Origin of the sequence: Pannonibacter phragmitetus DSM 14782 (genome assembly GCF_000382365.1) — a bacterium.
Taxonomy (GTDB): domain Bacteria; phylum Pseudomonadota; class Alphaproteobacteria; order Rhizobiales; family Stappiaceae; genus Pannonibacter; species Pannonibacter phragmitetus.
The window spans coordinates 737,383-792,913 of the sequence record NZ_KB908215.1 but is presented as its reverse complement, the minus strand read 5'-3'; the positions used below and the strand labels follow the sequence as shown (position 1 = coordinate 792,913).

Sequence of the window (55,531 nt, the reverse complement as noted above, 5' to 3'; positions counted from 1 at the left end):
CATTCGGCCGGTCCGTATCGGGCAGGAACTTGCCGAGGCAGTCGGTGTATTCGAACATCGGCGTCTCGACCGGATCAAACCCGTAAAGCTCGTAAACCGCCTTGATCTTCGCGACCATTTCTTCCGTGGCGCGGATATCCGCTGCCGAACGGTCAACAAAGCCGCGCGGCAGCCGCGCCTTCAGTTTCTGGGTCTTCGGATTTGACATGGAACAGGCTGCTTTCCGGGATGCTGTGCAACAGGCTTGCGGTCATGTCCAGCGGCTTTCATGCCCCTGAAACGTCTGGCTGTTTCCTAGACGAAACCAGCCCGCCGGGCAAGGCATTGGGCGGGGAAGGGGGAGTGCCTGTTTTCAGCCTGCATGCCCTCTTCCTGTGGTGGGCGGCGTTTGAAATGGGTGGCAGGGGAAAAAGGCTGTTTGCCCTGCACAGCACGGCGGTTCAGTTTCCCTCCCCCTTAAGGCTACCGGATTCACATATCAGGTTCGGACATCGCCCGCAGTGATGCATCTGCTCTGTGACAGGGTCTCTCCGCCCCCCTCCCCCTCGTGGGGAGGGGTAAGGGGTGGGGGGCTCTGAGTCCGCAAGATTTTGAAAAAATTAGCTTTTCCTGAAGAGGCTGGAGAGGAGAAGAGAAGCTGTCTGTAATCAATGGAGACTTTGCCAGACGGAAAGGTCTTTCCCCCCACCCCCTTGCCCCTCCCCACCAGGGGGAGGGGGGCTGAAACGCCGTGCCGGAGTAACGAGACTTCAGACCTTCCCCATCTGTCTCTGGCTTCATCCACGAAGCCTGCATATCGTAGCTCAAGGTGGAAAAGGGGCGCTGTGCTCAAAAGAGCGCGCCTTCCCCCTATTCCTCCCCGAACAGAAATCCCGGCGGGCGGTCGAAGGGGGTGCCGAGCATGGCGAGCCAGAGGCTGGTGGCGATGCGTTCTGCCTGGCGGATGACGATGGCGGCAGCTTCCGGGTTGGCAAAGACGTGGCGGGCGGTCTGGCGGAAGAGGGCGAGCCAGCGGCGGAAATCATCGCTTTCCACCTCCTGGCGCATGGGCAGGTGGGTAGGCACCGGCCGGCCCTTGTACTCACCGGTTTTCAGCAGCACGGAGCCCCAGAAGCCCTTCATCCGTTCTAGATGCGCGTCCCAGTGCCCAGCCATGCGGGCCTCGAAAATGGGGCCGAGGCGTTCGTCGGTGCGCACGGCATCATAGAAGCTGTCCACCAGCGTGTTGATCTCCTCGCGGGTGATGCTTTCATGCATGGGCACGCGGGTGACGGCGGGGCGGATATCGACAGAGGTCATGGCCTGCTTTCCTGATCAGGCCGCCAGTCTAGCGGCGACCCTTTACAAAGGCACGGTAAAAGCTGCGCGGGCGGCAAGGGGCCGCAGGCTGGCGTCAACCGCGCCTCGCTTGCAAATGGCGGCCTTTTGGCTATGTTCCCGGCCAAACAGACCGGCAGGCAGATGGCCGCCGCAAGATGATTGAAGAACGGATTTTCCGCATGGATGTGAGCCTGAACCGGACAGAGGCGCAACATGGCGCTGCGCCGGAACTCACGGTGGTTCTGCCGACCTATAATGAGCGGGGCAACGTGCCGCTGGTGATTGCGGCGCTGCGCAAGGCGCTGGAAGGCGTGGCCTGGGAAGTCATCTTCGTCGATGACAACTCACCGGATGGCACCGCCGCCGCAGCCCGCGCCATTGCCGCCGAAGATCCGCGCATCCGCGTCATCCGCCGGGTAGGACGCCGCGGGCTTTCGGGCGCTTGCGTCGAAGGCATGCTGGCGTCGTCTGCCCCCTTTGTGGCGGTGATGGATGCGGACATGCAGCATGACGAGACGCTGCTGCCGCGCATGCTGGCGGCGCTGCGCTCCGGCGAGGTGGATCTGGCGGTCGCCAGCCGCAAGGTCGAAGGCGGCGATATCGGCGAGGGCCTGTCCGCGATCCGCAAGGCGGGCTCCAACTTCGCCAACGCGCTGGCGCGCAAGCTGCTGAAGGTGACGCTCTCCGACCCGATGAGCGGCTTCTTCATGCTGCGGCGGGAAGTGGTCGATGAACTTGCCCCGCGCCTCTCGGCTCAAGGCTTCAAGATCCTGCTGGATATCGTGGCAAGCGGCGAGGGGCGCCTGCGCATCCGCGAGCTGCCCTTTGTCTTCCGCGAGCGGCAGGAGGGGGAAAGCAAGCTCGATACGCTGGTGACGCTGGATTATCTGGGCCTTCTGGTCTCGAAGTATCTCGGCGACATGGTCTCCGTCCGCTTCCTCATGTTCAGCCTTGTGGGCGCCAGCGGCGTGCTGGTGCATCTGGTGGCGCTGCGCGCGTCGCTGCTGGCGCTGGAGCTAGACTTCAACCAGGCGCAGATTGCCGCGACCTTCGTCGCCATGACCACCAACTTCCTCCTCAACAACCAGCTGACCTACCGCGACCGGCGCCTGACCGGCTTTGCCATGCTGCGCGGCCTCGTCACCTTCTATGCGGTGTGCAGTGTCGGCGTGCTGGCCAATGTGGGCGTTGCCAACCTGATCTATGAAAACGAGCCGGTGTGGTGGATTGCTGGCGCTGCCGGGGCGGTGATGGGTGCAGTGTGGAATTACGCTGCCTCCTCCGTGCTGACCTGGCGCAAGTCCTGAGGGTGACCTGATCATGGCTGGACAGACGGGCGCATTGGGAACAGGCCGCGAAAGCGTGGCAGACCTGCCGCTTTGGCTGCAGCCGAAACTGCTTGTCCTTCTGGTGCTGGCGCTGACGGCACTGCGCCTGTGGACGGGCGCCAGCGCCTATATCGTCGAGGACGAGGGCTATTACCGGCTCTGGGGCCTCTATCCGGCTTTCGGCTATTACGACCACCCGCCGATGGTGGCCTGGTGGATCTGGCTGGGTCAGCAGATGGCCGGTGACACGGCGCTGGGGCTGCGGCTCGTCAGCATCCTGTCGGCGGCCATTGGGTCGCTGGCGCTGTGGCGCACGGCCTTCCTGCTGTTCGGCCCGCGCGTGGCCGGGCTGTCCGTGCTGTTCCTCAACGCGACGCTGCTCGTCGGCGTCGGCGCTGTGCTGGCGACGCCTGATGCGCCTTCCGTGTTCTTCTGGGGCCTGACGCTCTGGGCTCTGGCGGAACTCACCGCTTCAGGAAAACCCAGCTGGTGGCTGGCAGTGGGGCTGTTCGCAGGTTTTGGGCTCGTCTCCAAATATTCCGTTCTGTTCCTTGGCGCCGGGATCGTGCTGTGGCTGCTGATGCCCGCCAACCGCCGCTGGTTCCTGTCCTGGCAGCTGTGGGTGGGCGGCCTGATCGCCCTTGCGCTGCTATCTCCGGTGCTGATGTGGAATGCGGACCATGACTGGGCCTCGTTCTACAAGCAGTTCGGCCGCGCCGGGCGCGGTGACTGGACGGAAAAGTTCATCATCGAGTTCATCGGCGCCTTCCTCGGCCTGCTCAATCCGCTGGTGGCCATTCCGGCGCTGGCCGGGCTGTGGCAACTGATCCGGCGCATGGGCAAGGGCGAGACAGGCGCAGGGCTGATCGTGCTGACCACGCTGCCGTTCCTTGCCTATCTGCTCGTCCATGCGCTGCATTCGCGCGTTCAGGGCAACTGGCCAGCGCCCGTGTTCCCGGCTTTCTGCATCATGGCCGCTGTGTTTGTGGCTGCAAGCACAGCACGCTTCTGGCGCGGGCTTGCCGCGGTGGCGGTCGTGCTGGGGCTTGGGCTTGGTGCTGCGGTACAGGTGCATGCGGTGTCGCCCTTCACCGGCAAGTTCGCCCGCAAGGACCCCACGTTCCAGATGCGCGGCTGGCAGCAGATCCATGATGAACTGCGCCAGATCGCCGATGCGCAAGGGGCAGGCTACATCGCCACCATGGGCTATGGCCTCAATGGCCAGATGGCCTTTGCCTTCCGGGGGGAGATTCCGGTCATCCAGCTCAACGACCGCATCCGCTATGTGATGATGCCGCAGCCGGGGGCGGAGCTGTTCTCCGTGCCGGGGCTCTATGTCACCGAAGCGCGGCGCGATGCGGCGGAGCGCGTGTCGGAGACCTTTGGCCGGGTGGAGCTGGTGGCAACCCTCACGCGCAAGGTTGAGGGCGTGCCGCTGGAAGATCTACTGGTCTATGTCATCGATCAGCCGGAAGGCTCGCCGCTGGAGCCGATTGACCCCGTGCTGTGGATGGGCGCGCAATAGGCTGATGCCGCGAAGGCGTGCCTGAATTCTGTTTCCGATTGTATTCCAAGCCTTTTTGCGGTTAGCAAAGAGGCATGGTGCCCCGCGATAAATTGCGGGTAGGGGGCGGAATGAAAAGGATCACCCTGGCGGCAGTCGATTATGGCTTCGCGTTCGGCACGGACCGGGCGATCCGCGAGCTTTTGGTGCAGGGCCGTCTGAGTGCCGTGGGGTGTCTTGCTTTCTCCGAGCTCTGGCGGCGTGAATATGCGCCCTTGCGCGAAGTGGTGGAGGGTGCCGCGAGCCACGCGCTCGTTGGCCTGACATTGACACTCACGGGCCCTTTCGGTGAGCCGATGAGCCCGCGGTGGCGGCAGGAGCTGGGGCCATCGTTCCGTAGCCCCGGCTGGTTCGCCCGCCGCGCAGGCTTCGGGCTGCTGCCCGACGAAATCATCCTTGAGGAGATGGCCGCCCAGCTCCGCAGCTTCATGGAGCATTTCGGCGCTGAGCCGCAATTCATCACCCTGCCGGATGGCCTGATGCGCCACCGGGCTCTGGTTCGGCTGCTGGCGGGGGCGGTGGAGGCTGAGGGCCTAGCCACCCGTCCGCTTCTCATCTACCCGCAAGGGGAAGGGCGGGCGCTGCGCCGTTTCAGCCGCTTTGCGTTGAAGCTTGGCTTTCCGCTGCTGGCCAGCGGCCCCATGCTGCCGGACCCGCCAACCGAGGCGGAACTGCAGGAGGCGCTGAGGCATCACTTCGACGGACTTCCCGAAATGGCCTTCGTTGTGGCGCGGCCCTCGATCATTGATGACCGTCTGCGGCGGCAACTGCCAAAGGTGGAGCTTGCACGGCGCGAGCGGCATTTTGCCGTGCTCAAAAGCCTCAAGTTCTTCAACACGCTGGCAGAGAAGGACATCTTCCTTTACTGAGGGGCGTACCAGCCGGTCTTCTCTTGCCAGTCCTCAATCTGCCTTCCGCAAACGGAAACGGCTCCAGTGGGGGCTGGAGCCGTTCTTCGGGAGGAGGCAAACAGCTCTCGCTGTCTGCTATTGTGGATGTGGGTTGTTTTTGCGAGATTGCCAGAGGCAGGGCAGGGAATTTTTACAGGGCAGGCGGGCGGCGCAAAGCTGCAGGTCTGTCATGAGCAAGGGGCGTGTCTCGTGTCGGATCTAAAGGGCTTTCTCGACAACAGCTTCACTCTCGAGGGGTTGCCGTCAGAACTGGCGGATGGGCTCACCCGTCTGGCGCGCCCGATGAAGGTGAACCAGGGGGCGATCCTTTTCGAAACAGGCGATCCGGGCAATGGCTGCTATGCCATTCTGGAAGGCTCCCTCAAGGTCTCCATTCTGTCCGTCGAAGGGGATGAGCAGCTTCTGGCCGTGCTCGGGCCGGGGGATCTGGTGGGTGAACTTGCGCTGCTCGACGGGCGGCCGCGCTCGGCCACCGTGACGGCGCTGAAGGCGGCACGGCTCGCCTTTATCGACAAGTCAGCCTTCGAGCGCTTTGCCGATGAGAATCCGCAGCTCTACCGGCACATGCTGGCCATCGTCGGCAAGCGGCTGCGCCAGTCCAACGATGTTCTGGCCGCCCGTTCCTTCCTGCCGCTGCCGGGCCGTGTGGCCCAGACGCTGATGCAGCTGGCGGAGACTTTCGGCAAGCCGCTGGATAACGGCCGCATTCTCATTCACTACAAGCTCAGCCAGTCCGAGATTGCCAATATGGCAGGCGCTGCGCGTGAGAATGTCAGCCGCGTGCTGAACGACTGGAAGCGGCTCGGCACGATCAGCCGCATTTCCGGCTATTATTGCCTTGAGCGCCCGGAAGTGCTCAAGCAGGCCGCAACCCTCTGATTTTCCTCCCCACCGTCTTTCATGGAGAGCCATGTGACAGCCACTTCGGACGCAGAAACCGAACAGCCAACCGGTGACCTGACCCTTCGCACCATGGCCATGCCGGCCGATACCAACGCTTCGGGCGATATCTTCGGCGGCTGGGTGCTGTCGCAGATGGATCTTGCAGGCGGCATTGCCGCCGGCCAGCGCGCCAGCGGCCGCGTGGTGACCATTGCCATCGACCGGATGAAATTCATCCGCCCCGTGCATGTGGGTGATGTGCTGTGCATCTACACCCGCGTTGGCCGGATCGGCCGGTCCTCCATGGAAATCAACATGGAAGCCTGGGCCCTGCGCCACCGTTATGGCCAGCGGGAAAAGGTGACCGAAGCGATGTTTACCTTCGTCGCCGTGGACGAGGATGGCCGTCCGCGTCCGGTTCCGGCGGAGTGCTGAGGTCACCCTCCGGTGAACCCGGCTCATTGAGAGGGGAACTCCTCCCCACTTTCGTCTTGCCATGACGAATAGAAGGAAGAAGCCGGTCAGGCGGACCTGACCGGCTTGCGGCCTGCCTGGGGCAGGCGGAACAGCACGGAGCGCAAGGCTTTTCAGCCAAGGCACGTGAGAATAGCGTGGTTCGGGAGAGGTTTCCGCGGCGGGTCAGCCGGGAAGGGTCTGCCGGGCGCGACGCTCGAGATCGGCGTAAAGGCTCTCGTCGACCGCTTTGGAACAACCTGTTTTCCACAGTGCGATCAGCCCTTCCACCCTTGTCTTGCGCATCTCTGAGGTCAGCGGCGCATGTGTACGGCGGAGCGCGGCGGTCAGTTTCAACTGACGCAGGCGCTGCAGGACATAAAATTCCGAGGCGGTCAGGGAAGAACGGGCGGCAGGTGCGGCCAGGTCCTTCAGCTGTGCCCCGGCCAGGACAATCTGGACGGATGCGTTCACGGCGTTACTCTCTCTTCTCGACATTAAAAAATCCTCCTTCGGTTGCCCGAGGAGGACTGGCGCATTGACATTCTGACCGCTTGGTTGCCCTGGGTTTTCCCATGGCCACATCCCTTTGCGGGGACCACCTTGCCCGGCCGGGCAGGTTGGCGAGGGCGCCAGCCCTTCTCTTGATGATGGGCGGTTTATGCCACGGACCGTGCATGGGGTCAATCACCTGTAACGTCCGGCTGCAACTGTTTGCCGGTGGTCAGTTCGAGCCACGCGTGCGGTGGTCAACACCTCCTTAACGGGATGCGGGCAGGGTGCTAGTGGAATAGGTGTTCAGCGCCTCCCGGGATGCACAAGCGGCCGGGGAACAACGGGAAAGGGGCAGATGACGGAAGAGAGAGCAAGCCGCCTGGGGCTGTTTGATCCGGCCCGGCCGTTGACCGCGATAATGCTGGCTTTCTGTGCCTGCTATGTCGATGTGATCTGCGTCCTTGGCCTGTTCCACACCTTCACAGCCTTTGTCACGGGCACGCTTGTCGTGCTGTGCACGGAGATATTTACCCTGCCGGAGGATGCCAAGCTGAAGCTGGTGGTGCTTGCCACCTTCTTTGCCGCAACGCTTGGCTGGTACCAGCTGATCGTCCGCCTGAAGGCGGCAGGGCACCTGCGGCTGGCGCCATTGCTGGTACTGGAAGCTGCGCTGCTGGCCGTGTTCCTGCTGGTCACCGTGCTGGCCGGTCCGCTGGAGCACCCTCTGGCGCTGGCGACAATTGCCGCCGTGATGATCTCGACCCTCGCCATGTCGCTGCAGAACGTGATCATGAGCGAGCTGCTGAACTATCACGCGCCGACAACCTTCATGACCGGCAACACGATGCGCCTGATTGCCGGACTGGTCTCCGGCTGGCTGGCCACGGAACCGGCTTCACCCGGGGAGGTGGCGGATGCACGGGCGCGTGCCATCCAGCATGCGCAGGTGATCCTGGCCTTCGTCGGCGGGGGCCTGATGGCGGGCTTCGGGATGATGCAGGCCGGCTTCTATGCGCTGCTTCTGCCGGCCGGCATTCTGCTGACCATGGCGGCGGCACAGCGGCCTGTATCCTCCGGGCAAGGCTGATCCGTCACAGCTTTCTGGCGGGCGCGTCCCCACTCATGACCCTGTCCATATCGGGAGGCGCGGCCTCCCGCAGTCATGAGGACCTGCCCATGCCGGCACAAAACGATGCTACCCTGCAGATGATCAATGCCAATAATGCGGGTTTCGGGACGATGCGTTTCGATCCGAGGGCTGATTCTGGCAACTACCAGGATCACCTTGTCATGCAGGGTAATCAGCTTCCCAGCGTCTATTATGGTCTGGCGGGATCTGATGATACGACGAGGTTCAGGCCGCTTCATCGCGCTGGCTTTCTGGCGACTACCGCCCGCACGCGCGTCTATTTTGCGGTGGCGGGGATGATCAATCAGATCACCAATCCGCGTACGGCACTTTCGTCCAGTCTTCAGCAGGTTCAGGGGCCGGTCTACAAGAGCAAGTATTACGTCTTCGTCCGTCTCGGCGTTAATCTCGTTGATTTCCAGGCGTCGATTGCCGCCATGATTGCAAATGCGCAGGCGATCACGACTGACGATCTGGTGGACATGAACGCCCGTTCGCAGGCAACGGGCCCAACTGGCCTCTATTATGTAAACGCCGGAGCGCTGACGGGGACCTTCTGGGCCCGCAAGCACGCGGGCTGGGAAAGTTCCTTCTTCCCATCCAATGTCAACAAACGCCTCCGGCCGCTTTGCCTGATGGATTTCCGGATACAGCCCAATCAGGTTGTCACGGCGCAGGGCACGGGAGCGGCCTATGCCGCCAGCATTGCGCTGGTGCCTACGGCGCGCAATCAGGTGCATACAGGACACACGCTGATCACGCCGGGTGCATTGGCCAACTGGTACGCCGCACAGAATTTTGCGTCACTGGGAGCCCCTGTACCGGGTGCCACGATCTGGAACAAGTATGACTGGCTTGGCCAGTACCAGCAGAATGCGTCCTTTGCGACGAACAACTACGACATTACCGGCCCGCAGATTGCCAGCGGCAACGAGTATTATGCGCGTGATTTCTTCAATCTGTTCCCGGTAACGAACCCGAATGCCAATGCCGGCACCGCACAAAGCCAATCCATCGTCTCGATGATCGATGGCTTCGTGAATAATTGAGCTTTCGCAGTCAATAATGCGGCGGCCGGGTGACGGGATGGGCAGAAACGCCCGTCTCGATCAACTCGTCGATCTGGTCGGTCATCTCCCGCAGCTTGCGCGTCAGCCGCTCGATCTGCCTGCCCTGCTCGATGACCACAGCATTGAGATCGTCAATGGTGCGGATGGCGTGGGCAAGGCCGATTTCAAGGTTCACGACGCGGTCTTCATCCATCATGGCATGGGCCTCTCGTGACGGGCGGCAGAACGGCTGCCGCCGCAGGCTTGGGGAAATCTGACAAGGCACGGTCTTGGCAGGGCAGGCAATATGCTTAAGTTAGGGACGCGGGGCGCCCTGCCTCGTGCCTTATCTCTTCTCCCGCCTTATGGCACAAGTGCGAAAGCCAGAACATGACAAGCCTTGCGGATTTTCCGATCACCCGGAAGTGGCCGGCCCAGCATCCTGACCGTATTCAGCTCTACTCCCTGCCGACGCCGAATGGCATCAAGGTCAGCGCCTTTCTGGAAGAGGCAGGTCTTGCCTATGAGCCGCATCTGGTTGATTTCGGCTCCGCCGATCAGATGACGCCCGAGTTCCTGTCGCTCAATCCGAACAACAAGATCCCGGCGCTGCTCGATCCCGATGGCCCGGATGGAAAGCCCTTCGGCATCTGGGAATCGGGCGCCATTCTCATCTATCTGGCGGAAAAGACGGGCAAGTTCCTGCCGAAGGATCCGGCGGCGAAATACGAGACCATCCAGTGGCTGATGTGGCAGATGGGCGGCCTTGGCCCCATGGCTGGCCAGCTCGGCTTCTTCAATAAGTTCGCAGGCCGGGAATATGAGGACCGCCGTCCGTTCGAGCGTTACCGCGATGAGGTGAAACGCTTGCTCGGCGTGCTCGACCAGCGCCTTGAGGGCCGCGATTTCATCATGGGCGCGGACTATACCATCGCCGACATGGCCTCATGGCCCTGGTTGCGCACCATCTCCGGCTTCTATGAAGCGGCAGAGCATGTGGACCTTGCCACCCGCAAGAACGTGCTGCGCTGGTTCGAGGCCTGCATGGCCCGCCCGGCCAGCCAGAAGGCGGTCAATATCCCGGCGCGGGACTGAGAAAATCTATGACCAGTCTGGCCCGGCGAGAAAACCGGGCCAGACTTCATCTGGCATCTCAGATCACGTAAAGATCTTCCACCACGGTGCCCAGCCGGCAGTCTGCATCTGGGACGGAGAAACCTGCGCGGTCTTTTGATTGATCTGGCCGGTCTGTACCAACATTGATTGCAATGTTGTCGCATGTATCATGGTACAGCCGAAGTCGGCCGGGTTCTCGTCCGCGAAACTGTTGTAGAAAACGTAGAACGGTATTGCCGGGCTGGTGCCAAAATAACCGTTCTTCGTGGTGGCAATCAGCGTGTTCATCTGGTTGATGTCGATCGTGTAGTAGGGGAATTTGTTCACGACATCGAGTTTCTTGGCCTGAACGAGCAGAACCGATCCCTTGTAGTTCCAGATCCAGTCGCCGCCGAATTCGATCTCCAGCTTGGCACCTTGCAGGCTCGTCGTGCCGAGCCCGAGATTCTGGGCAGTGGACTGGTCGTTGATGACGGCCAGATTGACGCTTGTGATCGCGTCTTCCCGGATGACTTCGCCCAGATTGGACGAGGCTTTCATGATGTTGTAGGTCCAGGTGGACTGATCTTTGAGAACGTCGGTAAGAGACATGGGGTGCTCCCTGCGCTGGTGTCTCTTGCCTTGACGCAGGCAGGGCCGGGCGCGTGAGCATCCGGCCTCACTTCATTGGGAACATTTCGTACCAGGGCCGGGCGCCGGAATGCTTTGCTTCTTCAAGTGTCACGATGGCGGGATGAAGCGTCAGGCGGTTGCGGTTGAACAGGAAGTCCTGCATCCGCCGTGCATCGATGAAGAGGCAGCCCTCGCTCATCCGGTGCTCCGCCCCGGTGAAGCTGGTGTAGAGCACGAAGACCGGATGCACATGCCGGTGCCCGTGGGACGCAGATTCGGCTGCCGCGATGAGGCTGCGGATGCCATCCACCTCGAAGGGGAAATAATTCAGTCCCAGATGCCGCTCGCGTTCCAGCCGCAGGGCGCGCACCAGATAGTGCCGGTCCTCCAGGCTCCACGCCCAGCTCGCCCCCAGATCCTCCGCAAGGCCGGGGTCCTCCTGCCAGGCTGTCACCAGCCCGATCTTCGCCGCCCGCGTCATCTGGTGGATCGTCACCAGATTGACCGTCGTCAGAAACGGCTCCGCCACATGCGCCCCAAGATGGGCGGTGGCTTCCATGAAGTCCGAGGTCCAGACCGACCTCTCGGCGAGAATTTCCTGAATATTCATGACCATCCCGGCACCAGCTGTCCTGCCTTGAAGGACGCTGGCGGGGGAGGGATGTGAATATAATCCGCAGAGTGATTGGTGGGCGGCCATGTAAAAAGGGCGGCCCGAAGACCGCCCTTTCCGTATGTCTGAAGCGTCTGGACTTCTTAGAAGTCCATGCCGCCCATGCCGCCCATGCCGCCGCCCGGCATTGCCGGAGCGTCCTTCTTCGGCAACTCGGCAACCATGGCACCGGTGGTGATCAGCAAGCCGGCGACGGAAGCGGCGTCCTGCAGGGCAGTGCGCACGACCTTCGTCGGGTCGATGATGCCGGCTTCGATCATGTTGACATAGGTCTCGGTCTGAGCGTCGAAGCCGAAGGAGACGTCGTTGTTCTCCTGGATCTTGCCGACGACGATGGAGCCTTCCACGCCGGCGTTCTCGACGATCTGACGGATCGGGGACTCAAGAGCGCGCAGGACGATCTTGATGCCGGCCTGGATGTCAGCGTTGTCGGAGGACAGCTTCTCGACAGCGGCCTTGGCGCGCAGGAGCGCGGTGCCGCCGCCCGGGACGATACCTTCTTCAACGGCCGCACGGGTCGCGTTCAGGGCGTCGTCGACGCGGTCCTTCTTTTCCTTCACTTCGATCTCGGTCGCACCGCCAACGCGGATGACGGCGACGCCGCCAGCCAGCTTGGCCAGACGCTCCTGCAGCTTCTCGCGGTCGTAGTCCGAGGTGGTGTCCTCGATCTGCGCCTTGATCTGTGCAACGCGGCCCTGGATGTCGTCCTTGGAGCCAGCGCCATCAACGATGGTGGTGTTTTCCTTGGAGATGGAGACCTTTTCGGCCTTACCGAGCATGTCGAGCGTGACGCTCTCCAGCTTGATGCCGAGGTCTTCGGAGATCACCGTGCCGCCCGTCAGGATGGCGATGTCTTCCAGCATGGCCTTGCGGCGGTCGCCGAAGCCCGGAGCCTTGACGGCAGCGATCTTGAGGCCGCCGCGCAGCTTGTTGACGACGAGGGTCGCCAGGGCTTCGCCTTCAACGTCTTCAGCGATGATGAGGAGCGGCTTGCCCGACTGCACCACAGCTTCGAGAACCGGCAGCATGGCCTGCAGGTTGGAGAGCTTCTTCTCGTGCAGGAGAATGTAGGGCTTCTCCAGCTCGGCAAGCATCTTCTCGGCGTTGGTGACGAAGTACGGGGACAGGTAGCCGCGGTCGAACTGCATGCCCTCGACGACTTCCAGCTCGGTCTCGAGAGACTTGGCTTCCTCGACGGTGATCACACCTTCGTTGCCGACGCGCTGCATGGCTTCGGCAATGTCCTTGCCGACCTGCACGTCGCCGTTGGCGGAAATGGTGCCGACCTGAGCGACTTCTTCAGACGTGGTGATCTTCTTGGAAACCGACACCAGGTACTTCACGGCTTCGGCAGCAGCGAGGTCGATACCGCGCTTCAGATCCATCGGGTTCATGCCGGCGGCAACGGCCTTGGCACCTTCCTTGACGATGGACTGGGCCAGCACGGTGGCGGTGGTGGTGCCGTCACCGGCGATGTCGTTGGTCTTCGAGGCCACTTCGCGCACCATCTGGGCGCCCATGTTCTCGAACTTGTCTTCCAGCTCGATTTCCTTGGCAACCGACACACCGTCCTTGGTGATGCGCGGAGCGCCGAAGGCCTTGTCGAGGACCACGTTGCGGCCCTTCGGGCCGAGGGTCACCTTGACGGCGTTGGCGAGGATATCGACACCGCGCAGCATTTTTTCGCGGGCATCAGCACCGAACTTTACGTCCTTGGCAGCCATTTTATCGTCTCACTCTAATTTGGGTTGATGTCATTGAAATCCGGAGGTCCGCCTGATCAGGCGATCACACCCATGATGTCGGATTCCTTCATGATCAGCAGGTCTTCACCGTTGATCTTGACTTCAGTGCCGGACCACTTGCCGAACAGCACGCGGTCACCAGCCTTAACGTCAACCGGGATCAGTTCGCCGTTGTCCTTGCGGGCGCCAGCGCCGACGGAGACGACTTCGCCTTCCTGCGGCTTTTCCTTGGCGGTGTCCGGAATGATGATGCCGCCAGCGGTCTTCTCTTCGGAGGTTACGCGACGAACAACGACACGGTCGTGCAGCGGACGAAACGTCATTTGGCTCTTTCCTCTCATGCGGCGTGCCCCCATATGAAGCAGCACGCAATCCATAATGTTGATGGCTCGAGAGATCGCGGGTTGCCCCGCGTCTTGTTAGCACTCCTCAACAGCGAGTGCTAACAGCCCCGATTTAGGAGCGCCTGCGGGCCTTGTCAATGCCGGACCAAACGAAAAAATCCTCCGGCTGATTGGCCGGAGGACTCGGGTTTTCGGACTTTCGGGGGCTTGCGCCGCTCTGCCTGCGCTCACATGGCGGCAGAACGCTCCGACCAGGACTGCTTCTTGCGGTAGATGGTCGAGGGGCTGATCTCGAGCGCTGCAGCAGCCAGTGCGATATTGCCGTCAAAGGCATCCAGCGCATCTTCGATGATCCGCCGCTCCTGCGCCCAAAGGGGCTCTATGGCAGCCAGCGGCCGGGCACCGCGTGCGGGGCGGCGGCGCTCGCGGGCTTCATCGCTGCCCAGCCGGGCGCGGGCCGAGGCCTCCCGGATGAAATGCGGCAGCATGTCATAGGTGACCGCCGTGCCGTTGTTCATCACCACGATCTGCCGGATGGTGTTTTCCAGCTGGCGCACGTTGCCGGGCCAGGCATAAGCCTCAAGCCGCGCTTCCGCGTCGGCATCAAAGCCGCGGAAGGATCTGCGGTCCTCTCCGGCAAAGCGGGTCAGGAACTCCAGCGCCAGCGGCAGGATGTCCTCGCGCCGCTCGCGCAGGGGCGGCAGATGCACAGGCAGCACGTTCAGCCGGTAATAAAGGTCTTCCCGCAGACGGCCCGTGGCGACTTCCGCCAGTGGATCGCGGCTGGACGAGCACATGATGCGCAGGCTGGACGGCGCGCCCGTTTCGGACTTCGCCAGTCCCTTGTCCTGAAGCAGCAGCAGAAGCTTGGCCTGAAGCGACAGGTCCAGCTCGTTCACCTCATCAAGGAACAGGGTGCCGCCGGCCGCCTGTGCGGTTGCGCCCGGATAGGCCTCGCTGCCGTTACCGAAGAGCTCCGTGTCGATCCGCTCCACCGAAAGCCCGGCGCAGTTGATGGCGACAAAGCGGTTGCCAGTCCGGCCGGACAGAACGTGGATCGCCTCCGCGCACAGGCTTTTGCCCGTGCCGGATTCACCGGTGATGAAGACCGGGGCATCAGAGGGCGCAAGACGGCCGATCTGATTGTAGACGCCCGTCATCAGCTGCGAGGTGCCGGTGAAACGGCCGACCGGCACGCGGGAAGCAGGATCCAGCTGGCGCATGGCCGGAGTGTCCCGGCGTGTGGACTGGGGCTGAAGCTGCGGGCGGCGGCCGTCGAGCTGTGCCTGCACCTTGCTCAGCAGCGCATCCAGCGTGAAGGGCTTGGCGATGAAGTCATGCGCTCCGGCGCGCATGGCATTCATGGCCTGCGTGACGGAACCGTGGGAACTGGTGGCGATGATGATCGCACCGGGGCTGCGCACGGCAAAACGGGCAAGCGCCTCGTCTCCACCGGCTGTCTCGATGTCGATGATCAGCACATCGGCCGAAGCGTCGCTCAGCGCATCAAGGCACTGGCGCGGATCGGAATAGACCAGCGGTTCGGCAACAGCACCGCTCAGCCGCGCACAGACCGTGGCTGCACGGGTTGCATCCGCCGGGCTTGCGTCAAGAACGCGCACATGAATGGACCGTATGAGGTCCGGAAGGCTCCCCATCCCCGGGTTACTCCCGCTCTTGTCAGATTTCTTCAGGCAGGTCTTGTCTGAACTGTCGGCTGAGTGTTGTGCAAACGTGGTAAACAAAGCGTTGTCAGCCTCGTAAATAGTGACGGCAAAGCCACCCAATCGGCTGCGGCCTCAGGATTTCATGGTTGATTTCTCTGCGGGATTTTCTCCGGCGCCGCGCCGTCCCGGCCAGAGCCACACCATATGATGGTGCTTTCGATGACTGGAACCGGCTAAAGGTGTGCGGCGGCGTAACCTGCAGCGAAGGCAAGCGCCATCAGCGGAAAGAACACCGCCGGGCGCAGCAGAATGACAGGAAAGCTGCGTATCTGCGCCGTTTCCATCACCCCTCTGGAAGACGCCGGAGGCGTCAGTGCCGGATCATCCGGGAGGGGCGGTTCTGGGCTTGTCTCCGGCCCGGCTTGCGGGGCTCCACTCGCCTCTGGCGCTGGCATGAGGTGAAAGCCGGGCTGGTAACTGCCCCTGGGGATGATGATGCGCACCGGATCGCCGTGTCCGGTGCCCGCATAATAATCCTCAAGGCGTTTGCGCAGTCTCGCCGCTTCCACCCGGACGATGGGGTCTGTCGCAGGGTTGAAACTGTCGTCACGTCCCAGCGCCTGCGTGGCGATGGTGTAGCCTTTCAGGGGCACCGGCGGATCGGCGATGGAGGCCTCCACCACGAAGGTCAGGAACTGGCGCAGTTGCAGGGATGCCGAAAACTCCGGACTGCCGGTGATCTTGTGCAGGGCGAGGCGGACGAGGTCGCGGTTGACGGCTGCCTGCGGGGTGTTGCCGGTGCCGGATGCGGGCAGAGCGGGACTGCCTGCGCGGGGAAGGCGCACGTCCGGCTCCCGTTCACTGGCCAACTGTCCTTCCACTCCGCCAATCTCCCCGTTTGTTCAAGAGATAGCGGGCCTCCCGTTTCAGCCCCTAGGGATAAGGCTATGGCTCTCACAGCGAATTGCAAGGTTTTTTGCGGCTGGCCGTTGTTGCGTTGCAAGAAGGCCTCAGCGCCGCACTGTTAACCATTATTAATGCGCTTTAATGAGAACTAGGCAAAGTTTTCCCCGTAAAGGCTGGCTTCGAGAGTCGGAACTGCAGCGGCTTTCGGGCAAAATCGTTAACAGAGTATTGATTCGGGGTAGTGCGGCCAAAGGCATGGGGCGTTTAGCGACCATCATCATTCTGATCTGCATGGGCGTGATTGCCCTGTCGGCTGCCGCTGTGCTCGTTTATCAGTTTGGCCGTCCGCCGGGGGAAGCGCTGTCGCTGTCGCTTGCGCTGATGTGCACCATGATCGTGGTGCAGATGGTGCTGGGCCGCGGGCGTGACCGGGGCGAGGTCAGCGACGTTGTCGAGCGTCTGGAAGACCGGCTTCTGGAGCTGGATGAGGACGTCAACAACCTCGAAGGCCGCCTGACGGGTGTCGAGCACACCATTCCGCGCCGCACCCGTGAGGAAATCGACCCGCTGTTTGCCGAGATCGAGGTGCTGGGCACGCTGGTCAAGCAGATGGCGGAAGCCATGTCCGACATGGAAACCCGCATCGAGGACCAGCGCGCCATTGGCGGCCCGGCTCCCGTGCAGGGCCTTGCCTATCATGGCCAGCCTTATGAGCAGGCGCCGCAGCACATGCAGCCGCAGCTGGCTGCGCCCCAGCAGCCCCAGTATCAGCAGCCGGCCTACGCCCAGCAGCCTTATTATCAGGACGCGCCGCAGCAGCCGCAGGCCTATGCCGCGCAGCAGCAGCCGGCGTATCAGCCGCAGCATCAGGGGCATCACGCTTCCGAGCCGCAGCGCCAGCCGGAGCCGCAGCACGCGCCGCATCAGCCGCATCAGCACCAGCCCGAGCACATGCCCGGCGGGCGGATCGAGCCTGTCTTCGGCGGTTTCGAGCAGCCCGGCTTCCGCAACGAGCCGGAACCGCAGCGTCCGGCATTCCAGCCGCAGGCCCCGGTTTCGCAAAAGGCCGATCCGGCCATGCGCGAAATGATCCGCTCGGCGCTGAATGCCAACCGCGTGGATCTGTTCCTGCAGCCGATCGTCACCCTGCCGCAGCGCCGGGTGAAATATTATGAAGCCTTCACGCGCCTGAGAGACGGCAACGATCAGGTTCTGGAGCCGGCCGTCTTCCTGCCGGAGGCGATCCGCTCGGGCCTGATCCCGCGCATCGACAATCTGCTGCTGTTCCGCTCCGTGCAGGTGATCCGCCGCCTGACGACGCGCAACCGCGATGCAGCCCTGTTCTGTAATGTTTCCTCCATTTCGCTGGCGGACGAGACGTTCTTCCCCGGCTTCCTGGAGTTCGTGCGCAACAACAAGAGTTTCAGCGACCTGCTGATCCTCGAGTTCACGCAGGATGATGTGGCGCAGATGGGCGTTGTGGAGATGGAAAGCCTCGGCGCGCTGGCCGAGATCGGCTTCCATTTCTCCGTCGACCAGATCCATGACCTGAAGATGGACTTCAAGTCACTGGCCGAGCGCGGGTTCCGCTATGCCAAGCTGCATGCGGATTATCTCATCGGCCGCCGCAGCTCCGATCACGGGCATATCCATCCGGGCGATTTCGGCAATCTGCTGCACCGCTACGGCATGACGCTGATTGCCTCGCATGTGGAGACGGAATCGCAGGTGCTGGAGCTTCTGGACTTTGATGTCTCCATGGCGCAGGGGCATCTCTTCTCCCCGCCGCGCCCCGTCCGCGCCGAAGTTCTCCAGGGCATGCCTGCACCCGCGCCGCGCAAGCGCGCCAGCTGAGATGCTGCCGCGTAAGCGCGCAAGCTGAGATGGCGCCGCGTAAGCGCGCAAGCTGATGATGCTGCCACGCAAGCGGCTCGAGTTGTTTCCTCTGAGCATCCACCCGCGCCGTCCCGGCCTTGTGCCGGGACCTGTCAGGGTTTCGAGGCCGTGACCGCCTGATACCAGCTCTCGATGAGCTCGACTCATCGAGAGCTGGTTAAGCCCTTGCGGCGCTTGAGCATTTTCAAGGCGTGATGCGTCAGCATCTCAGCGCCTTGGTATGACGGGTCCCGGATCTTCGCTTCGCTGCGTCCGGGACGGCGCGGCGGGGGCGGCTGGCTTTCTGGAAAAAGAATTGCACCAAACAAAAAAAGCGCGCCGGCCGGGGCCAGCGCGCTTCCTGGGAGCTCTGAATGATCTTTGGGGCCTGATACTTATTCGCCGACTTCGTTGGCCGGTTCTGCCTGCAGCATGCCGTAGCGCTCTTCGCCGATGCGGCCGAGCAGTTCGAGCTGGGTTTCGAGGAAGTCGATGTGGCCTTCCTCGTCCTTCAGCAGCTCTTCGAACAGCTGCATGGAAACGATGTCGCCTTCCTCGCGGCAGATCTCGCGGGACTTGGCGTAGGAGGTGCGGGCGTCGTATTCGCCGGCAAGGTCACACTCGAGCACTTCCTTGATGGTCTGGCCAATCCGCAGGGGAGCCAGCTTCTGCATGTTGGGGTGGCCTTCAAGGAAGATGATGCGCGACGTGATCTTGTCCGCATGCTGCATCTCTTCGATCGACTCGGCGCGCTCCTTCTTGGCGAGGCGCGTATAGCCCCAGTCATCCAGCAGGCGGTAATGCAGCCAATACTGGTTGATGGCGCCCAGTTCGAGGAACAGGGCCTCGTTGAGGCAGTCGATGACCTTGGGATTGCCCTTCATGATGAGACTCACTTCATTCAGCGGGGTTGAACTGGAGCTACATTAGAATGGTTCTACGTTTTGTGTCCAGCCCCCGCAGCGGTGAAAATGCAGTTTTTTCTGTGTTGCGGCATGACGTTGCGTCAGCGGAAGGATGGCCCATGGCACCAGCATGTCAGCGAGTAGCGCCGCCCGCGCGTGACGGGCGCGACCCGGTGCAGCATGAAACTGGCGAAAAGAGTGGCCGAGCCCTGATCCCGGGGTGCTGACCATTCGGCGCTGCCGATGTTGATGTCGAGGCTGCCGCCGTCAAAGAGCGCGGGCGGTGTCAGCTGAACAACGATGGTGAGCTTGCGCTGGCGGGCGATGGGGCCGTCGCCGATGTCAGAATGCCAGTCGTAATGGCCTTCATCCGTCTCGTCGTAAGCGGCGACCTGCAGCCGCTCCTTGAAATCGGTGATGTCGAACTGAAAGGCCTCGCGGTTGGCGGCCGCGACCGTAGCAAGAATGCGGTCCATGACAAAGGCGGCGCTGCCTTGATCATCGAGCCAGGAGATGCGTGCGCGGCGGATGGTGTGCTGTACACCGCCGACCAAGCCCCCGTCCGTCATCTCCGCATTCTCGGCGAGGGCTATGATCTCTGCGCATTCGGCAGGGGTGAAAACGTCCTTCACAGTATGCTTGAACATGTGCCGATGACTTTCTGATCGACGCGAAATGGTGCGCGATCAATCCTGACGGCATGGAAAAAGCAAGGGGAATCGCAAAGGCTTGATCGATAAGGGAAAATAGCCGCGTCCGCTGGGCCTCACCGGCGGGCGTGCGAGATGATCTTGCGCATCACGGTCGGCAGGGCTTCGCCCTCCACATCGCCCGGTTCTGACCACCAGCAGCCTTCGGGCAGGGGCGTGCCGGCAGGCAATGTGGTGCTGTAGACAGTCACCTCCAGATGGAAGTGGGTGAAGGTGTGGGTGGCAACGCCCAGATGCTTGTGCCAGCGGGCCTTGAGGGGGGCGGAGGAAAGCGCCGTCTCTTCGGCAAAATCCGTGCTCCAGACAGTGCCGGGCACTTCGGCCATGCCGCCAAGAAGACCCTTGGGCGGGCGCTTGCGCAGGGCCAGCGCGCCATCACCATCCCGCAGCATGACAAAGGCCGCGCCCCGCCGGGCTGGCTTCTCTGCCTTTGCGGCCTTGCGGGGCAAGGTATCGGCGATGCCCTGACGGCGGCCTACGCAAGCCGCACTCCAGGGGCACAGGGCACAGGCGGGGCGGCGCGGGGTGCAGATGGTGGCCCCCAGATCCATCACGGCCTGCGCAAAGTCGCCCGGCCTTTTTTCAGGGGTCAGCGCATCCATCGCCGCACGGATGGCGGGCTTTGCGCCCGGCAGCGGCTCTTCGATCAGATGCAGCCGCGACAACACCCGCTCCACATTGCCGTCCACCACGGCAGCGCGCTGGTCAAAGGCAATGGCGGCGATGGCCGCCGCCGTATAGGGCCCGATGCCAGGCAGGGCCTTGAGGCCTTCCTCCGTCTCGGGAAAACGGCCGCCAAGCTCAAAGGCCACCTTTTCCGCGCATGCCTTGAGGTTGCGGGCGCGGGAATAATAGCCGAGCCCGGCCCAGGCCTTCATCACGTCATCGGTCTCGGCGTTTGCCAGATCCGTGACCTTCGGCCACTTGGCGGTGAAGGCGAGGAAATAGTCCTTCACGGCTGCAACGGTGGTCTGCTGCAGCATGATCTCCGACAGCCACACCCTGTAGGGATCGGGGACAACGCCCACCGCCCGCTCATGCGGGGGCACGCGCCAGGGCAGGGCACGGGCGTGGCGGTCGTACCAGGCCAGAAGCTCTTGCGCGCGCTGAGCGGCGGCCTGATCCTGCAGAAGGGGCGGAGATGATGCGTCCATGGCGCAAAGCTTGGCCGGGAGCGGCGGTAAATCAAGGCTTGCCATGTGCGGCAGCTGGGGAAAAGCGGGTGAAAATGCCCCGCCATTCTGGCGTTAAGAGGCTGGTCTTGATTTCGGCGCAAACTGCAAGGAGGAGTTTGACAGGCACATGCGGGCGCAATGCGCCGGCCGCAGAGGGAATTGGGCAGACCGATGAGCAGCTTGGGCGGATCAGGCAGACAGGGACGGGTGCAGTCGCGCCCGCTTGCCGATCTGATCGGCAAGGCGATGGAGCCCGTCTTCCGCAAGCGTGGCTTTGCCTCGGCCGATCTGGTTGCCAGCTGGCCGGATATCGTGGGCGACCGCTACGGTGAAAGGGTGCGGCCCGAACGGCTGATCTGGCCGCGCACGCCGGACCGGGATGGCTCGGGCGTGCCGGAGCCCGCAACGCTCGTGGTCAACACCGATGGTGCAACGGCCCTGATGCTGACCCATGACATGCCCATCGTTCTGGAGCGCATCAACGCCTATTTCGGCTGGGCTGCAATCGGCCGCATCCGCATCGTCCAGAAGCCGGTGACAGTGCCGGTGAAGAAGCAGCGGCCCGCCCTGCGCGCCCTGACGGATGACGAACAGAAGAAGCTGGATGCCAAGCTTGACGGGCTGGAGCACAAGGGCCTGCGCCAGGCGCTGGAGACCCTTGGCAAGCAGGTCATCGCCCGCTCCTCCGGCAGCTGAGCAGAGCCTTCAACAGGACAAAACACCGCTTGCCATGCGGTTTTCTGCCGCTGCGGCAGGCTTTCGATATCACGGACACGTGTGTTTCCCACTGCTGCCACAATTGCACTGTCCGGTTGACGTGTCCCTTGCAAGCGGGCACATGACTGCGACCGCCAAACAGTATCAGGCAGGATATGATCGTGAACCTTACCCGCAGACAGCTTCTGGCCAGCGCCGCCGCAACCACTTTTGCCGCCGCCCTGGCAACCTCCGTCCCGGCCTTTGCCCAATCGGCAGATGTTGCGAAGCTGATGGAGCCGGGCCCCCTCGGTGACATGGTGCTCGGCAACGAAGATGCGCCGGTGACCATCATCGAATACGCGTCCCTGACCTGTGGCCATTGCGCCAACTTCCACAAGAACACCCTGCCCGAGCTGAAGAAGCAGTATATCGACACGGGCAAGGCCAAGATCATCATGCGCGAGTTCCCGCTGGATCCCGTCGCTTCCGGCGGCTTCATGCTGGCCCGCTGCGCGCCGCAGGACAAGTATTTCGACGTCCTCTCGGCCATGTTTGCAGATCAGCGCAGCTGGGCCTTCACGCAGGACCCCTATAACGCGATGCTGAACTTCTCCAAGCAGCTCGGCTTCACGCAGGAAAGCTTCGAGGCATGCCTCGGCAACCAGCAGCTTCTCGATGGCATCACTGCCGTACAGGAGCGGGCCTCCAAGGAATTCGGTGTCAATTCGACCCCGACCTTCTTCGTCAACGGCGAGCGTATTGTCGGCGCTTCCTCCTTCGACGAGTTCTCCAAGGTCATCGAAAAGCACCTCTGAGCCCAAGGGGCCAGTTGAGCAAGGCTCCAGTTTAGCTTCCGCCCCGCCGCAGCCGGTCTGCGGCGGGGTGTTTTATTGCCGTTTTCCCCGCTATTCCCGCAGTTGGCGGTTAGATCTGCGCGGGCAGGAGCGGCTTTTCCTTGACAAGAGCCCCCCTCGTCAGCCGGAGTCTGCGCCAAAGGGCATGGCTGGGGAGCCGTGTCCTGCAGCGATCCGGCCTTCTGGGTCGGGCGGCATCTTTCCGGGGGCGCATGCGCGTGACAGAAATGCTCGACAGGGTAATGGCTTCTGCCTGCCCGGCCGTTTGGCCGGTGCGGGAGAGCCGTGCCCTGGCGGTGGCGGTGATGTTGCGTGACCACGGCTTTGCGGCTGTCTCTCCCTTCCGGAACAACGTTTCTCCTGAACCTTTCGGCAGGCTCAGATCCTCTCCCCCCTTGAGGGGGAGATGCCCCCGTCAGGGGGCAGAGGGGGGTATGCAGCCCCTCGTTAACTCCGGACACTTGCGGCGTGCGGAGAGGCTTTCACCCCCCTCTGTCTGCTGTCGCAGACATCTCCCCCTCAAGGGGGGAGAGGGGCGCTGCGGCCAGATTTCGGGCGTGCCGGCCCGTTCCCTCCTCCTCACCGTTGGAGGCGCGGCGTGAAGTTCAACAAGCTGCGCGTGGCCGGGTTCAAATCCTTCGTCGAGCCGATGGAATTCGTCATCGGCGACGGGCTGACCGGCGTTGTCGGCCCCAATGGCTGCGGCAAGTCCAATCTTGTCGAGGCGCTGCGCTGGGTGATGGGGGAAAACTCCTACAAGAACATGCGCGCCTCCGGCATGGACGATGTGATCTTCTCCGGAAGCCTCAACCGTCCGGCCCGCAATACGGCGGAAGTGACGCTGTTCCTCGACAATGCCGACCGCAAGGCGCCCACCGGCTTCAACGACAGCGACATGCTGGAAGTGAGCCGCCGCATCGAGCGTGAGGCAGGGTCCGTCTACCGCATCAACTCGCGCGATGTGCGTGCCCGTGACGTGCAGCTGCTGTTTGCCGATGCCTCCACCGGCGCCCGCTCGCCCGCCATGGTGCGGCAGGGGCAGATCGGCGAGCTGATCTCCGCCAAGCCCACCTCCCGCCGCCAGATCCTGGAAGAGGCGGCCGGCATCTCGGGTCTGCACAGCCGCCGCAACGAGGCGGAGATCCGCCTGCGGGCAGCGGAGCAGAATCTCGAACGTCTGGAAGACGTGCTGGTGCAGATCGACGGCCAGCTCGACAGCCTGCGCCGCCAGTCCCGGCAGGCCTCTCGCTACCGCAATCTGTCTGCCGAAATCCGCTCAGCGGAAGCTGCGATCCTTTACTTGCGCCTGAATGAGGCCCGTGAAGGTCTGGAAGAGGCGGACCGCATGTTCACCGCCTCGCGTGCCGAGGTGGTGGCTGCAGCGGAAGCGCAGACAGAGGCCGCCAAGACCCAGGCCATTGCGGCCCACCGCCTGCCGGAGATCCGCGATGCTGCGGCGCGCGCCGGGGCTGCCTTGCAGCGGCTTGTCATCGCCCGCAACGAGCTGGATGCCGAAGACCGGCGCGTGCGCGAAAAGCTGGTGGACCTCAACCGCCGCCTTGTTCAGCTGGCAGAGGACCTTGCCCGCGAAGAGCGGATGATCGAGGAAAACAGCGAGGTTCTGGAACGGCTGACCGAAGAGCGGGCCGAACTGCTGGAAGAGGGCGAAACCGCCGCCGAACGCGCCGAACTGGCTGCAGAGCGCGTCGAGGACGCGGGCAGCAAGGTGCGCGATCTCGAAGAGGTTCTGAACGAGAAGACCGCTGCCGAAGCGCGGGTGACAGCGCAGCGCCAGCAGATGCAGCGCACGCTGGATGAAGCGCGGGGCAAGGCTGAGCGCTTGCGCTCCCAGTCCGCGGACGCTTCGCGCATGTATGAGGCGCTGCGGGCAGAGATGGATGCCGCCGACGGCGTTGCCGGGCGCGCCGAAGAGGTGGAGCTGTGCGAAGCCGCCGTTCTGGAGGCCGAGGAGCGGCTGGAGACGGCGGAGCAGGACACCCGCAACGCCCGCGAGGCAGAGCAGGGCGCCCGTGCGCCGCTGGCCGAGGCCGAGCGTGTGTTGCAGCGGCTGGAGACCGAAGCGCGCACGCTGGAAAGCGTGCTCAACATGGTGGCCGCCGGGGCGCATGCGCCCGTGGTGGACCGCATGACCGTGAAGCCTGGCCTGGAAACGGCGCTGGGTGCAGCACTGGGTGATGATCTGGAAGCCTCGCTGGACGAGGGCGCGCCCGTGCGCTGGTCCGGAACGGCGGAAAGTGCGGCGGCTGGTGATTCTCCCCTGCCACCCGGCGCAAGCCCGCTGGCGTCAGACGTGGAGGCTCCCGCCGAGTTGCGCCGCCGTCTGGCGCAGATCGGTGTGGTTCCGGCTGAAGATGGCCCGCGTCTTCAGGCGCTGCTGAAACCTGGCCAGAGGCTTGTCTCCCGCGAGGGGCACCTTTGGCGCTGGGATGGATTCACCGTTGCCGCTGACGCCCCGACGCCCGCTGCCCAGAGGCTGGCGCAGCGCAACCGTCTGGCGGCGCTGGCCGGTGAAATCGACATTGCCGGAGAACGGGTGGAGACTGCCCGCGAGGCGCTGGAGGCGGCTTCTTCCCGCGTGCAGCAGGCAGCAGACCGGGAGCAGGCGGCACGCCAGCAGCTGCGCGATCATCAGAAAGCCCTGAGCGAGGCTCGTGAGGCCTTGATGGCGGCAGAGCGGGTGCTCTCCCAGCTGGCGCTGCGCCTGCAAGGGGCAGAGGATCTGGCCCGGCGTCTGTCTGCCGAGGCCGAAGAAGCTGCCGAACGAGTCGAGGAAGCGGCTGAACGGCTGGAGGAGCTGCCCGATTCGGGCGGGCTGACGGAGGAAATCCATCAGCTTCACACCCAGCTGGCCGCAGCCCGCAGCGCCCTCTCCGAAGCGCGGGTGATGGCCGATGGCATTGCCCGTGAAAAGCAGATGCGCGACCGGCGGCTGGAGGCGATTGCCCGCGAGCATGAAAGCTGGCGCAGCCGCGCCGCCAATGCGGCCTCCCAGATCGAAACCCTGCGCGCCCGCATGGGCGAGGCGGAGGATGAGCGGCAGGAGCTGATCGAGGCGCCGGAGGACATCGAGATCCGCCGCCGCGACCTCTTCAGCGCCATTGCCAAGGCGGAAGCCGCCAAGCAGGAGGCGGATGACACACTTGTGAAGGCCGAGGCTTCCCTGTCGGACGTGGACCGCATGGCGCGGGAGGCGCAGGAAGTGCTGTTCCGCGCCCGCGAAGGCCATGTGCGCGCCGAAGAGCGTGTGGCTGCTGCCCGCGAGCGTGTGGAGACGGTCATCGGCCGCATCTCCGAGGCGCTGGATGTGCCGCTGATCCAGCTGCCGGAACTGGCGGGCTTCACCGAAGGCGCACCGCTGCCGGACCCGGAAAGCATGGAGCGCAAGCTCGAACGGCTCAAGGCCGAGCGCGAGCGGCTGGGCGGGGTGAACCTGCGCGCCGATGACGAGCTGGCGGAAATCGACACGCAGCGCGAGACACTTGCGCGCGAGCGTGATGATCTGATCGAGGCGATCAAGCGCCTGCGGACCGGCATTTCCAACCTCAACCGCGAAGCGCGCGAGCGCCTGCTGGCCTCTTTCGAGATCGTCAACGGCCATTTCCAGCGGCTGTTCACCCATCTCTTTGGTGGCGGCACGGCGGAACTGCAGCTGGTGGACAGCGACGATCCGCTGGATGCCGGTCTTGAAATCGTCGCCCGCCCGCCGGGCAAGAAGCCGCAGACCATGACGCTGCTGTCCGGCGGGGAGCAGGCGCTGACGGCCATGGCGTTGATTTTTGCCGTGTTTCTCACCAATCCGGCGCCGATCTGCGTGCTCGACGAAGTGGATGCGCCGCTGGACGATGCCAACGTGGAGCGCTACTGCGATCTCCTGGAAGAAATGGCGAGGCGCACGGAAACACGCTTTGTAGTGATCACCCACAACCCGATCACCATGGCGCGGATGAACCGGCTTTTCGGTGTCACCATGGCCGAGCGCGGTGTGTCGCAGCTGGTGTCCGTGGACCTTGAAACGGCAGAGCGATTCCGCGACGCGGTATGACGCAGCACCGAACTGTGGCAAGGCAAGGGCGAATGGCGCGGAAAAGTCGCGCTGGAACTTGTTCGCGGAAGCAGAAAAATCAATCGTTTCAATAAGTTGAATTCCTAACCCATGTTCTTGACAGGGCAGGTGGTGCCGACTATTGTGCGCCCGGCTTAAGGGGGCGACGGAGGGTCGGCGTTTCCTTTGTTGGATGTGAGGGACCTATGGACCGTTCGCCGCAACAAGGGGATGCCAAAGAAGGATCCTCTGAAATTTCCGAAGCTGACCTGTCGTCTCGACGGGAGAAGCTCAATCAGCTGCTGGAAGAGCGCCGCCAAAGCGAAATACGCGCAGAGGCAAAGGCGAACCGCAGTTCGACGGCCGGCATGGCACAGGCGATGAAGCTCTCTTCGGAGTTCATTGCCGGGATCGTGGCGGGTGGCATGATTGGCTTGCTCCTGGATCAGTGGCTGGGAACGATGCCCATCGGGCTTGTCGTTTTCATTCTGCTGGGGTTCGGTGCGGGGATTCTCAATGTGCTCAGGTCGGCCGGAGTGGTGCCTGAGCAGGGGGAAGCCTGGCGCAAGCCGGTCACACCGGGTGGAAAAGATGAAGATTCTGACGAGTCTTCGCAGGATTCTCCCCGAAAGTGACTTGACGTGACGGCGGTGCGACGACTAAGAGCCCGCGCAAACAGCGCTTTGTGAACGATAGAACGAAGGTTGACCGGTGGCGAACGATCCGATCCATCAGTTTCATATCAAGACGCTCGTCCCGATTGAGGTCGGCGGTATCGATCTGTCCTTCACCAATTCCGCCCTGTTTATGGTGGTGACGGTCATTACCGCTGCGGCGTTCCTGATTTTCTCGTCTTCCAGCCGCGGCCTGATCCCGTCCCGCTGGCAGTCCATGGCAGAGCTGAGCTACGAGTTTGTGGCCGGGATGCTGCGCAATGGCGCCGGGACGGAAGGCATGCGCTTCTTCCCGCTGGTGTTCTCGCTGTTCATGTTCGTGCTGGTCGCGAACCTGCTCGGCATGTTCCCGTATTTCTACACGATCACCAGCCAGATCATCGTGACCTTCGCCCTGGCGCTGCTCGTGATCCTGACGGTCACGATCTACGGCTTCGCCCGTCACGGCCTGCACTTCCTGCACCTCTTCGTTCCGGCCGGTGTGCCGGGCGCTCTGGTGCCGCTTGTTGCGCCGATCGAAGTGATCTCGTTCCTCTCCCGCCCGATCAGCCTCTCGGTTCGTCTTTTCGCGAACATGCTGGCGGGCCATATCACCCTCAAGGTGTTCGCCGGGTTCGTTGTCAGCATGAGCGCCATGGGTGCAGCTGGCATGTTCGGGGCCGTCCTCCCGCTCGGGATGACGGTGGCGCTGACGGCACTGGAGTTCCTCGTTGCGTTCCTGCAGGCGTATGTGTTCACGCTGCTGACCTGCATGTACCTCAACGACGCCCTTCATCCGTCTCACTAAACTCACCAACTCATGTGGCCGCAAAGGCCGCCTGACAACGCTGACAAACGTCAATTAGGAGCACGTGTCATGGAAGCAGAAGCAGCAAAGTTCATTGGCGCTGGTATCGCCGCTCTCGGCATGGGCCTCGTCGCCCTGGCTCTGGGTAACATCTTCTCCAACTTCCTGTCGGGCGCCCTGCGCAACCCGTCCGCTGCTGATGGCCAGTTCGGCCGTCTGGTGTTCGGCTTCGCCGTGACCGAAGCTCTGGGCATCTTCTCGCTGCTGATCGCCCTTCTGCTCCTGTTCGCCGTCTAATCGTCCCTAACGGCGTATTGGAACGAATGAGACCGGGGGCGGCGCACCTGCGCCGCCTTCCCGGTATCCGGAGGCGATAATGGCAGGCGAAACCCATACTACTGTGGACGGGCAGGTTATCCTGGACGTTCCGGCATCAGAACACGGGGCAGGTTTCCCGCCGTTCGACCCGACCCATTTTGTCTCGCAGCTGTTCTGGCTGTTCGTCACCTTCCTGGTCTTCTACTGGATCATGAAGAACGTGGCTCTGCCGCGTATCGCTGGCATTCTCGAGGACCGTCATGACCGCATCGCGGGCGACCTGTCGGAAGCCGAGCGCCTGAAGCGGGAGACCGACGAAGCCATTGCCGCTTACGAGCAGGCCCTGTCCGAAGCCCGTGCCCGTGCACGCGGCATTGCACAGGACACCCGTGAAAAGCTCAAGGCTGAGACGGATGCACGCCGCGCCACCGCCGAGCAGGGCCTTGCGGCCAAGCTGGCAGAGGCCGATGCGCATATCTCGTCCATCAAGGACAAGGCTCTGGCCCAGGTTGGTGAAATCGCCAGCGAGACATCTTCCGCCCTGGTGGAAGCTCTGATCGGCGTGGCTCCGGCCAAGGCTGAAGCAGACGCTGCCGTTCAGTCTGCGGCGAAGTAAGGAGACCGGTCATGGATGCATCATTCTGGGCACTGGTCGGCCTGATCCTGTTCTTTGTCCTGATCGCCTGGCTCGGTATTCCGGCCAAGATCACGGCAGCGCTTGACAGCCGCGCAACCAAGATCCGCACGGATCTGGAAGAGGCCCGCAAGCTTCGTGAAGAAGCCCAGGCGCTTCTCGCCGACTATCAGCGCCGCCGTCATGAAGCGGAAGCGGAAGCTGAAGCAATCGTGGCTGAGGCCCGTGCAGAGGCAGAGCAGCTGACGCTGGAGACCACCCGGTCTCTGGAAGAGCTGATTGCCCGGCGCACCAAGTCTGCCGAAGACAAGATTGCCCAGGCCGAAGCCCATGCCATCGCGGAAGTGAAGGCAAAGGCTGCTGATCTGGCGGTCGCCGCTGCTGAAAGCATGCTGGTGGCCAAGGTGACGGGTTCCGTTGCCGAGGGCCTGACGGCCAAGAGCATCGAGCAGGTCAAGGCTGGCCTCAACTGAAGCCTGCCGGATCACTGATCTCATGAAAGCGGCCCCTGCGGGCCGCTTTTTTGTTGGGTAAGGTGAAGCTCAGTCCCGCACGGCTGCAGCCACGGGCCGGAATGACATGCGGTGCAGGGGGCAGGGGCCGAGCGCCGTCAGGGCGGCGGCATGGGCAGGCACGCCATAGCCCTTGTGCACGGCAAAGCCATAGCCGGGAAAAAGCCCGTCCGCCCGTTCCATCATCCGGTCACGGGTGACCTTGGCGACGATGGACGCCGCAGCAATGGCAAGGCACCGCCCGTCGCCCTTGATCAGCGGCTGCCCGTCCACCCCGAGCCCCGGCGGCACATCGCGGCCATCCACCAGGACATAGCCAGCTTTCCGGGAGAGGCCCGCCACGGCCCGGCGCATGGCGTCCAGCGTTGCGGCACGGATGTTCATCCGGTCGATTGTGGCGGCCGAACTGCTGGCAACGCTGACGAAAGCCGTGGAACAGATCTCGTCATAGAGGGCATTGCGCCGGCTCTCGGTGAGCTTCTTGGAATCGTTGAGCCCCACCGGAAGGTTTGAGTAGTCGAGGATCACGGCAGCGGTGACGACCGGTCCGGCCCACGGTCCGCGCCCGGCTTCGTCCACGCCGCAAAGTGCGCCGCCGAGGCCTGCGGCATGTCCGGCTTCAAGTGCGGCGTCCAGCGTGTCGCCGAATCGCAGATCAAAAAGGGAGGGGGCCTTGCTCATGAAGCGGATCGTGATGATTCCCGGCGGCAATGCAAGAGCAAGGACCTGTCCCGTAGCAGATCAGAACAGGGAGAGCTGCACGCCGCCTACCTGCGGCGGGGTGAAAAGCTCCGTGTTCAGCTTCTTGCGCCGCTGGTTCAGCCCCAGCCGCTTGCAGGCGAGGCTGAAGCGCTGGCCGATCTGCTGGGCATAGGGGCCGAGCCCGCGCATCCGCTGTCCCCATTCGGCGTCATAGTCCTTGCCGCCGCGCATCGACCGCAGGATGTTCATCACATGGCGGTAGCGGTCCGGCCGGTTGCGCAGCAGCCAGTCGCGGAACAGCTCGGATACTTCCAGCGGCAGGCGCAGCAGAATGTAACCGGCCTCGGTGGCGCCATGCTCTGCGGCGGCTTCCAGCAGTGCCTCGATCTCGCTGTCCGTAAGGGCCGGGATCACTGGCGCCATCATCACGGAAGCGGGAATGCCGGCTTCCGACAGGCCCATCAGCGCCGCAAGACGCCGGTGCGGGGCGCTGGCGCGGGGCTCCAGCGTGCGCACCAGGTCCTTGTCGAGCGAGGTGATGGACAGCGCCACCTTGGCCAGCCCCTTCTCCGCCATGCGCGACAGGATGTCCGCATCGCGCAGCACCAGCGCCGACTTGGTGACGATGGCGACCGGGTGATTGTAGGTCTCCAGAACCGTCAGGATCTCCCGCATCAGCTTGTAGCGCCGCTCGATGGGCTGGTAGGGGTCCGTGTTGGTGCCGATGGCGATGGTGCGCACCTGATAGCCGGGCCGTGCCAGTTCCCGCTCCAGCAGTTCCGCAGCATTGGGCTTCGCAAAGAGCCGTGTCTCGAAGTCAAGGCCGGGGGAAAGGCCCATGAAGGCGTGACTGGGCCGGGCAAAGCAGTAGATGCAGCCATGCTCGCAGCCCCGGTAGGGGTTGATCGAGCGGTCGAAGGAAATGTCGGGCGAGGAATTGCGCGTGATGATGGTGCGGGCCTTCTCTTCCTGCACCGTGGTCTTCAGCGGCGGCAGATCGTCCGGCGTCTCCCAGCCGTCATCAAAGCCTTCGCGCTGCTGGCGCTCGAAGCGGCCGGGCATGTTGAGCGCAGCCCCGCGGCCGCGCCGCAGATCCTCATCGAGGCGCAATGCGGCCATGGCAGCTTCCCGGGTGTCCTGTTCCGTCTGATCAATCCGCGCCATGCTTCAGCGACTCTCCAATGAGAACATAACTAGAACATTAGCTGAAAATGCAAGCCGGGCAAGGCCTCTCTCGCCAGACCCCCGAAAAGGCGCTACAACCCGTTTCATGATCAGTGTTGTCCTTGCCACACATGACAATGAAGCCCAGCTGGCGCATGCGCTGACGGCCCTTGTGCCGGGCGCGGCGGATGGCCTCGTGCGCGAGGTTCTGGTTGTGGATGGCGGCTCGTCCGATGCCACGCACCAGGTGGCGGATGCGGCCGGTTGCGAGTTCGAGGTGCTGGCGAAGGGGGAGGGCGCACGTTTCGCGCACGGAGCGGCGCTGGCGCGCAAATCGCCCTGGCTGCTGTTTCTCAATGCCTCCACCGTGCTGGAACACGGCTGGCATCAGGATGTACAGACGTTCATCGAGCGGGTGGAGCGCTCCGGTCAGGCGAACCGCTGCGCGGCTGCTTTCCGGCTGAAGCTGGATGCCTTCGGCTTCGGGGCGCGTCTGTCCGAGTTCGGCGCGATGCTCCGCAGCCGGATGCTGGCGATGCCGAACGCGGATCAGGGGCTGCTGATTTCACGCAGGTTCTACGAGGAACTGGGCGGCCATCGGGATCTGGCCGGGATGGCGGATTTCGATCTGGTCCGCCGCATTGGCCGCAGCCGCATCCGTCTGCTGCGCAGCAGCGCGATTGCCGGGATGCCTGGCGGGGAGACGCGGATGGGACTTCGCCGCTCTGCTGCCCGCATGGCCGTTGCCGCGCTGCGCGTGCCGCCTGCACTGGCGGCGCGTCTGCACGGCTGACCGGGAAGTTTCTGCGCGCCCGAGGTGCCCGGTGCCGTCAGGCTGCTGTGGCCCTGCCGGGAAGCGGATATGTGATTGACGGGAATGTGGCACCAGCTCAACGCCGGAGTTCTATGCTCGAATGAGGCTCATTGCATTTGCGCTCGCCTTTGCTCTCGGCTTGGCTGCAGCACGCGGAGATGAGGCGCGCGACAGCTTCATCCAGTCCAACATCATTTCAACGCTTTATCACGAGTTCGGCCATGCCCTTGTGGATGTGCTGAAGCTGCCGGTTCTGGGACGCGAGGAAGATGCGGCGGACGCTCTGGCCACGCTGCTGATCCATCAGCTGTGGGAAGAGGATGCGGCGGTCACGATCGTCTATGATACGGCCTATGCCTACAGTCTGGCCCATGACGAGGCGGAGCGGGAAGGCGATGGGCCGGTCTATCACGGCCAGCACGGAACGGACCTTCAGCGCTACTACATGCTTGTCTGCCATTTCTACGGCGCCAATCCGGATGAGCGCGCCGAAGTGGCACGGGAGCTGGAACTGCCCGAGGAGCGGATGGAGGACTGTCCCGATGAATGGGAGCTGATGGCTTCCTCCTGGGGCAAGGCGCTTGATGCCATCGAGAAGAAATCCGGGAAGAAAGGCAAGCTGGTGCTCGTGCCCGGAAAGGGCGGCGAGCCGGCCCGCTCGCTGGTTGCGTCGGAAATCAAGGATCTCAACGCACTGTTCAGCCTGCCGGTGACGGTGCAGGTGCGGATCGAGGACTGCGGTGAGGCCAATGCCTTTTACTACCCGGGCGACAAGGCGATTGTCGTCTGCACCGAATATGCCGAGGATCTGGGCCGCATGTGGGACGAAGCCCCTGATGAGACACAGGACGAAACAGCCGGCACCGGGGAGTGACGGCGGCGCTCCCTGGCACGCGTTTCTCGCTGCTGGCGCAGCTTTTCAACTGGTGCTTTTGCGCAGTGCCCGCAGGGTTTCAGCGGGTGTCTCGCCGAACAGGTCCCGGTAGGCACCAGCGGCCCGTCCGGCATGCTGCAGCCCGCAGGCCTGCATCAGCGTGGTGATATTGGCCGTTCCATCCCTGCGGCCGCGCGCGGCCATCAGGTGCTGGCGCAGCATGCTGAGCCGCCGCTCCTGAAGCGCCTGCGATATCGTCTGGCCCCGCTCGGCCTGAAAGGCGAGCTGCAAGGCGCGCAGGCTGTAGCCGCAGGCGCTGGCAAGCTCAGAGAAGTCAATAGGATCTGCCAGATGGGCATCGATGTAGTCGAGCGCCCGGGCGACCTTGTGCCCGGCGCCCGCGATGTCCTGAGGCGTGGCGCAAAGCCTGTCCCGTGCCGTGCCTGCATGGGTCCACAGCAGCGCATGGGTGGTGGACCAGCCCAGCCGGTTCAGCGCGTCTGCTCCTGCCGGATCACCGCGGGGGATCTGGTCAGCCAGCCGGGCCAGCGCAAGGATTTGCGCCCCCAGCGTCCGCCCCGGCTCGCTGTCGAGCCGCAGCTGCGGATCAAAGACGATTTCCTGCGCCTCACTCTCCGTCAGCGCGGCGAATATGTCCTCCACCGCCTGCCGCTCCAGCTTCAGGATCACCTGCCCGCAGCTGGCCTTCCAGCGCATCAGACTGGGCCGGGTGGGGGAGAGAACGGAGGCAGCGCGTGCGGCCCCGGTTGTGACCGTCTGGCTGCCGATGCGCACTTCCGCGCCACTGGTCAGCGGGATCTGCACCAGAAAGAACCGCTCCAGGCAGCCCGGATCAATCTCCACCTCGCCGCCATAGGCAACATAGTTGATGGAGCCGCCGGAAAAGGCGCGGCTGTTGTGGCAGGCGAAGAAGTCACGGCCATGATCGCGCGGACGCAGGTGATGGGAGCAGAAAATCCGCCCGACCTCCTCCGCCGCCTGATCCACGTCCTGCGTCGCCACCCGGGCGTGGCCGGAGAGTGGCATCTGGATCGCTTGCATCTGCATGGCTTGCACCAGCGTTCTCTGGCCCGTCCCCTCGGCTTTTTTCGCTCATTGCTGGACCAGTCAGTACAAATGCTAACACCGGAGAGCCGGCGAAGGAAAGTGGTAAACGGCGGTTTTTCGCGCAGCGCATGGAGCCTTTCGCCCAGCGGATAGACGGGAGGGGGCAGAAGCGCGTCTCGTAGGGGCAGGCCGGAGACAGGCACGGGGCAGGACCCCGTTACAAGTGCCGCCCGGCCCTGAGGAGAACTGCGCGCCCGCAACGGGCCAGGACGGAGAGAACCAGCATGAAGACCGCCATTGCGAACATGGTTCAGGTGAACACGGAACCCGGCATCACCCGCGCCGGAAACGGCCTGGACGACGTGGAGTGGAGCATTCTCGGCCATACCTACTGGATGAAATCCGAGGGTGAGGCCTGTTTCTCCTTTGAAACGCTGGACCCACCCGGCACCTTCGTGCCGCCGCATGTCCATCCGACGCAGGATGAATTCATCTATGTGCTGGAAGGCCGTTTCGATCTTTATCTGGGCGGCGAGCACCATGTTGCCAATGCGGGCGATGTGGTGCGCATGCCGATGGGCATTCCGCACGGCTATTACAATCTGACTGACAAGCCCACCCGCGCCATCTTCTGGGTGTCGCCTGCCCGGCGCCTGCGCGAGCTCTTCGACAATCTGCACAATGTGGGTGATCCGGCTGAAGTGGTGCGCCGCTCAGCCCTGAGAGAGGTTCACTTCCTGCGCCCGGATGAAATGACCTTCGATCCGCTGACCCTGAAGATCTGACGGCCCCCGGCCAACGGGAAAAATCAGGCGTCCGGTGCGGCCGGAGCAGTCCGGCCCGCCGTGCGGGACAGGAGATTTCGATCATGACCAAACGCAAACAGGTCTGCGTCATTGGCGCGGGCGTGAGCGGGCTTGCCGCCGCGCATGCCTTTCAGGAGCAGGGGCATGCGGTGACAGTGCTGGAGCGCAGCCACGAGCTTGGCGGCGTCTGGGCGCCGCACCGTTCCTATCCGGGCATCCGCACCCAGAGCCCGAAGGATCTTTACCGCTACACCGATGCTGCCATGCCGGAGGCCTATCCGGAGTGGCCATCCGGGGCGCAGGTCCATGCCTATCTGGACAGCTATGCCAGAGAGAAGGCGCTGCTGCCGCTGATCCGGTTCAACACCAGCGTCACCGGTCTGTCCCGGCGGGATGGCGGCGGCTGGTGGGTAGAAACAGCGGAGGGCCGCACCGGCTTTGATTTCGTCACCATCGCCAGCGGCGTCTTCAGCGACCGCAACGAGCTGGTCCATCCGGGCATGGATGAATTCAGGGCAGGCGGCGGGCAGATCCTGCACTCCAGCGAGTACACCGACCCGGCATTGGTGAAAGGCCGCAAGGTGGTGATCCTCGGCTTCTCAAAGTCGGCAACCGACGTCGCGGTCAATGCTGTGCAGCAGGGGGCGGCATCGGTCACCATCGTCTATCTGGAGCCGGTCTGGCGGGTGCCCTATCACTTTGCCGGGCTGATCAACTTCAAGCGCATCCTCTATTGCCGCGCTTCGGAGGGCATGTTCCCCGGCTGGGAAATGTCCTGGGGCGAAAAGCTGCGCCATGCGCTGACGAAGCCGCTGGTCTGGGCCAACTGGCGGGCGCTGGAAAGCCTGCTGACCCTGCAGTTCGGGCTGAAGAAGCTCGGCATGCGGCCAAAGCAGCCGATCGAGAACGGCATTGCCTGCGGCCTGTCTCTGGCAACGGAAGGCTTCTACCCGATGCTGAAGGACGGGCGGATCAAGGCCATTCAGGGCACGATTGCGGGATATGAGCCGGGAACGGTGATCCTGTCGACAGGAGACCGGTTGCCGGCGGATGTTGCCCTTCTGGCCGTTGGCTGGAAGATGGGCGTGCCCTTCCTGCCGCAAGAGGTGCGGCAGAAGCTGGTGGAGCCGGACGGGCAGTACAGGCTGTACCGGCTGGCGGTGAACCCGGATGTGCCTGATCTGGGCTTTGCCGGTTTCAACTCTTCCTTCGCCACAGTTCTGACCAGCGATATGGTGGCCCGCTGGCTGGTGCGCTACGCCGATGGCAAGCTGGCTCATCAGCCCTCAGGCAGTGAGATGAACGGCTGGATAGACCGGCATCTGGAATGGCGCAGAACCGTGCGCCCTGCGGCAAAAGGCTATGGCGGTCTATGCTCTGCGCCTTATCACTTCCGCCATCTCGATGATCTGCTGGCGGACATGGGGGCAGTGCAGCGCAGGCGGGCCAACCCGCTGGCGGAAACATTTCTGCCACCGGACGCTGATGCCTATCGCAGCCATTTGGCCACCGTTCCGGCCTACAGTCTGTAAGCTTGAGGCGCCGTCAGGCCTGCTGCAGCATGCCGCGCTTCAGATGCTCATCGAGGCGCGGCATGATCTCCACGAAGTTGCAGGGCATGTGGCGGTAGTCGAGCTGCCACTTGAGAATGCCGTCCCAGGCATCCTTGCAGGCGCCCGGTGAGCCCGGCAGAACGAAGATATAGGTCGCGCCCGCAACGCCCGCCGTCGCCCGTGACTGCACGGTCGAGGTGCCGATCTTCTCATAGGAGATGCGGTGGAAGACATAGGAAAAGCCCTCCATCCGCTTCTCGAACAGGGGCTCAAGGGCCTCCGGCGTCACGTCACGCCCGGTGAAGCCTGTGCCGCCGGTGGTGATCACCACATCCACGGTGCTGTCCGAAATCCAGCCGCGCACGGCCTCCCGGATCTGTTCCGCGTCATCGGGGACGATGCGCCGGTCCGCCAGTGTGTGGCCAGCGCCCGCAATCCGCTCCGCCAGCACCGTGCCCGAGCGGTCATCCTCCAGCTGCCGCGTGTCCGAAACGGTCAGCACCGCAATGCGCAGGGGGATGAAGGGGCGGCTGTCGTCTATGCGGCTCATGGCTCGGTCCTTGCGGGTTGGCATGGGCAGAGAGATAGGGGTTCCGCTGCCATGATGCCAGCGGTGTCTCGAACAGGCACCGTATCAACAAAATTGCGTCAGCGGGACATGAGAAGAATTTTTGCTGCTTATAGGTAAGCAATATTGACGTTTTTGAACACCTGTGGTTCTGTCTCTGAATCAGACGGGCCGGATTCCAAGGCCCGCAGAACGCCGGGAAGAGACCCCCATGCTGGACTGGGAACATGTGTTCGCGACGCGCTCGAAACGGATGCGCGCTTCGGAAATCCGTGAACTTTTGAAACTGCTTGACCGCCCCGACATCATTTCCTTCGCAGGCGGCATTCCTGACCCGGCTCTCTTCCCCAAGGACGTATTTGCTGAAAGCTATGCCCGTGTGCTGACCAGCGAAGGCGCAAACACGGCGCTGCAATATTCGGTCAGCGAGGGCAATCTGGCCCTGCGCAAGTGGCTGGTGGGCTACATGGCTAGCCTCGGCATCACCTGCCAGGTGGAAAACATCATCATCACCTCCGGCTCCCAGCAGGGGCTGGATTATCTCGGCAAGCTGCTGCTTTCGCCGGGTGACACAGCGCTGGTCAACTGGCCGACCTATCTGGGCGCACTGCAGGCCTTCAACGCCTACGAACCGCATTATGACCGCCTGATCCCGCTCGGCAACCGCCCGGCGGAGGACTTCGTCAAGGCGGCGCAGGAGCGGGGCGGCGCGGTGAAATTCGCTTATGCTTCCGCTGATTTCGCCAACCCCACGGGCGAGACGCTGGACCGGCAGACGCGCGAGCGCATCCTGGATCTGGCAGGTGAGCTGGACATTCCGGTGATCGAGGACGCCGCCTACCAATCGCTGCGCTATGACGGCGAGCCGGTGCCGCCGATGCTGGCGCTGGACATTGCCCGCTGCGGTCATATCGATGCCGCGCGCACCCTCTATTGCGGCAGCTTCTCCAAGACGCTGTCCCCCGGCCTGCGCGTGGGCTGGATCTGCGCGGCCGCCCCCGTCATCAGCCGTCTGGTGCTGATGAAGCAGGCGGCGGACCTCAACACCTCCACCATCAACCAGATGGTTCTGGCCGATGTGGCTGAGCGTTACTTCGACACGCAGGTGGCCACGATCCGCAAGGCCTATCAGGCCCGCCGAGACTGCATGCTGGATGCGCTCAGCCGTCACATGCCGCAGGGGTGCAGCTGGTCACGCCCGGATGGCGGCATGTTTGTCTGGGTCACCTTGCCCGAGGGGCTGGACGGCGCGGGCCTGCTCGCCCGTTCGCTGGAAACGGTCAAGGTCGCCTTCGTGCCCGGCAAAGCCTTCTTTGCCGATGGCTCCGGCGCCAACACCCTGCGCCTCAGCTTCTCCTGCGCCAACGAGGCGATGATCGAGGAAGGCATCTCCCGCCTCGGCAAGCTGATTTCGGAAGCTTGAGGGCTCAGGCCATTGTATTGGAAGAAAGGGCGGTCTGCGGGCCGCCTTTTTTATTGCAGGAACGGCGATTAGCGGCGGTTGATGGTTCTTGCCCGCCGGCCCCGGATTGCTGCTGCCAGCGCACTTTGCAGGATTTTGGTGAAGCTACGGCTGAAGGCGCCAAGCCGGGCGCGTGGTTCGAAGTAGTAGGAGTGCTCGGGCAGATCGGCGTTAAACTCGTCGCAGATCACCCAGAGCCGTATCTGTTCGTCCAGACCGGCGCGCTTGCGCTCAATTTCGGGAACCTCGACACATGAGCGTTCCGCTGGTGGCTGCTGCGAAGTGACCGGTAGCAGGATCACTTCCGTCTGGCCGTGGTGCTTGCGCAAAGCCAGCGCAACAGCGCAAGGGCGGCTTTTCCGCCCCTCTTCCTCGCCCCGTTCTGCCTGCCATGCCCAGAGATAGGGGTAGTCCCAAAGATCTCCGGGCTCGGGCAGCGGAGGAGCAGGGCGCTCAGTCATCCTTCATGCTGTCCGCAAGGGCTGTGAGCAGTTCGCTGGCTTCGCTGTCGGACAGCGAAGACACGTGAACGGCCCGGCGCGTGCCGTGCGGCGACGTCAAGCGTTCGTATTCTTCTGCTGACAGCATGACGAAACGCGGTTTGCCATGCCGCTGAATGGCAACAGGCTCCTGCGCCGCTGCAGCAAGAACGTCTCCGGTCTTGTTGGCCAGTTCCGTGGCGCTGAAGATGCGCATGCTTGGTCTCCATGCTGGATATGAAAATCACTATATTAGCTAAAATGGGTGTTTTCAATATATCTGGTTGGGGGAGGCGGCCATGCCCTTCTGCTTGAACTGGTGCGGTCTGGATGACATGCTCTTTTTGATTGCAATTGCGCATTGGGAGTGTTCCGGAGATCATGCGCTGCTTCTGGGTCTACATCCTCGCCGGCCGCAAGAATGGGACGGTTTATACCGGCGTGACCAACGATCTGATCCGGAGACTGCATGAGCATCAGAGTGGAACCGGTTCCCGCTTCACGGCCCGGTACTCGGTTCAGCGTCTCGTCTGGTATGAGCCGCATGGAACGGCGGAGGAAGCGATTGCCCGCGAAAAGGCGATCAAGAGCTGGCCGCGAGCCTGGAAAGTCGAACTGATCGAAGCCACAAATCCCGAATGGTATGATCTTGGCCGGTTCCTGAATGCATGAGGCTGCGAGTTTGTTCGACGGGGACTGTGCCGTTGACTTGAGGGGCAATCCGCGTGGATTGGGCACGGCGTGGATGCCATGATCAAGTCATGGCATGACGAATATTTTTGAGTTTTGAGCGAGTTGATTGCTTGCAGGGGGGGGGCTTATTTTCGATTATTATGAAATAATAATTCCAGAAGTTTTATATTCACTCCGTCATGCCATGACTTGATCATGGCATCCACTCCCTTGCCTTTCTGCTTGTACTCTGCGGTTTTGGCTTGCGAGTTGAAGGTCTGCCCGTATGCACGAGGTGCTGTATGACGAAGGCCTGGAGACTTGAGCAAGTGGGGCTTGCTGAAGGTTTCTGGTATTCCCCCGAGAAAACACCAAGGGGCAGCCAGATGGCCGCCCCTTGGGCATACGTTCATCCATCGCTGAAAGTCAGCTCGCCTGCGGCCCAACCGTGACGATCAGCGGTGTCTTGCCTTCCAGAAGGCGTTTGGCGATGCGCTGGACGTCCTCGAGAGTGACGGCCTCGATCTCCGCATTGCGGCGGTCGAAATAGTCGATGCCGAGGTCTGCGAGCTTCAGGGCAACCAGCTGGGCTGCGATCTTGCCCGAAGTGTCGAAGCGCAGGGCGTAGGAGCCGGTGAGGAAGCTCTTGGCCTTGTCCAGCTCTTCCTGTGTGGGCCCCTGTTCCGCCATGCGCTTGAACTGCTCCTCAATGATGCTGATGGTCTCGTCCGCCCGGTCAGCCCGTGTTGCAGCAGATGCAACCAGAAGGGCGGAATGGTCGTCCGGAGCCAGATCAGAGCCGACACCATAGGACAGGCCGCGCTTCTCGCGCACTTCCTCGAACAGCCAGGACGTGAAGGTGCCACCGCCCAGAATGTGATTCATCACGAAGGCTGCCTGATAGTCCGGATCGTCCCGCTTCAGGCCCGGCAGGCCGATGAGGATCGTGGTCTGCGGCACGACCAGAGTGCGGGAGATGCGCTCGCCTGTCTTCGGCTCAACATCCGCAACTTCAGGCAGCTTGTGCTTTTCCGGAAGCTTGCCGAAAACCTCGTCCAAGAGCGGTGCCAGCGTCTTTGCATCAATGGCACCGACAACGCCGATGGCGAGCTTGTGGCGGGAGAGAAGCCGGCCGTGCAGGTCCTTCAGGTCAGCGGGGTTAAGCTTTTCGACCGTCTCCACCGTGCCGTCGCCGGGCTTGCCATAGGGGTGGCCGCCAAAGGCAGCATTGCGGAAGGCCTCCGAGGCGATGGCGTCAGGATCTTCCTGCTGCTGGCGCAGGCCCGCCAGGATCTGCGACTTCACCCGCTCCACCGGCTTTTCGTCAAAGCGCGGCTCGTTGATGGCAAGGCGCAGCAGATCGAAGGCTTCGTCCCGCGTGCCCGTCAGCGTGCGCAGGGTGCCGAACAGCTGGTCCTTGCCCGCGTTGAAGCGGATGGACACTGCGAGTTCTTCCAGCTTGCCCTGAAAGGCTTCGCTGTCCAGATCGCCCGCGCCTTCATCCATGGTGCTGGCCAGAAGATTGGTCAGCCCTTCCTTGCCGTCCGGGTCCTGGGCAGAACCCCCGTCGAAGGCAAAGTTCATGGAGATCATCGGCAGGGTCTCATCCTGCACCAGCCAGGCCTCGATGCCGCCGGGGCTGACCACCTTCTCGATGGTCGTGGCGCCGGCGGGCAGGGCGCCAAGCATCAGCAGGCCAATGCCTGCAACAGCCCGGGTGAAATGGGCCCGTGCAAAACGGGCAGGAGCAAAAAACTGCGTCATGCGCGTGTTTCCTCGTCTAACGGGCTGGTTCAGGACTTCTGGTCGCTGACGGCGGCATCCGGCGACTGGCCGGGGGCGGTGAGATAGCCGGTGACCGGATCCTTCAGCAGATAATCCTGCGCCACCTTCTGGATATCAGCCGGAGTGACCGCTTCGATCTGGGCGGGCCAGGTCTGCACATCCTCGATGGTCTGGCCGCTGGTCAGCGCGGCGCCGAAGAGGCGGGCGAGGGTGACCTGACTGTCCTGCGCATAAATCGCGGAGGACGTGAGCGAGTGTTTGGCCCGCGCCAGTTCCGCCTCCGTGACGCCATTCTCGGCAATGTCCCGGATCGTGCGCTCGAAGATGTCCTGCAGCCCCGTGAGCGTGCCATCGCCGCGCGGGGAGCCATAGACGATGAAGCGGGTCGTATCGAGCGAGGTGTCGAGATAATAGGCGCCGACGCCGATGGCCACCTGTTTCTCCAGAACCGCTTCCTTGTAGAGGCGGCTGGACGGGCCGCCGGTGAGAATCTGGGCCAGCAGCTCAAAGGCTTCCGGTTCGCGGTCCTTGCCGGTCGCCTGGCTTGGGACCAGCCAGCTTTCGGAGACGGACGGCTGACGGACGCGCTCGTCCTCCAGATGCACGCTGCGCTTGCCGTTCAGCGGAGGTTCGGCAGGGCGGATGCGCGGACCCGGCTCGGCCCGGCGGGGCAGCTTGCCATAGGTTTCCTCGGCCAGCTTGCGTACATCGGCCTCTTCCACATCGCCCGCCACCACCAGAACGGCATTGTTGGGCGTGTAGAAGCGGTCATAGAAGGAGATGATGGCGTCGTGATTCAGCGCCTCGATCTCGCTCTGCCAGCCGATCACCGGCGATCCGTAAGGATGGTTCACATAGGTGATGGCGGAAAGCGTCTCCTGCAGACGCGAGGAGGGATCGGCATCGACGCGCATGCGCCGCTCTTCCAGCACCACCTGCTGCTCCGGCTTGATCACTTCGTCGGTGAGGACGAGATTCTGCATCCGGTCCGCTTCCAGTTCCATCATGCGCGGCAGGTGCTCCTTGGCCACGCGCTGGAAATAGGCGGTGTAGTCGTTGCTGGTGAAGGCATTTTCCTGGCCGCCGATATCGGAGACGATCTGGGAAAAGATGCCGTCCGGATTGTCCTTCGTTCCCTTGAACATCAGGTGCTCAAGGAAGTGGGCAACACCGGACTGGCCGGCCGGCTCATCGGCGGCGCCCGTCTTGTACCAGATCATATGGGTGACCACGGGGGCGCGGTGATCGGGGATCACCACCACTTCAAGACCGTTGTCCAGCGTGAAGCTGGACAGGTTCGGCGCAATGACCGGCGGCGCTTCGGCCGCAGTCTGGGCAAGCGACAGGCCGGAGCCCAAAACAAGGCAGGACAGCGCCGTGGCAAAGAGAAGGCCGCGCCGTCTCGCAGCGGGAAGTGTCATCTTGGGGATCTCCCGGAATGGAACAGGGCGCGAATCCGGTCGCGCCGGCAGAGGAATGCGTCGCCTGCAATATAGGCGCTGGCGTGGCTCCGGTGCCTTAAATTTTCGTCATGTAGGGAAAGGGCCAAACAGAAACGGCGGCCCGTGGCCGCCGTTGAAGACAATGCATGAGAACCGTCGTCAGTAGACGCAGGTTTCCGTTGCAGTGGGGGTGCAATTCGGCTTGATGCGGCCGCCATCCATTTCCAGCTGCTTGCGGTCCTGAATCTGCTGGCGGTCGTTCGGCATCGCCAGCGGTGCGTTGCCGGCAGGCGTCGAATAGGCGATCGGCGGCTCCACCAGATAGCGGCGGACCGGCTTGCCATCGGGACCAAACAGATCCGACGTGTCGACACGCGTCAGCGGGCCCTGGCTCTGCTTCTTCATTTCAGCCGGCGTCATGCGGGCGCCGTCCATGATCTCGCCATCGCGCACATCGGCTGCGGTCTTGGCCTGGCGCTGTGCGCCGGTAATCTGCACGCCGCGCATCTGTTCGGGGGTCAGCAATTCGCCATCGCTGCCGCGTCCGGGCTGTGCATAGACAGCGCGCACATCCTGAAGCGACTTGTCTTCAGCCGTCGGCCAGTTGGCGGCTGTTTCCGTCACCGGCTTTTCAGGCTGCGGCAGCTGGTCCAGCTTGGCCGGCATGGCCAGCGGAGCGCGCGGCTTGTATTCGATCGGCTTGGCCTGCGGGTCAACCGCGCCAATGCCTTCCATGATCTTGCGGACGGCGACCTTGTCGACGGCTTCCTGCTCGCCATAGGAGTTCGTCACGCAGCCAGCCGCCAGAGCGCCGAGCATGACAGCAGATACGACACCACGCAGCCCGCCGAGGCTTACGGTCCGGGAACTTGCCAGAGAAAACTTGAACCGCACGTAACCTATCCCGTTTCCTGTGAGCGCAAGGCTGCAAGGGCGGCTTCAGGCCTGCCCGCTCGCACTCGCTGTCCCAATTATCCCGCTTTACGGCCTTTAGAACCGCCCTTTGAGGCTTTATTGGGGCTTCCTCGCCAACCGTCATACAGGAGAGCAGCCACTCCGGCAACGATTGCAGCATCCGCAATGTTGAAGACATACCACGAGAAGCTGCCGAAGTGGATGTGGAGAAAGTCGTAGACCGCGCCATAGGCGAAACGGTCAACCCCATTGCCAAGGGCGCCGCCGATGATCAGCGCCAGGCTCACTCCGGCAAACTTGCTGGTGCTGCGTACCGCCCAGACCCACAGCGCGATGGCTGCCAGAACGGTGAAGATGGCCAGAGCCCAGCGGCCCAGATCCGTCTCCTGCTGCAAGAGCCCATAGGAAATGCCACGGTTCCAGACGGTGACGAGCTCCAGAAAGGGCAACAGGTCGATGTTGCCCTGCCGGGGCAGGTCGTAGACGAACAGCAGCCAGAGTTTGCTCGCCTGATCGGCGGCAAAGATGATGGCGGCAATCACCGCCACCATCCGGCTGAGCGGCCCCCACAGCCATCTGCGGGTAAAACCTGACGGGGGAGCCACCTTACTCATGCTTCGTCCTTCACCGTTTCCAACTGAAGCAACCGTCAGGCTGCCGTGTGGGCTGCGTCCCATTCACGCAGGGCCGCGGCATCGCGCAGGGTCACGTCCGGATAGTCCGGGTCAGACCCCACCTCGGGAAGGATCTTCCACGAGCGGGCGCATTTCGTGCCCTGAGCAAGGCCCGGCACCACGGCCACGCCCTTCACGTCATCCAGCGTGAAGGCGCCTTCCGGTGCTGCCTCGCCGGTGAGCGTGAGCTGGCTGGTGATGCAGACATCCGCCATGTCGGTGCCGGCAAGGGCAGCCATCAGCTCTGCGTCGGTGACATGCACCACCGGGTGAGCTTCCAGCGACGAGCCGATGCGCTTTTCGCGGCGCTCGATTTCGAGAGCGCCGGTGACCACGCGGCGGACTTCGCGGATCTTTTCCCACTTGGCCGCCAGCGCCTCATTGCGCCAGTCTGCCGGAACGGCGGGGAACTGCTGCAGATGCACAGAGTTGTCCTCACCCGGATGACGGGCCAGCCAGCTTTCCTCCATGGTGAAGGGCAGCATCGGTGCCATCCAGGTGACGAGGCAGGTGAACAGCTGCTCCACCACCTGCAGGGCAGCCTTGCGGCGTACCGAAGAGGCCGGGTCGCAGTAGAGCGTGTCCTTGCGCACGTCGAAATAGAAGGCCGACAGCTCCACCGTCATGAAGGTGAAGAGGTGGTGGAAGACCTTCTTGTAGTCGAAGTCCTCGTAGCCCTTGCGCACGAGGGCATCCAGCTCGGCGAGGCGGTGCAGCATCAGCTGCTCCAGCTCCGGCATGTCCTTGAGCGCGATTTCCTCGCCGGTGGCATGGGCCAGGGTGCCCAGCATCCAGCGCAGGGTGTTGCGCAGCTTGCGGTAGCTGTCCACCGAGGTCTTGAGGATCTCCGGCCCGATGCGCTGGTCTTCGGCATAGTCGCCGGAGGCCACCCACAGGCGCAGGATATCGGCGCCATACTGCTTGATCACGTCCTGCGGGAACACCTGATTGCCCAGGGACTTGGACATCTTGCGCCCGTCCTCGGCCATGGTGAAGCCGTGGGTCAGCACCGCGTCATAAGGTGCGTGGCCACGGGTGCCGCAGCTTTCCAGCAGGGAGGAATGGAACCAGCCGCGGTGCTGGTCCGAGCCCTCGAGATAGAGAACATAATCTTCGCCGCCATCAACCTTGCGCTTCGGGCTGAGGTCGGGGCGCTTTTCCAGGCAGAAGGCATGGGTGGAGCCGCTGTCGAACCAGACATCGAGGATGTCGTCGACCTTGACCCACTCATCGGCTTTGTAGTCAGCACCCAGGAACCGCTCCTTGGCGCCTTCTGCGAACCACACATCCGCACCTTCCGCCTTGAAGGCTTCGAAGATGCGGGCGTTGACGGCTTCGTCCTTCAGCACTTCCGCCGTGTCCTTGTGGATGAACACGGTGATCGGCACGCCCCAGGCGCGCTGGCGCGAGAGCACCCAGTCCGGGCGGCCCGCGATCATGGAACGCAGGCGGTTCTGGCCGGTTGCGGGCACGAAGCGGGTGTCGTCGATGGCCTTCAGCGCGCGGCTGCGCAGGGTGTCGCCCGGGCCTTCCAGCGTGCGGTCCATGTAGACGAACCACTGCGGCGTGTTGCGGAAGATCACCGGCTTCTTCGAGCGCCAGGAATGCGGATACTGATGCTTGAGGCGGCCAAGGCCGATCAGCGCGCCCGCTTCCTTCAGCTTCTCGATATTGGCCTTGTTGGCTGTGCCCTTTTCACCCTTGTGAGTGATAACCTGCTGGCCCTCAAAGCCCGGCGCATCCTTGGTGTAGAAGCCGTCATCGGCAACGGTGAAGGGGATGGCCGTCTCGATGCCGCGCTCTTCCAGTTCGGCGCGCTTGGCGATCCAGATCTCGAAGTCATCGGCACCGTGGCTGGGTGCGGTGTGAACGAAACCCGTACCGGCATCATCGGTGACATGATCGCCATCCAGCATCGGCACGTCGAACTGGTAGCCGCCAAGCTCCAGATCCCGGTAGGGATGGGCGCAGGTCATGGAAGCCAGTTCATCGGCGGTGACCGGCCGGACAAGCGTGAAGTCGGTGATGCGGGCGTTCTTGAAGACGTCGGCAGCCAGCTTGTCCGCAAGGATCAGCTTGTCGCCCTTCTGCACCCAGTTGTCATCCGCAAGGCCGTCCTGCGTCACCTCATAAAGGCCATAGGAGATGGCCGAGGAGTAGGAGATGGCGCGGTTGCCGGGGATGGTCCAGGGGGTCGTCGTCCAGATGACAACGGCGGCGTCCAGCAGGTCCTCGGCGGCAGCTTCATCCAGGCTGCCAGCCTCGATCACCGGGAACTTCACCCAGATCATGTCGGACTGGTAGTCGTGATACTCGATCTCGGCTTCGGCCAGCGCGGTGTTTTCCACCACGGACCACATCACCGGCTTGGAGCCGCGGTAAAGCTGGCCGGATGTGGCGAATTTCATCAGCTCGGAAGCGATCACCGCTTCGGCTTCGAAATTCATGGTCAGATACGGGTTCTCCCAGTCGCCCTCGAGGCCGAGGCGGCGGAATTCCTCGCGCTGGATGCCGACCCAGTGCTCCGCATAGCTGCGGCATTCCTGGCGGAAGGCGATCATCGCGGCGGAACTCTTCAGGTCCGGCTTCTGCTTGCCCTTGGAGCGGTAGTTCTCTTCCTCGATCTTCCACTCGATCGGCAGGCCGTGGCAGTCCCAGCCCGGAACATAGTTGCTGTCAAAACCCATCATCTGCATGGAGCGGGTGACGATGTCCTTCAGCGTCTTGTTCAGCGCGTGGCCGATGTGGATGTTGCCGTTGGCATAGGGAGGGCCATCATGCAGCAGGAACTTGCGGCGGCCGGCAGAGGCGGTGCGCAGGCGCTTGTAAAGGTCCATCGCCTTCCAGCGCGCGATGATTTCCGGCTCCTTCTGCGGCAGGCCGGCGCGCATCGGGAAATCGGTCTCGGGCAGGTTCAGCGTCGTGGAATAGTCACGGGCAGTCGTTTCGGTCATTGCATGCAATCCGCAAAAATCAGGAAGGGCAAGGCGGGCGCCTTGCAAACTGTCAGGGGAGGCGGACATTGCCGCTTCCCGTCACGAAGGGATCCCGGTCCCTCGGCGCGCCATCGCGTCAGCCGAAGGCCGGGCAGCTAATTCGTGAGATCGCGGGGCCGGAAAGGCATCCGGCAGGAAGAATGACTGTCATGGCCGATCTAGTATCAGCCCTGACAGGGCGAATAAAGCGGCAATTGCAATGGAAGGCGTTCAGCTGCGCGCGTTGGCTGTGGGCAGGGGCGAACGGCTGGTGCTGGAGTGCATTGCTTGCAAGGTAGCTTCAGACAGTCATCTTCTCTCTGGTAAAGAGGTACTCCGTCCCGTGCCTTGCTCTGATCATGCGGGGCTGAAACACAAGGTAGCCCCCCATCTGGCGGATGGGAGGCTGATAAGTGATCGCCATTTCGGGACGCTGGTAGCGCTGGCATGCCCCGACCCGGCTGGGGCCCAATTCCTTTGGGCCGCTGAATGAATGTCTTGGCCGGCTCTTGCCAGATATTGACCCAGTCATGAGGTGACGGGATCAAGGCAAAGAGCTCGTCGTACCGTTCAACCCATCCATCGCCGCCGTATCCCCCCGCACCGGCACGCGTTGGCTGAAGCCAGATGCTTGTACCGTTTGCCGGGAGCTTCCCGGTTCAAGGGGCAAGCGTCATCGCGTTGCAGGAACAGCAGGACGTTGCTTCTTCCCTGGCATTCGTTGCAGATGCAGCCTGATTGCCGGTGCCGTTCCATCGGCTCAGCCGTCGCGCTCGACCTCGTTGCGGATGTCCGCAACGCTGCGTCCAGGATTGCGGCGCTTTTCTTCGACCACGCGCGCCTGTTGACGGGCCTCGTGCTCCGCATGGGCCTGCTGCTCCTGCGCTTCCCGCATACCTTGATAGGCCTCGGTGGCTTCGTTGATCTTTTCTCCGACCTTTTGACCGCCCTGGAGAGCACCTTCGATGCCGCCGCCGATGATGCCCTTTGCGGTTTCTCCAGCTGTCTCGCTGATTTTACCCATTTTAATCTCCCTTTGATTGCTGCAGGTCTTTTATTTTCAAAGTTACCTGCGGCATAAAATAGATAGGAAGCCTCAAAATCATGAGCTGATGTGTATCAGTTTGATGTTGCAATTTTTCATTCATACAAGCTCTCTATGAGCCTGACTCTCCGGGACTTGTTCAAGACCCGGCGGCGCTTGGGCAATTTCAAGGCGTCATGCGCACACATTGCAGAGTCTGGGTATTATTGTTGCAGCCCCATTGCAGTTCTGTGCAGCGAGTCTTGCTCAGCCTTCGTGGCGGATGCGTTCCCGGTGGGCAATGTAGATGCCGCTGGCAACGATCAGCGCGATGCCGGCCCAGGTCATCAGATCGGGAAAATCGCCGAAGACCAGAAAGCCGAACAGGGTGGCGCTGACGATTTCCAGATAGTTGAACGGGGCAATGACCGACGCTGGCGCCAGCGCCAATGCCTTCACGATCAACCCGTGCGAGACAAAGGAAATGGCACCGATGGCAAAGAGCAGCGACATTTCGATGCTGTTGGGCATGGCCGCCACAATGCCCGTCGTCTCCGCGCCAAAAGCGGCAATAACCGCAATGACGATGGCCAGCGTCACTCCGCCTCCCAGCGAGGTCGTGAACTGCATGGACAGCATGCTGTCCTCACCTGCCAGAATGCGGGTCGTCAGCAGGTAGAGCGCAAACAGGCAGGCGGTCACCATCGGCAGCAGCGCGGCCGCGCCAAAGGCATCAAAGCCCGGGCGGATGATCATGATCGCCCCGATCAGCCCCACCACCACGGCGGCCCAACGGCGCGGGCCGACTTGCTCCTTCAGAAAGATCGCGGAAAGAGCAGTCAGCACCATCGGCTGGATGAAGAAGATGGCAATGGCATCGGCGACCGGCATCACCTTGAGCGCCGTGAAGAAGGCGAAGGTGGCGCCCGCCAGAAAGATGCCGCGCAGCATGTTGACGCCCCAGCGCTTGGGCATCAGGGTGCGCAGGCCCCCTGTCATGATCAATGCGCCGAGCAGGGTAAAAACCGCCTGGAAGAAGAAACGACCGAAGCCGATAAGCAGCGGCGCGACCGTGGCAGACAGGTACTTTGCGACCGTATCCATGCCCGGCACGATGATCATCGCCAGCGTCATCAGCAGGATGCCCTGCAGGATATCCGCCTTGCTTGAGATCCGGCTGGCAGGCGAGGATGCGCCCGTCATGACAGGGGCACGGCGCCAAGCGCCAGATCGAGGGCCGACAGGGGCTGGATGCTGGCAAGGGCGGCGCGTGCTTCGGCGCTGTCCTGGTCCATCTGCGCAATCAGCGCCTCGATGCTGTCAAAGCGCTCTTCGGGCCGCAGGTAGGAGACGAATCGCACCCGCAGCGTCTTGCCATAAAGGTCACCGGAGAAATCGAACAGGAACACTTCCAGCAGCGGCGCGCCGTTGTCGAAGGTCGGGCGGCGGCCAAAGCTGGCAACCCCATCATGACGCTGGCCGTCCACTTCCACCCGCACCGCATAGATGCCGTGCTTCAGCGTGCAGTCATCGGCAAGGCGCAGGTTCGCGGTGGGATAGCCGAGATCGCGGCCGCGCTTTTCGCCATGGCGCACCTCTGCCTCGGCAAACCAGCGGTAGCCAAGCAGGCCGTTGGCCAGTGCCAGATCGCCCTCTGCAAGGGCAGCCCGGATGCGGGAAGAGGAAATGACCTCGCCGCTCTCGTCATTCTCCGCCGCAACGATGGTGACGCCGAAGCCGTGCTTTTCGCCTGAGGCACGCAGGAAATCCGGCGTGCCGGCCCGGCCCTTGCCGAAATGGAAATCATAGCCAGTGACCGCGTGGCGGATGCCGAGGGCGCCGATCAGGATCTCCTCGACGAAACGCTCTGCCTCAAGGCTGGCGAAATCGCGGGTGAAAGGCAGAACGATCAATCCGTCGAGCCCAAGCGCTTCCATGACTTCCGCCTTCACGTGGGCGGGCGTCAGGCGGAAGAGTGGCACATGCGGCGTGAAAACCGAGCGCGGATGCGGCTCGAACGTCATGGCAATGACCGGCCGGCCATGGCCGTGTGCTTCATCAATCGCCGCCTGCAGCACGGCCCTGTGGCCCCTGTGCACACCATCGAAGTTGCCAATGGCAACGGCGCTGCCCTTGAGGTGCGCCGGTAACGAGGCCAGATCCTCGACAACTGAGAAAGGCGTAACGGTCATCAGAGATGAGAACCTGCGGGCTGGACTGCGGGCGGATCTGCAGCAGACATGAAACTTGCGGCCTGACACGGGGCGCCGCCCTTGTCAGGATTTGCCGGACCCTGCCGTTTTCATGGCCTCTCGTCAAGCGCGCATTGGCCACTGCCCGTGCTGTCTGCCCCCTCAACTCTGGTGGCCGGGAAAGTCCCGTTCGGTCCCCCGGGCAGGGACCTTGACCATGGCTTCACCTTCCAGAACCACTGTCTCCCCGACGCGGCAGATGCAGGACAGACGGGCCCGGTTGCCCTTGGGCAGAAGCTCCGCGACCTTCACCTCCACCGTCACATCATCACCGATCCGCACCGGTGCCTTGAAGTTCAGGGTCTGCGACAGATAGATCGCGCCGGGGCCGGGAAGACGCGTGCCAAGCAAGGCTGAGATAAGGCTCGCAGTATAAAGCCCATGGGCGATGCGCGTCCGGAAGGGCGTGCGTGCGGCAAAATGCTCAGACAAGTGGATTGGATTGCGATCACCGGACACCTCGGCAAAACCGACAATATCAGATGCGCTCACGTGCTTCGTCAGAGTCTCGCTCATGCCCTCGCTCAGGTCCTCGTAGCAAAGCTGACGCAGCTCAAGCATTTTTCCCTCCCAATACCAGAAACGTGCCCTTAAATACCGGTACGCACGCTATGGGGCAGAGTGCTCGGGCACAATACGCCTTTGGGGGAAGAAAATGGCTGGCGCTATTAACGGTCTTTTCAGGGGAACCGCTTAGATTGCCCAAGTATGGGGAGGTGGGAACACGACAGTCGTGTCTTCCTCCTGAACGTCAGATCTCGTCATTTCCGGCCCAGAGGGTGGGCCCTGTAATTGACAGTATGGAGTAGACAATGGCCCTTGACCTTTCGATGCCGGTCCTGGTGGTCGATGATTACAAGACCATGATCCGGATTATCCGGAACCTGCTGAAGCAGCTTGGTTTTGAAGATATCGACGATGCAGCCGATGGTACGGAAGCCCTGGAGAAGATGAAGCAGCGCAAGTATGGCCTGGTCATCTCCGACTGGAACATGGAACCGATGACCGGTTACGAGCTTCTCAAGCAGGTTCGTGCTGACGCCAGTCTCTCCAAGACGCCGTTCATCATGGTGACTGCTGAGTCCAAGACCGAAAACGTGATCGCCGCCAAGAAGGCCGGCGTGAACAACTACATCGTGAAGCCGTTCAACGCGCAGACGCTGAAGGGCAAGATCGAAGCAGTCTTCGCGGACTGACAGAATTCGCTCACCCCGGCGGACTGCGCTGCTCCTCTCGCAGCCACGTCCGCCTGAGTGACCGGTCAGCCGATCCTCTCACGTCTGTCATGGTCCGGATGGCACTCCGGCATGTGGCGCAGGGCGCTGGGCCTGTTCTTGGCAGCAGAACGGGTGATCGTTGCTGGCTATGCAAAACGGAGGGCTGAACAATGGCCACAATGACTAAAGAGAATGTGGTCCGTGTCATCGAGTTTTTGGAAAAAAACAAAAGCCGTGACGGGGAAGTTGGCCTGAATGACGTCATGCAGCTTGCTGAGGTGATGAGCGGCTCCATGCACGACTTCCTGCTGGCGGTGCAGCCGGCGGTGACGGGCGAACTGAAGGCAATCGCCGGCGAAATCACGCGGATGAAGGAAGAGATCACCGCGCTGCGTGCCAACGACATGAAGCAGCAGAAGATTCCCGATGCCGGGCGCGAACTCGATGCCATCGTCGAGGCGACCGAATCGGCAACGCACACGATCATGACGGCTGCCGAAGAAATCATGGGCGCCGACACGTCGGATGGCTTGGCCTATCAGGAACTCGTCAACAACAAGATGATCGAGATCTTCGAGGCCTGTGCCTTCCAGGACATCACCGGCCAGCGCATTTCCAAGGTTGTGGGCACCCTCAACTACATCGACCAGCGCGTCTCCGCCTTCGTTGAAAAGCTGCGCATCGTGGAAACGATGGAACCCGCGGCCGAAGAAACCGAAGCCGACCGCCGCAAGCGCGAGCTGATCCTGCACGGCCCTCAGATGGCTGGCGAAGGCGTCTCGCAGGATGATATCGACGCCATGATGAATGGCGGCGGTTCTCAGGACGACATCGACAAGCTGTTCGGCTGACGTCCGCCTGTCTTACGAATTCAAGAAGGGCCGCAGCGGTGAAGCTGCGGCCCTTTGCGTTTCAAAGGCTTACCAGCTGAGGCGCGGCAGCGCGGCGCGGGCGGAGAAGCCCTCTTCGGCGAGACGGCGGCGGATCAGGGCTTCATCCGGCGTATCGGCCGGGCCGAAGTCCGAGGCATGGATGCCGCCGGTGATGAACAGCACGTCCAGATTCTGGGCGTCTGCGCCGCGAATGTCCGTCGGCAGGCCGTCGCCGATGGCCAGCACCTTCGAACGGTCGAAGTCCGCACCCTGGATCTGCTGCAGGCGGGCAAGCGCTGCATCATAGATCGGCTTGTGCGGCTTGCCCGGCTGGGTGACGCGGCCGCCCAGATCTTCATAAAGGCGCGCAAGGGCACCGGCGCACCAGATCAGCTTGTCACCGCGCTCCACCACGATATCCGGGTTCGCGCAGACCATCAGCAGCCCGCGTGCGGCAAGCGCTGTCAACTGGTCGCGGTAATCGTCCGGGGTTTCGGTTTCATCATCAAAGAGGCCTGTGCAGCTGATCAGATTGGCATCCGTCTCGCTCACAATCTCAAGCCCGGTGCCGTCATAGAGGGAAAGATCCCGCTCCGGCCCGATGTGGAACAGCTTGCGCTCTGTGCTGCTGGCCAGCAGGTGGCGTGTCACATCACCGGAGGTGACGATATCATCATAGGCATGGCGCGGAACGCCAAGCAGTGCCAGCTGCTCGTGGATGGGCTCTGACGGGCGGGGCGCATTGGTGATGAGCACCACCGTGCCACGCTGCTCCTGGCGGAAGCGGGTCAGCGCCTCATGAGCGGCCGGAAAGGCGGCGACACCATTGTGCAGCACGCCCCAGACATCGCTGAGAATGCCCCTGTAATCAGGCGCAATGGCACCGAGGCCGGGGATGAGCAGGGGGGCTGTTGCGTTCATGGGGGCCTCTTCCGGGCTGATCTGGTAACATTGGCGGGAATCGGGACGTTGTCCCGCGCAGGCTGGCGGACAATATACGAAGCCGCGCGCGGGAGAAACCGGGCATAACAGGCGCTTCAATCAGGCATCAGCAGGCAGGCGCCACAGGACGGGCAGATGGCAGTCAGACAACTGGGCGAGGCGGTGATCAACCGTATCGCGGCAGGCGAGGTTATCGAACGGCCCGCCAGCGTGATCAAGGAACTGGTGGAGAATGCGGTCGATGCGGGCGCCTCCAGCATCGACATCGTGACGGCGGCAGGCGGCAAGACGCTGATGCGCGTCTCCGACGATGGCCTTGGCATGACGGCCGCCGATCTGGCGCTGGCCGTGCGCCGCCATTGTACGTCGAAACTGCATGAGGAAGACCTGTTCGACATCCGCACCCTCGGATTCCGGGGTGAGGCTCTGCCCTCCATCGGCTCCATCGCAAGGCTGGGCATTACCACCCGCCATGCGCAGGAGCCTCATGCTTGGCGCATCGAGGTGGAGGGCGGAACGGAGAGCGATGTGCATCCGGCTGCCCGGCACAAGGGCACGCAGGTGGAAGTGCGCGATCTCTTCTTTGCCACGCCCGCCCGCCTGAAATTCCTCAAGACCGACAAGGCGGAAGCCGCCGCTGTGACGGATGTGGTCCGCCGCATCGCGCTGGCCTATCCGGAGGTAGGTTTCCAGCTGTCCGGCTCGGACCGGACCGCGCAAAGCTGGCCAGCTGCGCGCGGCGAGGATCCGCGCATGGCGCGGCTGGCGCAGTTGCTGGGCAAGGGGTTTCTCGACAATGCCATGGAGATCACGGCAGAGCGGGAGGGCGTGCGCCTGACCGGTTTTGCCGGTCTTCCCACCTACAACAAGGGCACGGCACAGCAGCAGTTCTTCTATGTCAACGGCCGCCCGGTGCGCGACAAGCTGCTGCTGTCGGGCCTGCGCGGCGCCTATGCGGATGTGCTGGCCCGTGACCGGCATCCGGTCGTGGTGCTTTATATCGATCTGGACCCGGCTCTGGTGGATGTGAATGTGCATCCTGCCAAGGCCGACGTGCGCTTCCGTGACGGGCAACTGGTGCGTGGACTGCTCGTCGGGTCGATCAAGCAGTCTCTGGTGATGGCAGGCCACCGGTCGTCCACCTCAAATGCCGCTGCAGCCATGGAGGCTCTGCGGACCGGCATGGCGCCGGGCATGGGCGAAGCGGCCGGAAGTGATGCTCAGCGCTCTGCCGCCTATCAGGGCAATTATGGCGGAAGTCCGCGCAGCGGCATCGCTGGCTGGCGCCCTGCTGCGGGCCCTTCAGCGGCGCAAGGCGGCTGGGACTGGCGCAGCTCCGCCTACCGGCCATCAGAAGATGGCACCGCTCCGGCAGATGAGGCGGGCTTTGCCGAAGCTGCTCAGGCAGCACTGGCTGACATCGTCATGCCCTCCGCCGATGCGCGGGCGCATAGCGAGCCGGCCGGCCAGGAGAACATGCAACGCCCGCTTGGCGCAGCCCGGGCGCAGGTGCACGAGACCTACATCATCTCGCAGACCATGGACGGCGTTGTCATCGTTGATCAGCATGCCGCACATGAGCGGCTGGTCTATGAGCGGCTGAAGGAAATGCTGGCTGCCCGTGACGTGCCGCGCCAGATGCTGCTGATCCCGGAAATCGTCGAGTTGCCGGAAGAAGACGTGCACCGGCTGGCCGAACATGCGGATGAACTGGAGGCTGCCGGGCTTGTGCTGGAGCCCTTCGGCCCCGGCGCCATCGCCGTGCGGGAAACACCTGCCATGCTGAAGTCGCTGAACATCCGGGCGCTGGTGCAGGATCTGGCGGATGAACTGACCGAGTGGGAAACGGCGTCAGGCCTCAAGGAAAAGCT

The 55,531-nt window shown here is 63.0% G+C and carries 55 protein-coding genes and 1 riboswitch (2 of these 56 running past the window's edge); of the genes, 26 read left to right on the top strand and 29 right to left on the bottom strand.

Features of this window, described 5'->3' with window-relative positions:
- Both hisS and H163_RS0103680 read right to left on the bottom strand, forming a co-directional pair.
- Positions 1 to 208, bottom strand: the 5' end (the start) of a protein-coding gene (gene hisS, locus H163_RS0103685) for a histidine--tRNA ligase (RefSeq protein WP_019963199.1). Its footprint begins 1,328 nt before the window's first position; 208 of the gene's 1,536 nt are visible here — the first part of the coding sequence; it begins with the start codon at positions 206 to 208; the stop codon falls past the left edge of the window.
- A gap of 641 nt (positions 209 to 849) precedes the next feature.
- Positions 850 to 1,299, bottom strand: coding sequence for a group III truncated hemoglobin (locus H163_RS0103680; protein ID WP_019963197.1), 450 nt, complete (start codon positions 1,297 to 1,299; stop codon positions 850 to 852).
- Between the two features lie 200 nt (positions 1,300 to 1,499).
- Between H163_RS0103680 and H163_RS0103675 the strand changes: the two genes are divergently transcribed.
- The 5 genes from H163_RS0103675 to H163_RS0103655 all read left to right on the top strand — a co-directional run bounded on the left by H163_RS0103675 (position 1,500) and on the right by H163_RS0103655 (position 6,440).
- Complete coding sequence (locus tag H163_RS0103675; protein WP_026355410.1) at positions 1,500 to 2,627, top strand: glycosyltransferase; 1,128 nt, start codon at positions 1,500 to 1,502, stop codon at positions 2,625 to 2,627.
- Between the two features lie 13 nt (positions 2,628 to 2,640).
- Positions 2,641 to 4,173, top strand: a complete 1,533-nt coding sequence (locus H163_RS0103670; RefSeq protein ID WP_040677795.1) for a glycosyltransferase family 39 protein — start codon at positions 2,641 to 2,643, stop codon at positions 4,171 to 4,173.
- A gap of 110 nt (positions 4,174 to 4,283) precedes the next feature.
- Positions 4,284 to 5,081 carry a ChbG/HpnK family deacetylase gene (locus H163_RS0103665; RefSeq protein ID WP_019963194.1) on the top strand — a complete coding sequence of 266 codons (798 nt, stop codon included), beginning with the start codon at positions 4,284 to 4,286 and terminating at the stop codon, positions 5,079 to 5,081.
- Positions 5,082 to 5,312: 231 nt separating this feature from the next.
- Positions 5,313 to 6,002 (top strand): Crp/Fnr family transcriptional regulator, encoded by a 690-nt coding sequence (locus tag H163_RS0103660; RefSeq protein ID WP_019963193.1) that lies wholly within the window; start codon positions 5,313 to 5,315, stop codon positions 6,000 to 6,002.
- A 21-nt stretch (positions 6,003 to 6,023) separates the two neighbouring features.
- Positions 6,024 to 6,440 carry an acyl-CoA thioesterase gene (locus H163_RS0103655; RefSeq protein WP_019963192.1) on the top strand — a complete coding sequence of 139 codons (417 nt, stop codon included), beginning with the start codon at positions 6,024 to 6,026 and terminating at the stop codon, positions 6,438 to 6,440.
- A gap of 204 nt (positions 6,441 to 6,644) precedes the next feature.
- On the opposite strand, the gene H163_RS22130 is transcribed toward H163_RS0103655, so the two are convergent.
- Positions 6,645 to 6,932, bottom strand: coding sequence for a hypothetical protein (locus H163_RS22130; RefSeq protein ID WP_019963191.1), 288 nt, complete (start codon positions 6,930 to 6,932; stop codon positions 6,645 to 6,647).
- Positions 6,933 to 7,002: 70 nt separating this feature from the next.
- Positions 7,003 to 7,114, bottom strand: a riboswitch (SAM-I-IV-variant riboswitch).
- A 194-nt stretch (positions 7,115 to 7,308) separates the two neighbouring features.
- Between H163_RS22130 and H163_RS0103645 the strand changes: the two genes are divergently transcribed.
- Entirely contained in the window at positions 7,309 to 8,040 is a 732-nt protein-coding gene (locus H163_RS0103645) for a YoaK family protein (protein WP_026355408.1), read from the top strand.
- A gap of 89 nt (positions 8,041 to 8,129) precedes the next feature.
- Positions 8,130 to 9,131, top strand: a complete 1,002-nt coding sequence (locus H163_RS0103640) for a hypothetical protein (RefSeq protein ID WP_026355407.1) — start codon at positions 8,130 to 8,132, stop codon at positions 9,129 to 9,131.
- A 10-nt stretch (positions 9,132 to 9,141) separates the two neighbouring features.
- On the opposite strand, the gene H163_RS0103635 is transcribed toward H163_RS0103640, so the two are convergent.
- The gene (locus H163_RS0103635; protein WP_019963188.1) at positions 9,142 to 9,348 is read right to left on the bottom strand and encodes a SlyX family protein; all 207 of its coding nucleotides are present in this window, start codon (positions 9,346 to 9,348) and stop codon (positions 9,142 to 9,144) included.
- 173 nt (positions 9,349 to 9,521) lie between these two features.
- Here H163_RS0103635 and H163_RS0103630 point away from each other — a divergent pair, with 173 nt between their 5' ends.
- Positions 9,522 to 10,226, top strand: coding sequence for a glutathione binding-like protein (locus H163_RS0103630; protein WP_019963187.1), 705 nt, complete (start codon positions 9,522 to 9,524; stop codon positions 10,224 to 10,226).
- A gap of 63 nt (positions 10,227 to 10,289) precedes the next feature.
- Here the strand turns inward: H163_RS0103630 and H163_RS22125 are convergent, their stop codons facing one another.
- The 6 genes from H163_RS22125 to H163_RS23580 all read right to left on the bottom strand — a co-directional run bounded on the left by H163_RS22125 (position 10,290) and on the right by H163_RS23580 (position 16,169).
- A complete protein-coding gene (locus H163_RS22125) occupies positions 10,290 to 10,838 on the bottom strand; it encodes a hypothetical protein (protein WP_019963186.1) in 549 nt (182 codons plus the stop codon).
- 67 nt (positions 10,839 to 10,905) lie between these two features.
- Positions 10,906 to 11,469 carry a hypothetical protein gene (locus H163_RS0103620; protein WP_147290389.1) on the bottom strand — a complete coding sequence of 188 codons (564 nt, stop codon included), beginning with the start codon at positions 11,467 to 11,469 and terminating at the stop codon, positions 10,906 to 10,908.
- Between the two features lie 146 nt (positions 11,470 to 11,615).
- Complete coding sequence (gene groL, locus H163_RS0103615) at positions 11,616 to 13,256, bottom strand: chaperonin GroEL (RefSeq protein WP_019963184.1); 1,641 nt, start codon at positions 13,254 to 13,256, stop codon at positions 11,616 to 11,618.
- A 56-nt stretch (positions 13,257 to 13,312) separates the two neighbouring features.
- A complete protein-coding gene (gene groES, locus H163_RS0103610) occupies positions 13,313 to 13,600 on the bottom strand; it encodes a co-chaperone GroES (protein WP_019963183.1) in 288 nt (95 codons plus the stop codon).
- A 248-nt stretch (positions 13,601 to 13,848) separates the two neighbouring features.
- Entirely contained in the window at positions 13,849 to 15,279 is a 1,431-nt protein-coding gene (locus H163_RS0103605) for a sigma-54-dependent transcriptional regulator (protein WP_019963182.1), read from the bottom strand.
- A gap of 242 nt (positions 15,280 to 15,521) precedes the next feature.
- On the bottom strand, positions 15,522 to 16,169 hold the full coding sequence (locus H163_RS23580) for a hypothetical protein (RefSeq protein ID WP_147290390.1): 648 nt from the start codon (positions 16,167 to 16,169) through the stop codon (positions 15,522 to 15,524).
- A 280-nt stretch (positions 16,170 to 16,449) separates the two neighbouring features.
- Here H163_RS23580 and H163_RS0103595 point away from each other — a divergent pair, with 280 nt between their 5' ends.
- The gene (locus H163_RS0103595; protein ID WP_019963180.1) at positions 16,450 to 18,048 is read left to right on the top strand and encodes an EAL domain-containing protein; all 1,599 of its coding nucleotides are present in this window, start codon (positions 16,450 to 16,452) and stop codon (positions 18,046 to 18,048) included.
- Positions 18,049 to 18,464: 416 nt separating this feature from the next.
- Here H163_RS0103595 and bfr read toward each other — a convergent pair whose 3' ends face one another.
- The 3 genes from bfr to mutY form a co-directional block, all read right to left on the bottom strand.
- On the bottom strand, positions 18,465 to 18,953 hold the full coding sequence (gene bfr, locus H163_RS0103590) for a bacterioferritin (RefSeq protein ID WP_019963179.1): 489 nt from the start codon (positions 18,951 to 18,953) through the stop codon (positions 18,465 to 18,467).
- A 122-nt stretch (positions 18,954 to 19,075) separates the two neighbouring features.
- Positions 19,076 to 19,621: a 2OG-Fe(II) oxygenase gene (locus H163_RS0103585; RefSeq protein WP_019963178.1), complete on the bottom strand. Its 546-nt coding sequence runs from the start codon at positions 19,619 to 19,621 to the stop codon at positions 19,076 to 19,078.
- Positions 19,622 to 19,740: 119 nt separating this feature from the next.
- Entirely contained in the window at positions 19,741 to 20,838 is a 1,098-nt protein-coding gene (gene mutY / locus H163_RS0103580) for an A/G-specific adenine glycosylase (protein ID WP_040678063.1), read from the bottom strand.
- Positions 20,839 to 21,030: 192 nt separating this feature from the next.
- Between mutY and H163_RS0103575 the strand changes: the two genes are divergently transcribed.
- From H163_RS0103575 to H163_RS0103540, 8 genes are all read left to right on the top strand, one after another.
- Positions 21,031 to 21,555: a DUF721 domain-containing protein gene (locus tag H163_RS0103575; protein WP_081625950.1), complete on the top strand. Its 525-nt coding sequence runs from the start codon at positions 21,031 to 21,033 to the stop codon at positions 21,553 to 21,555.
- A 176-nt stretch (positions 21,556 to 21,731) separates the two neighbouring features.
- The gene (locus H163_RS0103570; RefSeq protein WP_019963175.1) at positions 21,732 to 22,373 is read left to right on the top strand and encodes a DsbA family protein; all 642 of its coding nucleotides are present in this window, start codon (positions 21,732 to 21,734) and stop codon (positions 22,371 to 22,373) included.
- A 637-nt stretch (positions 22,374 to 23,010) separates the two neighbouring features.
- The gene (gene smc, locus H163_RS0103565; protein ID WP_019963174.1) at positions 23,011 to 26,475 is read left to right on the top strand and encodes a chromosome segregation protein SMC; all 3,465 of its coding nucleotides are present in this window, start codon (positions 23,011 to 23,013) and stop codon (positions 26,473 to 26,475) included.
- Between the two features lie 206 nt (positions 26,476 to 26,681).
- Complete coding sequence (locus tag H163_RS0103560; RefSeq protein WP_019963173.1) at positions 26,682 to 27,110, top strand: AtpZ/AtpI family protein; 429 nt, start codon at positions 26,682 to 26,684, stop codon at positions 27,108 to 27,110.
- A 76-nt stretch (positions 27,111 to 27,186) separates the two neighbouring features.
- Positions 27,187 to 27,936, top strand: a complete 750-nt coding sequence (locus H163_RS0103555; RefSeq protein WP_019963172.1) for a F0F1 ATP synthase subunit A — start codon at positions 27,187 to 27,189, stop codon at positions 27,934 to 27,936.
- A 69-nt stretch (positions 27,937 to 28,005) separates the two neighbouring features.
- Positions 28,006 to 28,233 carry a F0F1 ATP synthase subunit C gene (locus H163_RS0103550; RefSeq protein WP_019963171.1) on the top strand — a complete coding sequence of 76 codons (228 nt, stop codon included), beginning with the start codon at positions 28,006 to 28,008 and terminating at the stop codon, positions 28,231 to 28,233.
- A gap of 79 nt (positions 28,234 to 28,312) precedes the next feature.
- Complete coding sequence (locus tag H163_RS0103545; RefSeq protein WP_019963170.1) at positions 28,313 to 28,870, top strand: F0F1 ATP synthase subunit B; 558 nt, start codon at positions 28,313 to 28,315, stop codon at positions 28,868 to 28,870.
- Between the two features lie 11 nt (positions 28,871 to 28,881).
- Entirely contained in the window at positions 28,882 to 29,361 is a 480-nt protein-coding gene (locus H163_RS0103540) for a F0F1 ATP synthase subunit B family protein (protein ID WP_019963169.1), read from the top strand.
- Positions 29,362 to 29,430: 69 nt separating this feature from the next.
- On the opposite strand, the gene H163_RS0103535 is transcribed toward H163_RS0103540, so the two are convergent.
- Together H163_RS0103535 and H163_RS0103530 are read right to left on the bottom strand one after the other, a co-directional pair.
- Entirely contained in the window at positions 29,431 to 30,081 is a 651-nt protein-coding gene (locus tag H163_RS0103535; RefSeq protein ID WP_026355405.1) for a ribonuclease HII, read from the bottom strand.
- A 60-nt stretch (positions 30,082 to 30,141) separates the two neighbouring features.
- Positions 30,142 to 31,266: a PA0069 family radical SAM protein gene (locus H163_RS0103530; RefSeq protein WP_019963167.1), complete on the bottom strand. Its 1,125-nt coding sequence runs from the start codon at positions 31,264 to 31,266 to the stop codon at positions 30,142 to 30,144.
- Positions 31,267 to 31,372: 106 nt separating this feature from the next.
- Here H163_RS0103530 and H163_RS0103525 point away from each other — a divergent pair, with 106 nt between their 5' ends.
- On the top strand, positions 31,373 to 32,059 hold the full coding sequence (locus tag H163_RS0103525) for a glycosyltransferase (RefSeq protein ID WP_019963166.1): 687 nt from the start codon (positions 31,373 to 31,375) through the stop codon (positions 32,057 to 32,059).
- A gap of 121 nt (positions 32,060 to 32,180) precedes the next feature.
- Positions 32,181 to 32,954 (top strand): DUF4344 domain-containing metallopeptidase, encoded by a 774-nt coding sequence (locus tag H163_RS22115; RefSeq protein WP_019963165.1) that lies wholly within the window; start codon positions 32,181 to 32,183, stop codon positions 32,952 to 32,954.
- Between the two features lie 45 nt (positions 32,955 to 32,999).
- Here H163_RS22115 and H163_RS0103515 read toward each other — a convergent pair whose 3' ends face one another.
- Positions 33,000 to 34,022 carry an AraC family transcriptional regulator gene (locus H163_RS0103515; protein ID WP_026355404.1) on the bottom strand — a complete coding sequence of 341 codons (1,023 nt, stop codon included), beginning with the start codon at positions 34,020 to 34,022 and terminating at the stop codon, positions 33,000 to 33,002.
- Between the two features lie 284 nt (positions 34,023 to 34,306).
- Here H163_RS0103515 and H163_RS22110 point away from each other — a divergent pair, with 284 nt between their 5' ends.
- A complete protein-coding gene (locus H163_RS22110; protein WP_019963163.1) occupies positions 34,307 to 34,807 on the top strand; it encodes a cupin domain-containing protein in 501 nt (166 codons plus the stop codon).
- 83 nt (positions 34,808 to 34,890) lie between these two features.
- Positions 34,891 to 36,360 carry a flavin-containing monooxygenase gene (locus H163_RS0103505; protein ID WP_019963162.1) on the top strand — a complete coding sequence of 490 codons (1,470 nt, stop codon included), beginning with the start codon at positions 34,891 to 34,893 and terminating at the stop codon, positions 36,358 to 36,360.
- A 13-nt stretch (positions 36,361 to 36,373) separates the two neighbouring features.
- Here the strand turns inward: H163_RS0103505 and moaB are convergent, their stop codons facing one another.
- Positions 36,374 to 36,931, bottom strand: a complete 558-nt coding sequence (gene moaB, locus H163_RS0103500; RefSeq protein WP_019963161.1) for a molybdenum cofactor biosynthesis protein B — start codon at positions 36,929 to 36,931, stop codon at positions 36,374 to 36,376.
- A 229-nt stretch (positions 36,932 to 37,160) separates the two neighbouring features.
- Here moaB and H163_RS0103495 point away from each other — a divergent pair, with 229 nt between their 5' ends.
- Entirely contained in the window at positions 37,161 to 38,372 is a 1,212-nt protein-coding gene (locus H163_RS0103495) for an aminotransferase-like domain-containing protein (RefSeq protein WP_019963160.1), read from the top strand.
- A 68-nt stretch (positions 38,373 to 38,440) separates the two neighbouring features.
- On the opposite strand, the gene H163_RS0103490 is transcribed toward H163_RS0103495, so the two are convergent.
- Together H163_RS0103490 and H163_RS0103485 are read right to left on the bottom strand one after the other, a co-directional pair.
- Positions 38,441 to 38,872, bottom strand: coding sequence for a hypothetical protein (locus tag H163_RS0103490; protein ID WP_019963159.1), 432 nt, complete (start codon positions 38,870 to 38,872; stop codon positions 38,441 to 38,443).
- Entirely contained in the window at positions 38,865 to 39,107 is a 243-nt protein-coding gene (locus H163_RS0103485; protein WP_019963158.1) for a type II toxin-antitoxin system Phd/YefM family antitoxin, read from the bottom strand. Before H163_RS0103485 ends, H163_RS0103490 begins: the two co-directional genes overlap by 8 nt.
- A 164-nt stretch (positions 39,108 to 39,271) precedes the next feature.
- On the opposite strand from H163_RS0103485, the gene H163_RS0103480 reads away from it, so the two are divergent.
- Positions 39,272 to 39,562: a GIY-YIG nuclease family protein gene (locus H163_RS0103480; RefSeq protein WP_019963157.1), complete on the top strand. Its 291-nt coding sequence runs from the start codon at positions 39,272 to 39,274 to the stop codon at positions 39,560 to 39,562.
- Positions 39,563 to 39,988: 426 nt separating this feature from the next.
- On the opposite strand, the gene H163_RS0103475 is transcribed toward H163_RS0103480, so the two are convergent.
- The 9 genes from H163_RS0103475 to H163_RS0103430 form a co-directional block, all read right to left on the bottom strand.
- Positions 39,989 to 41,326 carry a M16 family metallopeptidase gene (locus H163_RS0103475; RefSeq protein ID WP_019963156.1) on the bottom strand — a complete coding sequence of 446 codons (1,338 nt, stop codon included), beginning with the start codon at positions 41,324 to 41,326 and terminating at the stop codon, positions 39,989 to 39,991.
- A 29-nt stretch (positions 41,327 to 41,355) separates the two neighbouring features.
- Positions 41,356 to 42,768 carry a M16 family metallopeptidase gene (locus H163_RS22105; RefSeq protein WP_019963155.1) on the bottom strand — a complete coding sequence of 471 codons (1,413 nt, stop codon included), beginning with the start codon at positions 42,766 to 42,768 and terminating at the stop codon, positions 41,356 to 41,358.
- Between the two features lie 180 nt (positions 42,769 to 42,948).
- The gene (locus tag H163_RS0103465) at positions 42,949 to 43,683 is read right to left on the bottom strand and encodes a hypothetical protein (RefSeq protein WP_208975299.1); all 735 of its coding nucleotides are present in this window, start codon (positions 43,681 to 43,683) and stop codon (positions 42,949 to 42,951) included.
- A 77-nt stretch (positions 43,684 to 43,760) separates the two neighbouring features.
- Positions 43,761 to 44,255: a signal peptidase II gene (gene lspA, locus H163_RS0103460; protein ID WP_019963153.1), complete on the bottom strand. Its 495-nt coding sequence runs from the start codon at positions 44,253 to 44,255 to the stop codon at positions 43,761 to 43,763.
- Between the two features lie 98 nt (positions 44,256 to 44,353).
- Positions 44,354 to 47,332 (bottom strand): isoleucine--tRNA ligase, encoded by a 2,979-nt coding sequence (ileS, locus tag H163_RS0103455; RefSeq protein ID WP_019963152.1) that lies wholly within the window; start codon positions 47,330 to 47,332, stop codon positions 44,354 to 44,356.
- A 781-nt stretch (positions 47,333 to 48,113) separates the two neighbouring features.
- Positions 48,114 to 48,377, bottom strand: coding sequence for a hypothetical protein (locus H163_RS0103445; protein WP_019963150.1), 264 nt, complete (start codon positions 48,375 to 48,377; stop codon positions 48,114 to 48,116).
- Between the two features lie 267 nt (positions 48,378 to 48,644).
- Entirely contained in the window at positions 48,645 to 49,580 is a 936-nt protein-coding gene (locus tag H163_RS0103440; RefSeq protein WP_019963149.1) for a DMT family transporter, read from the bottom strand.
- On the bottom strand, positions 49,577 to 50,569 hold the full coding sequence (locus H163_RS0103435) for a bifunctional riboflavin kinase/FAD synthetase (RefSeq protein WP_019963148.1): 993 nt from the start codon (positions 50,567 to 50,569) through the stop codon (positions 49,577 to 49,579). The genes H163_RS0103440 and H163_RS0103435 overlap by 4 nt, the downstream gene beginning before the upstream one ends.
- Before the next feature lie 162 nt (positions 50,570 to 50,731).
- Positions 50,732 to 51,190 (bottom strand): MaoC family dehydratase, encoded by a 459-nt coding sequence (locus H163_RS0103430; RefSeq protein WP_019963147.1) that lies wholly within the window; start codon positions 51,188 to 51,190, stop codon positions 50,732 to 50,734.
- 251 nt (positions 51,191 to 51,441) lie between these two features.
- On the opposite strand from H163_RS0103430, the gene H163_RS0103425 reads away from it, so the two are divergent.
- Together H163_RS0103425 and H163_RS0103420 are read left to right on the top strand one after the other, a co-directional pair.
- Positions 51,442 to 51,825 carry a response regulator gene (locus H163_RS0103425; protein ID WP_019963146.1) on the top strand — a complete coding sequence of 128 codons (384 nt, stop codon included), beginning with the start codon at positions 51,442 to 51,444 and terminating at the stop codon, positions 51,823 to 51,825.
- A 284-nt stretch (positions 51,826 to 52,109) separates the two neighbouring features.
- Positions 52,110 to 52,697, top strand: coding sequence for a protein phosphatase CheZ (locus H163_RS0103420; protein WP_208975298.1), 588 nt, complete (start codon positions 52,110 to 52,112; stop codon positions 52,695 to 52,697).
- Between the two features lie 69 nt (positions 52,698 to 52,766).
- Here H163_RS0103420 and H163_RS0103415 read toward each other — a convergent pair whose 3' ends face one another.
- Positions 52,767 to 53,639: a TIGR01459 family HAD-type hydrolase gene (locus H163_RS0103415; RefSeq protein WP_019963144.1), complete on the bottom strand. Its 873-nt coding sequence runs from the start codon at positions 53,637 to 53,639 to the stop codon at positions 52,767 to 52,769.
- 156 nt (positions 53,640 to 53,795) lie between these two features.
- On the opposite strand from H163_RS0103415, the gene mutL reads away from it, so the two are divergent.
- On the top strand, positions 53,796 to 55,531 hold the 5' portion of the coding sequence (gene mutL / locus H163_RS0103410) for a DNA mismatch repair endonuclease MutL (RefSeq protein ID WP_019963143.1). 190 nt of this gene lie beyond the right edge of the window; 1,736 of the gene's 1,926 nt are visible here — the first part of the coding sequence; the start codon lies at positions 53,796 to 53,798; its stop codon lies off the right edge, out of view.

Coding starts and splice junctions, on each gene's coding strand:
- H163_RS0103680 (WP_019963197.1), bottom strand. CDS start 1,299: ATGACCTCTGTCGATATCCGCCCCGCCGTCACCCGCGTGCCCATGCAT.
- H163_RS0103675 (WP_026355410.1), top strand. CDS start 1,500: ATGGATGTGAGCCTGAACCGGACAGAGGCGCAACATGGCGCTGCGCCG.
- H163_RS0103670 (WP_040677795.1), top strand. CDS start 2,641: ATGGCTGGACAGACGGGCGCATTGGGAACAGGCCGCGAAAGCGTGGCA.
- H163_RS0103665 (WP_019963194.1), top strand. CDS start 4,284: ATGAAAAGGATCACCCTGGCGGCAGTCGATTATGGCTTCGCGTTCGGC.
- H163_RS0103655 (WP_019963192.1), top strand. CDS start 6,024: ATGGAGAGCCATGTGACAGCCACTTCGGACGCAGAAACCGAACAGCCA.
- H163_RS0103645 (WP_026355408.1), top strand. CDS start 7,309: ATGACGGAAGAGAGAGCAAGCCGCCTGGGGCTGTTTGATCCGGCCCGG.
- H163_RS0103640 (WP_026355407.1), top strand. CDS start 8,130: ATGCCGGCACAAAACGATGCTACCCTGCAGATGATCAATGCCAATAAT.
- H163_RS0103635 (WP_019963188.1), bottom strand. CDS start 9,348: ATGATGGATGAAGACCGCGTCGTGAACCTTGAAATCGGCCTTGCCCAC.
- H163_RS0103630 (WP_019963187.1), top strand. CDS start 9,522: ATGACAAGCCTTGCGGATTTTCCGATCACCCGGAAGTGGCCGGCCCAG.
- H163_RS22125 (WP_019963186.1), bottom strand. CDS start 10,838: ATGTCTCTTACCGACGTTCTCAAAGATCAGTCCACCTGGACCTACAAC.
- H163_RS0103620 (WP_147290389.1), bottom strand. CDS start 11,469: ATGAATATTCAGGAAATTCTCGCCGAGAGGTCGGTCTGGACCTCGGAC.
- groL (WP_019963184.1), bottom strand. CDS start 13,256: ATGGCTGCCAAGGACGTAAAGTTCGGTGCTGATGCCCGCGAAAAAATG.
- groES (WP_019963183.1), bottom strand. CDS start 13,600: ATGACGTTTCGTCCGCTGCACGACCGTGTCGTTGTTCGTCGCGTAACC.
- H163_RS0103605 (WP_019963182.1), bottom strand. CDS start 15,279: ATGGGGAGCCTTCCGGACCTCATACGGTCCATTCATGTGCGCGTTCTT.
- H163_RS0103595 (WP_019963180.1), top strand. CDS start 16,450: ATGGGGCGTTTAGCGACCATCATCATTCTGATCTGCATGGGCGTGATT.
- bfr (WP_019963179.1), bottom strand. CDS start 18,953: ATGAAGGGCAATCCCAAGGTCATCGACTGCCTCAACGAGGCCCTGTTC.
- H163_RS0103585 (WP_019963178.1), bottom strand. CDS start 19,621: ATGTTCAAGCATACTGTGAAGGACGTTTTCACCCCTGCCGAATGCGCA.
- mutY (WP_040678063.1), bottom strand. CDS start 20,838: ATGGACGCATCATCTCCGCCCCTTCTGCAGGATCAGGCCGCCGCTCAG.
- H163_RS0103575 (WP_081625950.1), top strand. CDS start 21,031: ATGAGCAGCTTGGGCGGATCAGGCAGACAGGGACGGGTGCAGTCGCGC.
- H163_RS0103570 (WP_019963175.1), top strand. CDS start 21,732: ATGATCGTGAACCTTACCCGCAGACAGCTTCTGGCCAGCGCCGCCGCA.
- H163_RS0103560 (WP_019963173.1), top strand. CDS start 26,682: ATGGACCGTTCGCCGCAACAAGGGGATGCCAAAGAAGGATCCTCTGAA.
- H163_RS0103550 (WP_019963171.1), top strand. CDS start 28,006: ATGGAAGCAGAAGCAGCAAAGTTCATTGGCGCTGGTATCGCCGCTCTC.
- H163_RS0103545 (WP_019963170.1), top strand. CDS start 28,313: ATGGCAGGCGAAACCCATACTACTGTGGACGGGCAGGTTATCCTGGAC.
- H163_RS0103540 (WP_019963169.1), top strand. CDS start 28,882: ATGGATGCATCATTCTGGGCACTGGTCGGCCTGATCCTGTTCTTTGTC.
- H163_RS0103535 (WP_026355405.1), bottom strand. CDS start 30,081: ATGAGCAAGGCCCCCTCCCTTTTTGATCTGCGATTCGGCGACACGCTG.
- H163_RS0103530 (WP_019963167.1), bottom strand. CDS start 31,266: ATGGCGCGGATTGATCAGACGGAACAGGACACCCGGGAAGCTGCCATG.
- H163_RS0103525 (WP_019963166.1), top strand. CDS start 31,373: ATGATCAGTGTTGTCCTTGCCACACATGACAATGAAGCCCAGCTGGCG.
- H163_RS22115 (WP_019963165.1), top strand. CDS start 32,181: ATGAGGCTCATTGCATTTGCGCTCGCCTTTGCTCTCGGCTTGGCTGCA.
- H163_RS0103515 (WP_026355404.1), bottom strand. CDS start 34,022: ATGCAGATGCAAGCGATCCAGATGCCACTCTCCGGCCACGCCCGGGTG.
- H163_RS22110 (WP_019963163.1), top strand. CDS start 34,307: ATGAAGACCGCCATTGCGAACATGGTTCAGGTGAACACGGAACCCGGC.
- H163_RS0103505 (WP_019963162.1), top strand. CDS start 34,891: ATGACCAAACGCAAACAGGTCTGCGTCATTGGCGCGGGCGTGAGCGGG.
- moaB (WP_019963161.1), bottom strand. CDS start 36,931: ATGAGCCGCATAGACGACAGCCGCCCCTTCATCCCCCTGCGCATTGCG.
- H163_RS0103495 (WP_019963160.1), top strand. CDS start 37,161: ATGCTGGACTGGGAACATGTGTTCGCGACGCGCTCGAAACGGATGCGC.
- H163_RS0103490 (WP_019963159.1), bottom strand. CDS start 38,872: ATGACTGAGCGCCCTGCTCCTCCGCTGCCCGAGCCCGGAGATCTTTGG.
- H163_RS0103485 (WP_019963158.1), bottom strand. CDS start 39,107: ATGCGCATCTTCAGCGCCACGGAACTGGCCAACAAGACCGGAGACGTT.
- H163_RS0103480 (WP_019963157.1), top strand. CDS start 39,272: ATGCGCTGCTTCTGGGTCTACATCCTCGCCGGCCGCAAGAATGGGACG.
- H163_RS0103475 (WP_019963156.1), bottom strand. CDS start 41,326: ATGACGCAGTTTTTTGCTCCTGCCCGTTTTGCACGGGCCCATTTCACC.
- H163_RS22105 (WP_019963155.1), bottom strand. CDS start 42,768: ATGACACTTCCCGCTGCGAGACGGCGCGGCCTTCTCTTTGCCACGGCG.
- lspA (WP_019963153.1), bottom strand. CDS start 44,255: ATGGTGGCGGTGATTGCCGCCATCATCTTTGCCGCCGATCAGGCGAGC.
- ileS (WP_019963152.1), bottom strand. CDS start 47,332: ATGACCGAAACGACTGCCCGTGACTATTCCACGACGCTGAACCTGCCC.
- H163_RS0103445 (WP_019963150.1), bottom strand. CDS start 48,377: ATGGGTAAAATCAGCGAGACAGCTGGAGAAACCGCAAAGGGCATCATC.
- H163_RS0103440 (WP_019963149.1), bottom strand. CDS start 49,580: ATGACGGGCGCATCCTCGCCTGCCAGCCGGATCTCAAGCAAGGCGGAT.
- H163_RS0103435 (WP_019963148.1), bottom strand. CDS start 50,569: ATGACCGTTACGCCTTTCTCAGTTGTCGAGGATCTGGCCTCGTTACCG.
- H163_RS0103430 (WP_019963147.1), bottom strand. CDS start 51,190: ATGCTTGAGCTGCGTCAGCTTTGCTACGAGGACCTGAGCGAGGGCATG.
- H163_RS0103425 (WP_019963146.1), top strand. CDS start 51,442: ATGGCCCTTGACCTTTCGATGCCGGTCCTGGTGGTCGATGATTACAAG.
- H163_RS0103420 (WP_208975298.1), top strand. CDS start 52,110: ATGCAGCTTGCTGAGGTGATGAGCGGCTCCATGCACGACTTCCTGCTG.
- H163_RS0103415 (WP_019963144.1), bottom strand. CDS start 53,639: ATGAACGCAACAGCCCCCCTGCTCATCCCCGGCCTCGGTGCCATTGCG.